Genomic DNA, 51,735 nt, shown 5'->3' with positions numbered 1-51,735 from the left:
CCCCACAAAGTGATGAGATAAAAGCTGCGTCAGCCGGGTTTGCACAAAATAAGCTATATTCACAGAACCCATCTGACAACTTTTAAAACCTACCAACTGTCAGATCAAGTTGTGGCTATTACACCTGCGGCTGCGACCGGTTGCTGCATTCCATTCCGCAGCCCCTCTCGCCGCTATGGCAGGCCCGTATTCGTTCCTCATACCGGCCTGATGACTGCTTCAATTACATTTACCAGTCATAGCACCGCTACCACAAAGTTAACGACGCAGGAAAACTGTCAAGGTTGTAGTAAATAGCAGCTTTCGCTGCTACCCTTGACAGTTTCCCTGCTTTAAGTTTCGGTTGTTTAAGCGGTGATATGACCCGGTTCGTACTTAGGAACCTGAAACTTCGTATTGATTAAGTTGCAAACCTCGCTCCGTTTTCCATTCGACGGGTCCTCTTGCCGAACGTCCTAGTATCATTGCAGCGGCTCGGGACGGTGAACTGAACGAGTAATCGCGGGTTAGCTTAAGGTATTCCTCCGACTCAATCAAAATTCCATCTTGTAGCATCTTTGTACGTTCATTTCTAATGCTTTCTGGCAATGATGATTGGTAATCTATGACGAATTGGGAATTATTAAAGACAATAAATCCTTCTGTCGAGGGACTTCCCTTTGCTGTAACACCAGAAGCATTCTTGCAATAGAAAATAGCGTCTTGATTATCAGTAGTGCTGACAGTTTCCGTTATCTCTTCAAACATTCTATGGCCCAGCGTAGCAGTTAAGAGCTTTATATTTGCTAAGAACTCTTCTAACTCGGCTTTCTCGGCTTCTGATACCGAAGACTTCGTAGGTGTATTTTGAGTCGAAACATCATACCGTCTGGAAGATTGCCCGATATTATGGAGCCGATTTTCCAAATACTTTATACTTGCTTTATTTAAATAGTCATCCTTGCTAACAAATAATATCACTTCATTCCAAAAATCCTTTTTGATATCATGACTCTTTATTCTGTCGATTACAGGCTCTCCTTCGCCGATATAAGCTGCATCTTCATTGTTCTCGTTTTTACCAAATAGTATATATACACCGGCCTTGTGGAGTTCATCTCGGCGTAAATAGTCTTTAACTTTGATTCGAGGAATCTTAAATGCTTTTCCAGTCCAATTAGAAAGTTCCGCTGTGATCATTCCGTTAGGAGAACCTTCGACCAGGAATAGCCGTATAGTTTTACCAAATGACATGATAAAGTTAATTTAGATTTTCTCTTATTTAATTTTCAGTTGGCGTATCTTCATTCTCAAACAACGGTGTTGTAGTTCTTCTTTCTTTAGAATTTCTTTCTAAATATTCTCTATAATCTTGATTTACATATCTTATCATCGGCATCATTTGACCCCTCATTTCATTCAAAGCGTCAAAAACTATATGCTTCACTTCAGTTGATAGCATTGTAAATGCGTCAAATTCAGGCCCCAACTCATTAATGATATAATCAGGATTAAACCTAGATTCATAGAAGGTATTGTCACTTTTAATAAGGAAAGTTCTAAGTCTCATTACTTGGCCCCCCGAGGTGTTAAAAGGCTCTGCGTTAATAATATCTTTCACTCCGACTATCTCTCTTAAAAAGGTTTCCCAAGTTATATTTCCGTTCAAAATTTGTGAATAACTAGATAGCTTAAAGCTTCGAAGAATATCAATTAACCGTCTAAATCTCACAACGCTACGAGCCACTTCACGCTCATTAGTATTGCCGATACTGGTTAAAATAGCTGTTTTTAGGTCTTCAAATTGATTAGTTAGTATATCTATACGCTTTGTTTCTAGCTGCTTATTACGCGTTTCATTTAACAATCTTTGAAATAATCCGGCCCACTGTTTTTTTAAAGCTTGCTCTATATCCTCGAACTTTCCGAAAGTATTAATGCTATTACCACGAGTACGGTGGCGTAAAAAGTTGATGAATTCAAATATAAACTCTGCTGTTTCCGGTTTATCAATTGATGGAAACTCTATGTCTTTTAAAATTGTCTTACTTTTATTTTTTTCATAAAGCTCATGGTCATTCCAAAGTCTGTTATCGATAAAGGTGAATATTGGAATTTCGATCTCCACCGCTTTTAAAACTTCCAATTGCGTTACTGAAATGTTATCTTTCTTTTTTAAATGATCTACACTTTTCGATTTATCAATTAAAGCATCAAAATCAATTTTGGAAATAGCCTCTGGGATAGCCCTGCCCCCAAATCTCGATCCAACAATTAAAAGAATTAAGTCGCAGGTAGCGATTTCTTCAATACAAGATGTATGCGTATGAATACGTGGATCATATAATATATCATTATAATCACTCATTATTGGTTCGTATCCCATTGAAGATATAAATGATCTAATTTGCCCTCTTATTGGAGCTAGATCATAGCACGTGGATGAAACAAAAATTCTTAATGAAGCCATAAAGTCTTGTATAAGTTTAGGTTTTTTAATTTTTTAGTAGTTGCTGATTCGTGAAAAAATACTAACAATTATAGTAGTGTGCGTTTACACCGCCAACACCCGCTTTATTGTCTCCTGCATAGCAATCTTAAACGCGTCATCCTTTGAAATAAGCTTGTAAAGGTCTAATTCATCTTTCCTTTGCCTCGCCATTACTTCATCAAAGATCTTTTTGAATGCGATTTCTCGATTTTGTAAATCTAAGTTCTCAGCATACTTCTCCTTAAAGTCGGGATGCAGGCGAATTTTGTTTGCGAGGCTAACGAATTTAACTCGTTGCTCTTCTGGTGTTACCTCCCAACCTTGAAAGAACCGTTCGTTAAAGCTTCTGATGATTAATTCAAGTGGGTCTTCTTCTTGGTCGCTTCCGTGAGCACCTCGAGGATTTGGGTTTTGCGGTTCCAGTTGGGTTTCAGATTGATCCAAACCTATGGAAGCATTTAATTTAACGCGTTCCAAGCCGTAAGAACTTAGATCCACAGAATCCAACAATTCATCAAGTTCGTCTCGGCCCGGATCAGTAATAAGAAGCTTTGGTATAAGGAACTTCAAAAACCAGAACAATTTCTCCCAAGCTATAACCTCGAAGGGCAATATTGCGGCCACCTGTCCATAGATCTTAACAAATTGCTTCGCCTTGATTTTAAAGTCGGCCTTAGCATCATCTTCCAATTCTAACCCTTGATTAAAACGGTCTGCCGGAATATCAATTATAGGACTTAACTGTTGAGCATTAACCTTATCAAAGTACTTCTCTACAAATTCCTCCACCTCGCTCCACTCGTAAACTCCCACCTCATCCAGGCTGCCCTTCAATTCGTGCAGAACGTTTACATCGGTTGCCTTGCTCAGGGTGGTTGAGGTGTAAAAAGGATCAAAGGATGCTTTGATCTCATCAGTGGAGTTAAAAAAGTCAAGTACAAAAAGGTCTTCAGTTCTTTTTCCTAACCTATCGGCTGCCCGGTTTAATCTCGAAAGGGCTTGAACTGCCAATACTCCCTGCAACTTTTTATCAACGTACATTGCCGTTAGCTTTGGCTGATCAAACCCAGTCAGGTATTTATTTGCTACTACTAATATCCGATACTCATCCATATCGAAGTAACGAGCAATCTTATCACTGATATAACCAGGATCAGTTGGCTTAGTGGTATCTAACTCTTGAGGAAAAACATTTAATGTATCTTCAGTATACTCAACGCCATCTACTACCATCTTTCCTGAAAACGCAATTGCTATTCTGAACGGACTTCCCCGCTGTTTTAATAAATCCCTCACCACAAAATAATACCTGATCGCTGATTCGATGCTTTGCGTCACCACCATCGCTTTAGCCTTGCCTTTAAGCTTTTTAGCATTAACCACCTTCTTAATAAAGTGGTCTAACATTATCTCAGCTTTTATAGCAATGGTTTGGGCATGCCTTTCTACAAATACACGTAGCTTTTTCTGAGCTTTAACGGTATCAAACAAAGGATTGTCCTCAATGGATTTCTCTATCTCGTAGTAGCTTTTGTAAGTGGTATAATTAGCAAGTACATCAAGGATAAAGCCTTCCTCTATGGCCTGTTTCATGCTATAGAGGTCGAAAGGTCGATATTTTCCGTCCTCTCCCTTAATGCCGAACTTTTCAAGGGTAGCATTTTTAGGGGTAGCTGTAAAGGCGAAGTAGGAAGCATTTCCTGCCATCTTTCTACCACGCATTGCTGCAAGTATTTTATCCTGCGGGTCCTCGTCTTCCTCCTCAACATTTCCGCTCATGGCTCTGTTCAGATTGTCTGCAGCAGAACCACTTTGGCTACTGTGTGCTTCGTCTATGATAACGGCAAAACGTTTATTAGATAAATCGGCGATGCCTTCAACAATGACAGGGAATTTTTGAATAGTTGTAATGATGATACGCTTACCACCTTCTAAATTTTCTTTGAGTTCCTTTGAAGAATAGGCTGGAGCTACTATGTTTTTAACTTCCGAAAAATCCTTAATGTTCTCCCTGATCTGCTTGTCGAGAAGGCGACGGTCTGTTACTACAATGACGGAGTCAAACAGAGGCTGAGACAAACCTCTTCCACCAGGAGTAGTTTCGCTATCAGGATAGGTTTCAATCAATTGGTAAGCGGCCCAGGTTATGGAGTTGGATTTTCCCGAACCTGCTGAATGCTGAATAAGATAGGTTTGACCTACACCCTTTACCGACGCATCTTTAATTAACCGCCGTACAACGTCCATTTGGTGGTAGCGCGGAAAATAAAGATTCTTCTTACCAATTGGGTCGGTCTCTTTGCCGTCCATACGCACGAAGTGCTGAATAATATTCGCAACACTATGACGCGTCAGTACTTCATCCCACAGGTAAGCCGTTTTATGGCCGAAGGGGTTTGGGGGATTTCCTTTGCCAAAGTTATGGCCGAGGTTGAAAGGTAAGAAGAACGTTCCGGCACCATTTAGCTTGGTCGTCATGTAAACTTCGTCCGTGTCAACAGCAAAGTGAACGATACAACGGCCAAAGTTTAACAACGGCTGGGTAATATCACGCTTGTACTTGTACTGGTTTTGTCCGTGTACTTTTGCGTTTTGCCCTGTCCAATGGTTTTTGAGTTCCATAGTAGCAAAAGGCAATCCGTTAACGAACAGCACCATATCTATCTCTTCGTTTGGGTTGCTTAATGAATAGCGCACCTGCCGTGTAACGCTGAACTCGTTGGCCTCAAAATTATCTCGGATCGTTTTGCTGCTGCTGGCCAATGGTAGCGGGTACAGGAGTACGAAATGTGCGTCGTCGACCTCCAAGCCCTTCCTGAACAAACGGATGATACCATATTTTTTGATCATACGGTCAAGCCGTTCCAAAATTTTCAGTTTCCAGTCGCTTTGCTTTTGGAGTTTAGCAAGTTCGTCTTTTTGTGTATTCTCTAAAAAACTCCAGAAACGCTCCTTATCAATAGCGAAACGGGCATCAAAATCGTGAGGCTGACCAATGTAGTAGCCATTACCAGACTTATATGCACCTAACGGCTCTGCTACCGCATTAGTAGCAGCTGCTTTTAATTCTTCAGTACAAGAGCCGGTAAGCCGCTTTTCAATTGCAGCTTCTAAGGCTTGCTCGTTGGTTTGACTTGGCATAGGTTTATAAGGTGCTTAATATTTTATGTGCCGCTCTTATATCTGATGTCTGATTTGGGTTTGATTTTTGTTCAATTGATGCAAGGCAAATTTTTTCGGAACTTTCATTAAAATAGACTCTAAGTGCCACCGGTCGGTAAACTCTCAATTCGTAAACCTTACATTGGTTATTTTCAGGTGTTACATCGGCTATAATTTTTGTATCAGGATAATACGGCGTCGCTAGTCCGCGTTTTTTCGCTTTTATAAAGTCATCAATTATTGATTGTTGCACAGAGATGTCTAAGCTCAAAAAGTCCCTTTTAAAACTGGCTGGATAGCTGCAAATTCCTAAGTTCGCTAACAATTTTTCGAATAGAGATAGCAATCTAAATTTATATCGTTGATATGAATTGTTATCCAAAATTTGATTATCTTCTGAAATGTTGCAGCCATTAAAGTTAATGCCTAAAAACGCATTATTGTCATTGGGATAATGTTCAATTGCAATATCATCATTGTCAATATATTCTTCAATAGGAGATAATTGCTCAATAAAAGTTATAATGCTTTGTTCGAGTTGACCATAGCTTGAAAACAATCTAGCATATTGATCTAGATAATAAATCGAACTATGTTTGCTGAAAACATCTTCTTTATGTCTTTTTATGGCGATCAATTCCGACATACCTAATGCAAATTCAGTATAATCGTCAATGCTGATAGCTTCATTCACCAAAAAAAAATTGTTCATCCCTTTCTTATTTTGAATAGCTCAGCAAAATCTATTTGGCTTTGGTCAAAAAAACCAGTAGGCCATTTGGATAGCTCCCCTAATTTGTTAATTGAAATTGGTTCTACATCAGGTTGAGGTTCGCCTTCTTTTTGTGAAAAGAAATTTATTGTGACTAATTCGGGTTTTATTTCCGCTTTTGCCGCTGAAATTTGAACGCCGTTAATTATATGGTCACTATGCGTTTCTACAATTACATTAACCCCAGATTGTGCTATATGTGCTAAGAAACGCCCGATCTTTGACTGCGCGGATGGGTGTAAGTGTGCTTCCGGGTTCTCAACTACCATATAACTGCCTGATTTGGCTATTAAACCAGTTACTAGAATTGGCAATACATAACTTATACCGAAGCCAATGTTTGTGGCTATGGTGGGTTCCCCTTTTGTGAAATAGTTATCTACTCTGACCTGTGCAGAATGAGTTTCCGTGCTATAACTCGCAGATACTTTTACACCAGGCATTATCTCATTTAACCATGCATTGACTTGTTGTTCCAGGTAAGGGCTTGGAGCTTTACTATGCTTCCTTTTTTCATCCACTCTGAAATTATAATTAAAATTTGTGTCTCCCAGTAATTGAGCAACATATTCACCCTGAAATCCGGCATTAGGATAGTCATAAAATTTTATGGCCTGACTTATCCTTGGTCCCATTCTTTCTGCATTTAGATAATAGAATTCCTGCATGAATAAGCCCGACTTGTCAGATTCGCCAACTACCGCAATTGGTGTCAACCAAAGTTCACCATCATTGGAATCGTAAACGATTTTAAAAGTTCCTACGCCGTTTGTGATGCCCAACTCAATTGTATCCTTTTTATAATTGCGCGGTAAAATATAGTTGCTATTACCTAAAGCCAAGCAATATGAGCCATTTAGTTCAACATTCAGACCGTTGGGTTTAGTGATTGAATAAAACCCGGAATCAAATCCTTCGGCGTTATCCCATTGCGCACAATGCTCAATTGTGCGTCTTAAAAACAATAAAGCTTGTATGGTCGTACTTTTTCCATTCCCATTTGCACCAGCTAAAACTGTTAACCTATTAAAGCCAACTTCTATATTATAAAAGCATTTAAAGTTTTCTATCCTTAGATAGTCCATATCAGTTATTTAAATGTTGCTTTAATAATTTGTTACATTGTTTAAAAGCGTAGACAAGGTTCGCTTTAGAATTGGTTCCGTATGACAGATACATCCAAAAATTGCGGTCATCTTTTATGCTTTCTGCGAGCGGTTGAAGTAATGCATTTTTTTCATTTAATTGTTTCACCTTCTCATAGTCGTATTGCGACAATAGAACCGACCAGCAAACAAACAAAGCCTTGTTGATAAGTTGCTTATAAGCCCCCGGTACAAGGTCGACTGGAGTCACTTTTCTAAATGCGAACCTACTACCAAATAAATATTCAGCGTTTTTCATAGCATTAGAAAAGGAACTTACAAAATGCTCTAATTCGCTCGTGCTATGCTTAGATAATTCATCGGTAAGTTCATCAAGAGATGAGTCCATATAGCCATTATAATTGTCTATGGTTTTATTGGATTGTACAAGTCTTAAAAATAAAATAAACCTCAAGGCGATCTCTTGATCGTCCATTCTCGTCGGTTTAATACTTCTATCAGTGGCTGTTTTGAATTCTTCTAATTCAGCCATTTGTTTAAGTATAGTACGTAGGGCTTTACTAGCAAGGCAATTTCTTATTTCCTGATTATTCAATGGCTTTCCGCCAGTATTTATTCTTCTGAATATGTCATACTTTACTTTAGCTGGTGAAGAAGGATCAATGACGTTAACGGAAAATTGAGTCATGTTAAACCATCTAAAGTATTTTGGGTCAATCCCTTTTTTGCCGTTGTGATCTGTATAATACCTGCCCTCACAGGTATCTTTCAAATATTCAAGATTTTTTAAAGGGAACTTATTGTCCATAAATTCCTTAATCGTCGTTAATCTTTGCAACCCGTCTACGACTGATATTAGGCCATCTCTTTCTTCTGCGAAATAAAACATTGGTAATGGAATGCGTAATAAAATGGATTCAATCAATCTCGATTTTTGAAGGCTCGTCCACACATAATTTCTTTGAAAATCCGGATTCAAATCGATGTCTTTATTGTTAATCATTTCGTCGATTAACTTGACGCTAAATTGCTTTGAGTTTACCTTTATGAGGTCAGGATCGTAAGGATTAGCTTCTTCAGTAATACTGGTGTCTGAATTCTCGGTGCCTGATTGTTCTGCCTCGATAATATCAAGAACAAGCTTATCTAGTTTTATGTACAAAGTCTCGTTATCTTCTGTTATATTGGGGTTGGAGGAAATTACTTTTAATGTTCTATCACTAAGTTGTAATTCCATCCAGCTTTTCTTGTGTTCATCTATTAAACTGAAGATATTGTTATTCCCTTCTTCATCATTTCTAACAGGTACTAATAGAAGCGTATCGTTTCCATTAACTGCTAACTCTATAATTGCTGCCATACTTGTTTAAAACTACAAAATTTATCCTACTCTTATTTTACCCGTTACCGCACTATTAATTAAAGTGGCTTTGTATTCTTTTAGCTTTTCGATTGTCTTTTGTTCTACACTTATAGATTTATTATATTCCAACTGCAAACCCTCGTAATAACTAATTATTTCCTTTTGCTCTAACAAAGGCGGGACAATTGATTTAACGTTGTAAAAATTCTGGTTAGAGAGGTTTTGCAGACCTACAGTCATGCCGTTTGAAGCACCAGCATATATAGTTTTATAATTTTCCGTATGAAACAATATTTCAAAGTACTTTGAATTAACCTCTTTTAAAGGCTCAAATACTCCATAATGGAAAGTTACGATACCTCGATAGGAAGATTCAAAAAATACTCCTAAATGTCCCTTAAATCGATTTACAATAAGGTCTCCCGGTAAACACAATTTAAAATTGTTACGATGGGACGGACTAAGCGACCGTTCTCTCATCTCCTCCGATGGAATTACCCCATCTACTTGTGACAAAGACAATGGTAGCTCGTAACTGTTGGTAATTTTTCTGCTGTTTTCTCGAAACAACCGTCTATTGAACTTTACCTCCCAATGCTCGGGTATTTCCCCAATCCACTCAACGCCACTATCCTTTAATTTTACATTCCGATCTAATCCCCGCGTTACTGCTTTATGTATTAATATCTGTTGCCGTTCTTTTAAAAGCTCCATTTGCCTTTCCTTTTGCGCTATGGCTTTGTCGATCTGCTCGATCTTTTGATCTAGAAAATTGGCAATAGCGGTTTGCTCTGAAAGAGGAGGGCAAAAAGTTTTAAAGGAAAAAAAGTTTTCTTTGGATATTGTATTTCTCAGGCCGGTATAAAGTGGCTTGAGCTTTTTGTGAGCATCAAGATTTAAGTAGAAATAAAATAAATACTTTTTGTTATATGTGGGACTTACCTCCATCACAGTATAAGCACCTGTTATCATTCCCTCGAAATTTGATAATCCTACAGTACGAGGTGTTTCTTCAACATCAAATAGACAAAACACAAAATCACCCTCTTTGACTTCTTGATAAGTATCAAATTCAGCTGGGAATTTGCCTTGCGGATTTTCCATGTCACGTATAATAATCCCATTTAAAGTCAAGGAAAGTAGCGTATATTCTTTTGACCGCTTTCCTACCAGATTTTTCCTTAGCCGAAAGATGAACTTATTTGCTAAAAAACCCCAGTGTTGCGGAAGTTCTCCCAACCACGGTACGCCGCTATCTTTATAAGCTTCATACTTACTCATTAAGTCAGCCTTTTTATCCACCACCGCTTCCATTATTGCATCAGGTTTAAAATTTCGTGGATCAAACCTTCACTCTCTGCTTCCAACTGAAGAATGTCAGCTGTTACCTCTTCCAGGCTGCGTAATGGCTTGTGCTGGTAAAAGTATTTGTTAAAGCTTATCTCGTAGCCTATTTTGGTAGCATCCATATTTATCCAACTTTCATCCACATGCGGCTTCACTTCGCGTAAAAAGTACTCATGTATGCTTTCATTTAAAGGCACATTCTCGGTATCTCTTAAATCGCCCTCTGTCTCATACTGCAGGTATTCGCCTTTGTGTTCAGTTGGGTAATAGCCGTAATCGGGTAAGTGTTGTTCTTCGCAGCCTAATCGATCCAATAACGCTTCCAGCTTTTGGCCTTGTAGCTTTACTGTGCCTTTTACCACTTTTTCGGCTTCTGCATTATACCAGCTAACCGCATTTAATATCGCGTTCTTTTCAGAAGCACTTAATTTTATTTTTTCGGCTTTAAGTACAGCATCAACCTTAGCTCCAAAAACATTAAAGTCGTTAAAAACTTCGCCGCCAACCTGTTCCATTAATTGTTTGGCAACGGCAATTAAGTCTAATCCCTTTTGCCAGGTTGCAGGAGCCACTAAAGTTTTACTTTGCTTGGTATTCAAACTCAATTCATTTTTTTCGCACCAGTCTAATATCGCCTTTTCATGTGCAGGCAGGTTGGTATAAACGTCTTCGCCAAACTCCTCGTACGCCCATTGCATAGGTTCCCGTAGTGTTTTATCAAGGCGTAGTTCTTCGATGCGTTCATTTGTAAATTGAGCTTTGAGGCGTTTAGGTCGTTCTATCGTTACCTTGTAGTAACCAAAGTCAGCATTGTTAAATACTTTAGCCGCAATGCCATCTTCGCCCTCGCGCTCCACCTCTTGCATACCCTCATACACATTTACTATTTCGCGGATATGTTCAGGAGCAAACTCGCAGTTCTTATTACCCAGGTTTTTCCGCAGCTTACGATAGCGCTGTCCCGCGTCAATCAGTTGTACTTTGCCTTTTCTATGCTCAGCTTTGTTGTTACTTAACAACCAGATGTAAGTGGTAATCCCCGTATTGTAAAACAAGTTGTTGGGCATTTGGATAATTGCTTCCAGCCAGTCGTTCTCAATAATATATCTGCGGATATTGCTTTCGCCGCTGCCTGCGTCACCGGTAAAAAGGCTCGAGCCGTTATGAACCGAAGCAACGCGCGAGCCGGTAGGGTTTTGGTCCAATGGTTTCATTTTGTTCACCATCTCCATCAGGAACAGCAGCTGCCCGTCCGACGAACGGGGCGTCGCATCAACGTTCTCCTCATTACTCCAGTAATCCTTGAGTTTTACCTGGAAACGAGGATCAATAATTTCCTTGCCATCCTTAATATACTTCAGTTCGCTTGCCCATGATTTACCATAAGGCGGATTGGATAGCATGAAATTGAAGTGCATACCGGCAAACTCATCCGTACTTAAAGTAGAACCGACACGAATATTCTCGGGGTTATTCCCCTTGATCATCATGTCCGACTTACAGATCGCATACGTCTCGTCGTTGATCTCCTTACCGTACAAATGCACGTCTCCTTTCGCCCTGATCTCACCCTCCTCATCCTTGATAAAGTTCTGCGATTCGGTGAGCATACCTCCCGATCCACAGGCAGGGTCATAGATAGTCATAACCGGAGGCAGGTTATCCTTAATAGGTTCAAAGACAAGATGGGTCATCAGGTCAATTACTTCCCTCGGGGTGAAGTGCTCACCGGCCTCTTCGTTGTTCTCCTCATTAAACCGGCGGATCAATTCCTCAAATACGTAGCCCATTCCAAGGTTTGTCAGAGCAGGTAGCTTACGACCGTCGGGATCGGGCTTTTCAAAAGGCGTAAGGTTAATATTTGGGGAAGTAAATTTTTCAAGAACGTTAAGCAATACGTCCTTTTGCGCCATGTGGGTTACCTGGCGTTTAAGGTTAAATTTTTCGATGATCTCCTTTACGTTAGCACTAAAGCCATTTAGATAATCGGAAAAGTTGCCTTCTAAAATTTGTTGATTATTGGTCGCTGTATCCTTTAAACGTTGTAACGTCCACTCACTGGTATTGTAAAACACAAAACCAGACGCTTCGCGCAGCCCGCTGTCGTCCCACTCGGTAAAACCAGCCTCGTCTCTCTGGAACGCTAATTCTTCCATCACAGCTGCTTTGGTTGGTTCGAGCAAAGCATCCAGTCGCCGCAGCACCACCATTGGCAAAATTACATCTCGATACTTCCCGCGGACGTAAACGTCTCGCAAACAGTCGTCTGCAATACTCCAAATAAAAGATACGAGTTTATTATGGACAGAAGTATTCATGTCTTAAGGTTTAGAAAATAGTTTCAATTAATAGGGACAAAATAAGGTATTCTGGTATACTATCAAATAGCATTTTGTCAGCGTATTTAATATTTGATGAAGTTTTACTAATATTAGCTTCTCAACCTCAACACTCATGCCCCTAAACGAACTGGAGAAACATCCTTATTTAGACTATCATCAAACATTGCCGTTAACTCTCCAAAGACCAAAGTCAGAATTCACCGGCCTGATCATTGGCACTTTTCCAATTTATGATATCACCATGTCTCACGATGGGCAAACACACCGATTTGGTAATGGTGCCAGGATGCAGTTTTTCTATGGCAGCAGTGAAAATAGCTTTTGGGAAACGTTAACTACTATACTGAGAGTTGATGACGATGATAATCCTTTAAAAACGCCAAATGCTAAAGACGGAACGCTGCGGGCAATCAATCTACTAACAAGCAGGGGGTTATTGATTACTGATGTTATAAAATGTACTAACCGTTATAACAATACGACTAAAAACGGCAAATGTCCACTGGACCAAAGTCTTTTGAACTGTAAAGGAGCGCCTCTTGAAACACTTAAAGGGTTTCAATATAATAACGGAATTAAGGATATCTTAAGTCAATATCCAGGCATAAAGAACTTATTTTTTACGAATACCGGAGTTTCAGGAATAACGCCCTTTGGTTTATTTCAAAAAGAGATCTTTAAAAATAAGATTCAAATAGTGAACGAATACAAGGCGGGTACCAGATTATTTGCTCAGACGATAAGAATTGATAATAAGATGTATGACGCATTTTTCCTGCCATCACCCGCAGGCGAGGGTTTTAGGGGCCTAAGTTGGGGAGATAAGCGTCCATTGAAGGTATTGCAGGATTATGTGAGAAGTAAGAATCCTAAATTGTACAACGAATTGGTTAAACTGAAGCAATCGCAGCGGTCTATAAGGCAGAGTAATGACCTTACAAATCTCAGAAAAAGCTTTTTTGAAGATTGTTGGAGGGCGGCTATCGTGGATAGAAATAAGGGGTTCTTTAGCAGCTTGCAACCTAAGCTTTGATTGATTCATTTCTTGTTAAAGTTATCAATATTGCCCGCTAACTTTGCACATCAGAATCCTTTCCTAATTTTCATGCTTGCTGCTGCCGGTTGTTTAAGCGATGCAATGGGTAAGTGTGTTTGCCTAGCCCTAATCACATGTAGCCCCTCGTTTTTGAAACTTAATGAAGTTTATTTACATAGCATTTATTCATCTGGTTTGTAACCGATCCTCTTTCTATTATTATTAGCAGATTGTTGAGAATCGATTTTATTTGATAACTCGTCCAAATAAGCGAAAACGATCTCCATGTTTTTGCCATGATTAAATAGTTCATTTCTGATTTTTTCTATTTCTAGTCGTATCTCGGTTGTGTCAGTCAAAATTTGTCTGACATGCACAAAAATTCGCATGATACGGATGTTAACCTGTATTGCCGCAGGGCTATTTAACACACTTGAAAGCATACTTATGCCTAGCTCAGTAAAAGCCATAGGCGCATACTTGAAATTTTGCCCTTGTTTCAAGGTGCCAATTTGGCTCCTTGAAATCTGATACTCTTCAGGGGTTAATTCGAACATAAAATCGTCGCCTGGGAACCGCTCAATATTCCTTCTTACCTGGCGCTTAAGGTGCTTGGTCTCTACTTGGTACAGTTCTGCGAGATCCTGATCTAACATCACTTTTTGACCTCTGACGATATAGATCTTGCTTGAGATAATTTCGTCTGTTATGAATACTTCTTTTTGCATGATGTGCAGTTAAGGTTATCACAAAGTGTGATAACCGTTTTCGATTTTTGACAATTTATTTTCAGTGACTGTTAGCTTCTCTTTCAGAACAGCCATATCTTCGCTTACCTTAGCATCTAAGATTTTGGCGTAATGTTGGGTAGTGCGAATATTACGGTGACCAAGCATTTTGGAAACACTTTCTATAGATACGCCGTTTGACAGGGTGACTACTGTAGCAAAAGTGTGCCGGGCAATATGAAAGGTCAATTCCTTGTTAATGCCGACCGCATCGGCAATCTCTTTTAAATAGCTGTTCATCTTTTGATTGGACAGTACAGGCAATGCTTTATCGTTGTGTAAGCATTCTGGATTATCCTCATACTTTTCCAATATCTTCAATGCGGTAGGTAATAAGGGGATACGGGATGTGGTCTCTGTTTTTTGACGTGAAGTAAAGATCCATTGTTGCCCATCAATACCTTTGATGATCTCAGACCTTTTAAGTTTCTTGACATCAGCATAAGCTAATCCGGTGAAACAACTGAATAGGAATATGTCCCTGACTTGTCTGACCCGATTGGTGACCAGCTTAGCATCGGCCATAGCTTGAATTTCGTCTTTGGTCAAAAAATCTCTAACGACCTCTTTTACTTTCGGCTTGTAATTAACGAACGGATCTTTGTCCAGCCAGCCATTCGCTATACATAGCCTGATGATCTTCTTAAAGTTCTTGACATATTTGACCGTCGTATTATTAGCGCAATTGCATTCTGACCGTAAATAGAAATCAAAGGATGTGATAAACTCGTGATCGACCGCTTTGATGTCTATATCAGCTTTCCGGTATTGCCAATGAATAAATTCAGTCACATGCCTGAAAGTAGTTTCAAAGATGGTCAATGTCCCCTGTGAATATTCTTTTCCGATTAGCATCTGCAGACGCTTATTGTGTTCCTTGAAGATGGGGATCAGCATCTTTTGCCTTTCCTTTTGCTCCTTGCCAAGCAATCTGTTTTTGAGATCTTCCACACAGATATTGGCATTTGCATTCATCATTTTTCTGTGCTCATCATAAACCTGCTGTTCAAGGGTTTTGAGGTAATGGTTAAAGACACGCGCTTCTTCATTTGTGCCAGTCATCTTCTGCTGGTCTGCATTCCAGCGTTCCGGTTTAATATACCGGCGGGTGGTAAATTCAACACGTTCTCCTGCCACCGTCAACCTGAGATAAACTGGGGCTTTACCGTCTTTAAGTGTTTTGCTCTTTTTCAACGCGAAGTTGATACAAACTGTTCTGATCATCGCCTTAACGATTAAGGGTTAATAATTAAACTTTTTAGCGGTTCAGCGAGACCTAATTTACGAAGGGCCGAATAGGTCTCGCAAGAGGTCTCGCTTCGATTGATATGAATTGCGTTGAAATGAGGTGGCTATAAAGCAAAAACGCCCCAGATCGTATGATCTGAGGCGTTTTCCAAAACTTTGACATGTTATTTGCGGTGAGGGAGGGATTCGAACCCTCGGTACAGTTTCCCGTACGTCAGTTTAGCAAACTGATCCTTTCGGCCTCTCAGGCACCTCACCTTATTCGTTTAAGAATATCCCCTTGTTTTTGGGTCTGCAAATATAGCAATTCAGCAAAACGCACAAAATAATTTTTCGATATTCTAATAATTAATTCGCACGTGGTAAATGCTCATTAGCATTTTTTTGAATATCTCCTTGATAGTCTGCAGTTCTTTCAACGTGATGTTGCTGTCATTTAGTTGGCCCTGATCTAATTTGTAGCTCACAATACGGTCTACCAGGTTACTGATCGACTGCTCATCGGGCTCTTTCAACGCCCGTGAGGCCGCTTCTACCGAGTCTGCCAGCATCAGAACGCCCTGTTCTTTTGAAAAGGGGATAGGTCCGGGGTAACGAAACGTGTTCTCGTTGATGATCTTTTCGGGAAAATTTTTCAGGAAAGACTGATAAAAATAGTCTACCCTGGTATTTCCATGGTGCGTGCGGATAAAATCGATCACAATCTCTGGCAAATCGTTCTTACGGGCCATGTCTGCCCCGGTGCTGACGTGGCGGATAATGATTTGTGCGCTTTCTTCATAAGAGAGCTTATCATGCGGGTTAAAGCCCGATGTTTGGTTCTCAATAAAATAAAGTGGGTTCTCCATTTTACCAATGTCGTGGTAAAGCGCACCGGCTCTTACCAATAGTGCGTTGCCACCGATACTGAATATCGCGTTCTCTGCCAGGTTAGCTACTTGTAGCGAGTGTTGGAAGGTACCCGGCGCAGTAAAGGCCAACTGGCGTAGCAGCGGCGCGTTGGTATTGGTCAGCTCGATCAGCGTAATTTCTGAAGTAATGCCAAATACACGTTCGAAAGCATAGATCAGCGGATAGGCCAGCAAAGTGAGCAAAACACTCACCACAAACGGCAGGAAATCCATCCAGTCCAGGTTGATGATCGTACCCTCCCTGATGAAAGAAATACCCAAAAAAGCGACCAGGTAGTTGAAGATGATGATCAGCGCCGAGGTAAGGAACTGCTCGCGACGGATCAGGTTCTTGATGCTGTAAATGGATACCATCCCCGCTGTGATCTCATAAAAGGCAAATTCAAAACTGTTAGGCACAAAAAAGCCTGCAACAAGTATCACCAGCAGGTGAATGTTCAGGGCCAGGCGGGTATCAAACAATATCCTGATGATGATCGGTACAATACAGTAGGGGATATAATACAGGTTTGGTAACTGGATGCGGATCGCCCATGAAAGCGTTGCCAGCATGGCGGTTACGACCAGCAGGATCAGGCCTACCAAACGGTTGTCGAAATAAATATCTTTCCGGAATAGGTACAGAAACACGATCAATAGCGTGATTACAATCGCCACCAGCAGAAACTGGCCTAACAATACCAAGCGGCGGTCACCATTAACCCGGGCATTATCTTCAAAGGCTTTTTTATACGATTCCAGCTTCTGGTATACATCATTATTGATGATGGAGCCCTTTACTACAATAGGGTCTCCTTTTTGCACCATACCCCGGGTGATAGAAAGCCCGTCTACCACTTCTTTTTCAAGCCTGCGGGTTAATTTATCGTCATAGAGCAGATTATCCTGGATGCGGTTTTGCAGCAGGTTCATCAGAAACGCATGGTCGAGATTGGTTTTGCTAAGGTATTCTTCACAGTAGGAGAGGGCTTTCTCTTTTGTGAACAGGTCTGCCGTGTTTTTTTCTGCCGCAACGTTGTGGTTAAGTATGGTAATACTGTAGTTCTCGGTAATGGTACGGTATCTTCCATTTAGGGTAAGTACGCCCTTCTGATAAACATTGTTCAGCATTTCCAGGCCTGCCTTCAGGTAACGCTCTTTCAAGTGCTCGTTTAAACCGGCATCGTGCCATTTGATCTCGAAGTCGCCTTTAAAGCCTTCTTGTTGCTGCTGCCCCATGTCCGTATTTAACTGGTAGATCGGCTTAACGGTCTTCAGCGCCTCCAGGCGGTCGGCCTCAATTTCCTGCGGTGTTTTCAGGATGGCGAAGTTATAGGGCGATATCAGGTCTTTCTGGTTCCAGATCCGGCCTTTCTCGTACTCGTACCTGAACTTGGCCTGCTTTGGCAAGGTAACTACGATCACGACAATACTGGCCACAATCATCAGGAACTTCAGATTGCGGGCGTATTTACGTAAAAGCGCCTTTTGACGCGATGCGGAAAGTTTTGCCATAGCGGTTACACTACTTTCTTAAGAACAGGGCTAATCTACTTAAAATTCGTTATCAATTGCGGCGCACAGGATATGGCCGATCAGAATATGCATTTCCTGAACCCGTGCGGTGGTGTTGACAGGGATGACGATATTTAAGTCACACAAGCTATTCATTGCACCGCCATCACGGCCGCTTAACCCAAGGGTATAGCATCCGATCTGCTTACCGGCTTCCAAACCTTTGATTACATTTTCACTGTTACCGCTGGTAGATATACCTATTACCACATCGCCGGGTACAGCCAGGGCTTCCACCTGCCGTGCGAAAATGCGTGCGTAGCCGTAGTCATTACTGATGGCCGTCATGGCAGAGGTATCTGTTGTAAGGGCGATGGCAGGCAAACCGCGGCGTTCTTTTACGAAGCGACCGGTAAATTCCGCAGCAATGTGCTGGGCATCAGCAGCGCTGCCGCCATTGCCGAAAATCAGTACCTTGTTTCCTTTCTTAACGGCGTTAATTACGTTTTTAGCGGCTTCGCCAATCACGGGCACTAACTGGGCTAATACTGCATCCAATGCCTGCCGGTGTTCATTTATTTCTGTTAAGATAAATTGCTCCATGTTATTTCATTCGTTCTAAAACCTCATCCACCGTAGTAACGGCACTGCCTATTTTACTTACCACAATAGCGGCGGCGTGGTTTGCAAAGGTACAAGCTTCTTTGACAGACAGACCTGCAGCAAGGCAAATGCCAATACCAGCCAGTACGGTATCACCAGCGCCGGTGACGTCAAAAACCTCGCTAGCCTTGGTAGGGATCACCTCCAAATGGTCATTATAAATCGCCATACCTTCTTCTGATAGCGTAATGATGACGGTTTTAGCGTTGATTAATTGTTTCAGTTTATCAGCAGCCTGCTCCAGGCTGGCGCGGTCTGTAATATCGACACGGGTAGCTATAGCTGCTTCTTTCTTATTTGGTTTGATGACCGAAGCGCCGAGGTATTTAGAAAAATCCGTTCCTTTTGGATCAACAATACTCAGAATGCCTTTCTGGTTGGCCAGTTCTATTACACGGCGTAATACGTTTTCTGTCAGTACACCCTTGGCATAATCAGAGATCAGCAGGATGTGATAGTCGCCCAGGTGCTGCTCTACAAAATTGACCAGCTGGTATTCCGACTGGCTGTCGACCGGCTTACGGGTTTCGCTATCAATGCGGATCATCTGGTGATTGGATGCCAGTATCCTTGATTTTTTTGTAGTGATGCGGCCAGGCTGTCGGAAAATGCCGGTGGTATCCGCACCACTGTCTTGCAATAGCTGGCAAAGTTCATCGCCGCAGCGGTCGTCGCCAACCACGCTTACCATGTTTGCCTGTACCCCAAAGCTGGCCAGGTTTTTCAATACGTTACCAGCACCACCAAGCATTTCCTCATCGCGGATCACATCAATAAGTGGTACGGGCGCTTCTGGTGATATGCGTTCAAATTTGCCCCATACATAATGGTCGATCATCAGATCGCCGATTAGCAATACCTTTATATCGTTTAGTTTTTTTAATAAGTCGGTGTACATATCCTTTGTGTGCAGCTAATGCTTAAAGCGGACTTTTGATGTTCAAAAAAAGAGGCGCAACGCCTGTTCAGCAATAGAACGTAATCAATTAAGCCCTCAATCATATTACGAATAAGCCATCAAAAATAGAAAAGTTCTGAAAATTATATCATAACGACAAATTGTGCGTTTCGTTTTGAAGCGGGAGATTTTACCTGCCGATAATACAAAAAGCAGTAAATTGCCCCACCAATTGTTATCGCTATTATGAAAGAAGTTTATATCGTATCAGCTACCCGTACTGCCATTGGTAGTTTCGGCGGCAGCCTTGCTTCGCTGTCTGCAACGCAACTCGGCTCAGTAGCTATTAAGGCAGCCGTTGAGCAATCGGGTTTGCAGCCGCAGCACATACAGGAAGTTTATATGGGGAATGTGTTGTCGGCTAATCTGGGTCAGGCCCCGGCTACACAAGCTGTGCGTTTTGCCGGATTACCCGACCTGCCTGCTACCACCATTAATAAAGTGTGTGCATCCGGTATGAAGAGTATTATGCTGGCCGCGCAAAGTATTGCCCTTGGCGAACAGGATGTTATTGTGGCCGGTGGTATGGAAAGTATGAGTAACGTGCCTTACTACCTGGATAAAGCCCGAAATGGGTACAGGCTGGGGCATGGGCAAATAACCGACGGCTTAGTGAAAGATGGTTTGTGGGATGTTTATAATGATTACCACATGGGTTCTGCTGCAGAATTATGCGCTGCTGAATGTAAGATCAGCCGGGAAGAGCAGGATGCTTTTGCCATTGAGTCCTACCAACGTTCGCAGGCAGCGCAAGCCGCCGGACGATTTAAAGACGAGATTGTACCGGTAGAAATTAAAGATAAAAAAGGCAGCATCACCGTGTTCGATCAGGATGAAGAGCCTGCTGCCGTAAAGTTTGATAAGATACCTTCACTAAAACCTGTATTTGCAAAAGAAGGTACAGTAACTGCGGCAAATGCTTCTACTTTAAATGATGGCGCAGCAGCCTTGGTGCTGATGAGTAAGGAACGTGCCGAAGCGATGGGCATTCAACCATTGGCAAGAGTAGTAGCTTATGCAGATGCGCAACAAGCGCCCGAGTGGTTTACCACTGCCCCTGCTAAAGCCATCCCGCTTGCATTGCACAAAGCTGGGTTAAGTGCAGACCAGATCGATTATTTTGAGATCAACGAAGCATTTTCTGTAGTCGCTTTGGCAAATAACCAATTGTTGAAATTAGATAGCGCTAAAGTGAATGTAAACGGAGGGGCGGTATCATTAGGACACCCGCTTGGTGCATCAGGTGCCAGAATTGTGGTAACTTTGCTCAATGTATTGCGTCAGAACGGTGGGCGATACGGCGTTGCCGGTATCTGTAATGGCGGCGGTGGTGCCAGCGCAATCGTGATAGAAAACTTACGCAAGTAGCTTTATGAATAAAACAGTTATAGTTTGTGTTTTTTGCCTGATGTCTGTTAGGCTGTTCGCGCAGCCTGGAAGCAGGCAGGATCAGTTCCCGGTATACCGCGACAGCCTGAAGCACCTGGGGTTAAAAATGGTGAACCACCCCGAAGAGCTGGAGCGTAAAAACGCGAACTATAACTTTATCCGTACGTTAATCAGCACGTTGAAATTGCCGGGTTCGTATCAGTTTCAATTCGATTCTGTAAAGGCAATTACCACGGTGAATTCACCGGATCAACGGTTCCGTATTTTTACCTGGCATGTGATGAATGATGACGGTAGTTATCGCTTCTATGGCGCTATCCAGATGAATACCGGTAAAGGAGGCTTAAAGCTATATCCTTTGGGCGATTATTCTCCTTTTATGAAGAATCCGCAGGATACCGTTACCGACAACGGGAAATGGTATGGCGCGCAGTATTACCAGGTGATCCCGGTGGGCGAAACCAATCCGTATTATGTATTGCTGGGCTGGAAGGGCTATACGCCTAAATCTACCAAAAAGGTGATAGAGGTTTTATCGTTTCCTGACAATAGCGGTAAGTTGGTATTCGGCGCGCCGGTATTTATTGATAAAGGACCAGTCAAGAACCGGGTAGTTTTTCAGTATACCAGGCAAGCTTCTATGTTGCTGAAGTATGATCCCACTTCACGTTTAATCGTGTTCGACCATCTTGCCCCGCCTGATAAGCGCTTAAAAGATCAACCTGATACCTACGGGCCTGACCTCACTTATGATGCTTACCGCCTGCGCAATGGTAAGTGGCAGTTTGAAGAAAATGTAGATATGCGTAACGCCGCATCTGCAACGGATGAACAGTATATCGATCCGAAGAAAAAGCCCTGATTTTCGTCCCACTTTGGTACTTGTGTTTTTTGCCATATTGTTAATAATAGGGCCTAATGTTTGCTTCTTATTGATATAACTTTTGTTTCTATTGGCTATTTTGAAAGTTTCATTTGCAACAAGTTCTTTACTTAATACAAAATTAACACCTATCTATCATTTCCTAAACATAGCCGGGGTTATTTTGCAGGTAATATGGAATCCGCAAATATGCCTTTAATAGTGAGCCTGGAGAGTTTTGAGGGCATATTCAAAGATAACTACACGCCGCTTTACCGATACGTTTCGGCCATTACCAAAGATGAAGACCTGGCTAAAGACGTACTATCTGACCTTTTCCTGAACCTTTGGCTGCAAAAAGATCAATTGCAGATCCGCGAGTTAAAGCCTTATTTGTTTCGCGCAGCCAAGCACGGTGCATTGAAAGCCATCAGTCCGCGCCAGACACTTACCCAACTACCCGATGATGCTTTTGACATTCCGGCTGATACTTTCAATCCGTTCGAGAAATTTGTAGCGAAGCAATCCATCCGGATCGTTGAAGAGCTGGTTAATAAACTGCCGCCTTTGCGTAAAGAGATGATCGAGCTGCGTTTGCTGGGACTGAAATATGCAGAAATTGCTGAAGTACTTGAAATTTCTGAAAAGAAAGTAGAGTACAATATGCGCGAAGCCATTGAGCAGTTGAGCCATACCATCAGCCATAGCGGGTTAGATAAGGCAACCATTGCCGGTGGCCTCATGCTGATCAACGTTTTTATGATGCTGGGATAATCTCTGTCCCATTAATTCTATCTGCGTTTTCCCGTTCCCGGTTTTATTACGGACTGTCCTTTAGTTTTTCTGGCAGGTGATATTAGTTTCCTTAATAATTACTGCTGATTCTTAACAAAATCTTAACTAACCTTTAACGATTTCTTTTGGTGGAAACCGCCTTCCATATACTCTTTATGGAAAAGAAGATCAATTGAACTGGGAGCTACTAATCAACTACGTCAACGGGACGTGCAGCCCTGAAGAGCAGGAGCAGGTAAAGAATTGGGTTAACGAACAGCGCGAGCACTATTACGTGGTTGTTTATCTGCAAGAGCGTCAGAAAAAGCTGAACAAGCCGCTGCATCAAACAGATATCGATGAAGAATGGCTGCGGTTGCTTGGCCGGATTTTTACACCTTCGGTTACCCCGCCAAAGCGTGGATCTAATGGACCTAACTGGCTCATCGGCATTGCCGCAACTTTAATCCTTATTTCTTCACTGGGTACATTGTGGTTCCTGCAACACAGGGGTACCGGTGCAGAGACGGTAGCCGCCCAAACGGTAGCCACCCGAAATAACCAGGAACTGGTCATACTGCCGGATGGTACGCACGTATACATGGCGCTCAATTCAAAACTGGTATACCAATCTGATTTTGGCCAAAGCAAAAGAGAGGTGACCCTTAACGGCGAAGCTTTTTTTGATGTAAAGCACCAAACAAAAGCCCCCTTCATTATTCGAACCATTAACCACCATACTGTTACCGTTTTAGGTACTTCATTTAACGTTTACTCGCGCGCTAACCATAGCACAGAAGTAAAGGTAGCTACCGGTTTGGTAGGGGTAAGCCGAGGCAACAAAACAGAATACCTGAAAGCCGGTCAGCAACTGGTATGGTCAGATATCGGCAGCGCGATGGTCAGGTCTGTTTCACCCCGCGAGGCGGCAGGCCTGCCGTTGCAAACCCTGGTATTTGATAACGATAGCATAGATGCCATTGCCACCAAAATAGAACGGTGGTATAATGTTAAAGTAGAAGCTGCCCTTTCGGTTCAAAAATACCATCGCTTCAGCGGCGAAATGAAAGATACCGGCCTTGAAAATCTGCTCAAAGGCTTACAGTACGCCACCGGAATACACTACAAATATAAAGACCAACACACTATTCTTCTATTCTGATATTCGCAATGAAACAACTCAAATTATTACTTTATCGAAAACAAATTTACTTACTGCTATTGCTGCTTTGCGGCGCCCTTACTTTAAGGGCACAGGTAAAAAGCGATAGCCCTATTACCTTCCCGCAAAAGCGGCTCACACTGCAAACCGTAGTGGACGGCCTGCGGAAAAAAGGGTACAAGGTGTCTTTTGACACAGATGTAAACATGCTCTCTGTTGTCAACCTGCCTTCAGAAACCCTTTCGTTTGATAAGCTTGCCGTAGCTTTAGAACAGCAGGAGGGTATCGGCGTCAAAAATATGGCAGGTAACGTAGTGCTAAAACGCTTGCAAATGATTGCGGTAAGCGGTTTAATTACTTCAGCCGATGATAAACTACCCCTTGCAGGTGTAACCCTTACCAATAGCAGCCGTACCTTTCTGGGAACTTCTGATGTTAATGGAAAGTTTTCTGTAAGGATAGCCCGCGGTGATAAGCTTAACTTTTCCATGGTGGGCTTTATTACCAAAAGTCAGGCTTTCAATTCGGCTACCAATGGTGTGAGCATCGCTTTGGAAGTTTCAAATTCTGCCCTGAAAGAAGTGGAGGTTACTGCGCTCGGTATCAAGCGCGAAACAAAAGCGCTTGGTTATGCTACCAGCAATGTAACCGGCCAGCAGATTGCCGAAACGATGCCAAACAACTGGACGGAAGCGCTGGAGGGCAGGGTGGCCGGTTTAAGCATGGTGCGTTCTAACAGCGGCCCCGGCGGTTCTAATAAAATTATCCTTCGTGGCGAAAATAACCTTACCGGTAATAACGAGGCGTTGATTGTGGTAGATGGGGTAGTGATCAATAACAGCAGCGGCCGCCGCACCGGTAATCCGGGTGAAAGCGCTTACGGTACCAGCAGTGACAATATGCCTGCCGACTATGGTAGCAGTATCAACGATATTAACCCGAACGATATCGAAAGTATCACCGTACTGAAAGGCCCGGGTGCATCGGCGCTATATGGCCAGCGTGGTGCTAACGGCGCGGTAATCATCACCACAAAATCCGGAACGGCTAACCGCAAAGGGTTTGGGGTAACCTTCAGCTCTAACGCGTCTATAGAAAGTGTTAACCGCTGGCCAGATCTTCAATACGAATACGGCCAGGGTACAGGTGGTTCTAATTACTATTCTTATGGCGCAAGTGCAGATGGTGCCAGCACCAGTGGTACCAGTTCTGCTTACGGCCCTAAGTTTGACGGGCAAATGTTTTACCAGTATGACCCCGTTACGCAAAAGCAGGGTGCCACCCGTACGCCATGGGTGCCTTATCCTAATAAGATCCATAACTTTTTTGATAAAGGCAAAACGTTGCTTAACACCGTAAGTGTTGACGGCGGTACCGATAAAACAACGGCAAGGTTTTCATTCACCAACCTAAAGAATACCTGGATAGTACCTAATACGGGTATTGGCCGTAACTCTGTCGCGATGTCGGTTAACTCTAAACTGAATGATAAGTTAACCATTACCTCTAAAATTACTTATACTAATAAATTCAGTGATAACCTTCCGGGGGCTGGTTACGGTAACCAATCTTTAATGTACTGGTTTATTTTCTGGCAACCTAATGCCGACCCGGATTGGCTGAAAAATTATTGGAAGTTAGGTCAGGAAGGACGTGCCATTCAATATCCTTTCAGTTCATTTCCGGAAAATCCTTATGCCATTGCTTACGAGTTCATCAACAAAATGAACCGTAATCAGCTAACCGGTAATATACAGGCTACCTATAGCATTACCAAAGCCCTTAGCTTGCAGGTACGTACCTCGCTGGACATGAGTTACGAGCAGCGCGAGCAGGATCGCCCGTATGATGCCGGTTCTAAATTTGTAAAAGGTTCTTACCGTACGCAGAACATTTACAGCCAGGAAGCCAGTACGGATTTCCTGATACGCTATAACACCAAGTTCAATAAGGATCTTACTTTTACTGCAACCGCAGGTGGTAGCGTTCTTAAAAATAAGTACAATAAAGACGAGATCCGTGCCGACTCGCTAACGTATCCGGGCTTATACTCGGTGTCGAACGCAGCCGGACCGCTGGTAACCATACCAGATAAGAGCAGCTACAAGATCAACAGTATGTATGGTTTGATCAATTCCTCTTACAAAGATTTTCTTTATTTAGAATTAACCGGCCGTACCGACTATACCAGCGTACTGGCAACGCCATTCCGTACCACAAACTCTGGCTTTTTCTATCCTTCAGCAAACGCCAGCTTCGTGCTGTCTGAAGTAGCTAAACTGCCGAAACAGATCAGTTATGCCAAATTCAGGGTATCTGCGTCGCAAGTGGGTAGCGGTGGAACTACGCCTTACATTACTTCTTATAACTACAGTATTGCCGGCGGAGGTTTATATCCGGGAGGTTCGTTGCAAAACCCTACATTACTACCTAACCCTAACTTGAAACCGTTAAAGACAACTGCTTACGAGGTAGGTTCAGACATTCGTTTGTTTAACAGCCGTTTAGGGTTCGATCTTACACTTTACTCCGGCAATACCCGTAACCAGATCCTGTCGCGGATTGTAGACCGCTCATCGGGTTACAGCCAGGTGTTAACCAACATTGGCCGGGTTAACAATAAAGGCATTGAACTTGCAGTAAATGCTATCCCGCTACAAAAGAAATCATTTAAGTGGGGCATGAACTTCACCTTCTCTGCTAACCGTAACCGTATTGCCGAACTTGGTGACAGTTCTGTTGTGATCAGAACGGGTCCTGTTGGTGGTGGACAGATTGTTGCTAAAGTAGGCGGCAGCATGGGCGACTTGTATGGCCGCGGCTATGTACGTTCACCAGACGGGCAAGTGGTTTATGATGAAAAAACAGGCTTCGCTAAAATTACGCCAGACGTTATTTACCTGGGTAATACCACGCCTAAATACCGTGCAAGCGCCGGAAGTAACTTTAGGTATAAACAATTTAGTTTAAGTGTATTGTTTGATGCGCAGTTTGGTGCAGTAGCCCACTCGCTGATGAACTACAAAATGGTGGAGCAAGGTAAACTGAAAGTTACGCTTCCGGGCCGCTATAATGGTATTATCGGTAATGGTGTGGTTCAGAACCCCGACGGTAGCTATCGCCAAAACGATGTGCTGACATTTGACGTGGACTCTTATTACCGCTCTCAAATGGGTACGGATAACGCCGAGGGAAGTACCTTCAGTACAGACTATATCAAATTCCGTGAGGCAAGGTTCGATTATACACTTCCGGCGAAACTCACCCGCAGATTAGGTCTGCAACGCGCATCCATCGGCGTTTACGGTCGCGATCTGTTTATCTGGTCGCCGTGGCCGATGTTCGACCCCGAGTTTGGTACCCTTGCCGGTAGCGACATCGTAACCGGTTTCGAAGTTGGTCAGTTCCCCTCAACCCGCACAATGGGCCTAAACCTGGTTGTTCAATTTTAAGAATTAGCACAAATGAAAAGTACAAGATATCGTGTAATAGGTGCAGTGATGTTGTTAGCCATGGTGCTGCAAGCCTGTACTAAAGATTTCCAGAATATTAATACAGACCCTGTTAATACGCCGAACGCCTTGCCGCAGCAACTGCTTGCACCGGCGTTGGTGGCAACGCTTAGTGCGAATATGTCGCGTAACAGAAGTTTCGATAACGAGTTAATGCAGGTAACGGTAAGCCAGACGGACGACGAAGGCGCTATTTTTCGTTACGAATACCGTAATACCGTTTCAGACGGTTTATGGAATGCATGGTACCTGCAGCTGACCAACTTTAAGGATATTTATAAAAAGGCCAGCGACCCGCTGACACAGAATAAATCGTACCAGGGGATTTCGTTGATCTGCCAGGCCTGGATCTATTCTTTATTGACAGATACCTACGGTGATGTTCCTTATTCTGAATCGAATCTGGGAAGGGATAGCGCGATCTATGAACCGAAGTTTGACAAGCAAAAGGATATTTATTTGGGCATATTCCAGCAATTGGAAGCAGCTAATACTTTGCTTAGCGCTAATACGGCCATTACGCCAAACAGCGACCCGGTGTTTAACGGTAACGTAAGCCGCTGGAGAAAATTCGGTAACTCGTTGTATCTGCGTTTGCTGATTAAATTAGCGGATAAAGCTGAAGTTGCGTCTGACGTTCAGTCCAAGATCAAACAAATGGTTGATACCAGCCCGTCTACGTACCCGGTAATGGCCAGCAATGATGATGCTGCCATCCTGAAATGGACGGGGGGCGTATATACTTCTCCTTACCAAACCATCCGCGAGCAGGATTGGCGCCAACCAGCTATCGGTAGTTTCTTTATCGGTCACCTGGTTGACTGGAATGATCCACGCATCAATATCACCCAATACGGAACCAGCGGTTTCAACAGGTGGGGGATTGCGCAAGGTCCGGGCGGCTTTGCCGGTGTGCCGAGTGGTTATTCACCAGGCGGCGGTTCAACAAAGCAGTCTTATTTCTATTCAAATACTTCGGCAGTAAGCTTGCAGACAGACCCAATGACCGGCATCCTGATGAATTATGCCGAATTACAATTCATACTGGCAGAAGCATCGGCAAAAGGCTATATCGCTACCGGTACTGCCCAAAACTATTGGGAAAACGGCATTCTGGCAGGCTTAAAATACTGGCTGCCTACCTGGCCTAACCAAACCTCAACAGGTACCATTAGCTCACCTACTACCAGTACGCCAGAATTCAGGAAGTATTTGTCAGATGCGGATCTGTTCTGGAACGATGCAGACCCACTTGAAGATAAGATGGAGAAAATCCACCTGCAGAAATATTATGCCTTGTTCCTGGTAGATCTTCAACAGTGGTTTGAATACCGCCGTACCGGTCACCCTGTTCTGCCTAAAGGTTCTGGTTTGCGGAACGGAGGAGTGATGCCTGCACGTATGGTTTACCCGGTATATGTACAATCTGCCAACCCGACTAATTACAAATTAGCAGTTGCCGCACAAGGGCCTGATGCGATTTCTACCCAGGTTTGGTGGCAGCGAAAATAACGACAGTACTTTTTTAAATAGCAATTATTTAACAAAATGAAAAAGACAATCTTTTACCTCTTTTTATTAATATCGGTCTTTATTTGGGCGGGTTGTAAAAAGGGCAATAATTACCCGGGCGGCAAGATTAGCCCATACATCCCAATCTATGATCTGCGCGAACTTTACAAAGGCGGCGATGTACAATTAACGGTAGAAAAAATGTACGGCTCTGATAAAATAACAGGGATAGTAGTTTCAGATTATTCGGGGCAAAACCTGCCAAGCGGCTTGCTGATGATCCAGGATAAACGCCGTCTATCGCAGCTGCGTGGTATCGCTATCCCTATCGGTGCGGATGCGGCTAATTATAACTCTGGCGATTCGGTAACTGTTACCATCGCTGGCGGTGTACTTACCCGCGATAATGGCATGCTGCAAATCAAAAATGTATCGGCAAGCTCTGTTACCAAAATATCAAGTAACAACCCCATTGCTGCTAACCGTGTTCCAAGTAGTTCGATCTTAGCAAAGCCTTCTGATTATGAAAGCACGCTGGTTGCTATTGTAAAAGGCGGCTTCGACCCGATACCTGCCCCTACGGATACCTATGCTGGCGATAAGGCCTTGAATGATGGTTTCGACAACATTACCCTGCATACAGAAGCTAACGCAACGTTTGCCAATAAAGCGTTGCCGGTAAGCGCAAATTTTTATGGGGTGGTGCTGAATACCCAGGCCGCCGATGGCAAACTGATACCCCAGGTTCGCCTGCGTAAAGCAGATGACGTGCAGGTGCTTAGCTCTACGATTTCCGTGACACCAATCGTGATAAGTGGTTTTATTAATGACGTTTCTGGTACAGATGGCAACTACGAATACATTCAATTACTGGCTACCCGCGATATCGACTTTTCTAAAACGCCATACTCGGTTGTGGTGACCAATAACGCTGGCGCATCTACCCCTACGGGTTTCCCGGCTAACGGTTGGGCTACCGGTGGCGGTTCTGTTGCTTCTGGTTCTAACGTTGCCACCATGTTCAGGACGTTTAAATTCAACCTGACTACGGGCACGGCCAAAAAAGGTACCTTCTTCTACGTAGGTGGTGCCGGAAAAACAATCAATGGCTCCGGTTCTACCAGTATTGCAAGCGCCAACTGGATCAGGGCGTTTAACTATACCACACAAGATGGCGACGGTTTCGGCGCAAGGAACACCGGCTTTTTTGCCAACAGCGGAAATGCCTTCGGTATGGCAGTGTTCAACGGTACAGCAGTAACCAAAGACAGCGAACCGATAGATGTAATGTTCGTAGGTTCTGGCGGTTCGCTTTTCTCTGGCGGTGCAAACCCGCAGGGCTATAAGATTACCAATACGGATTTGTACGATATTATCAATCCTATTACCCTTCAACCGCAACCATATTATCGTCAGGGTTCTAACACGTTATGCCTGGCTTATACAACACCTGCCGACCAGGGATTTTATTATAAACTGGGCGGTATCTACAACGTACGCCTTGGCAGATGGGTTAAAGCACGTGCGCAGTCAATCGTGCAGTTAAGCAAAACTTCTTCTATCAACGAAATAGAAGGCGAGTTCCCTGCAAGCACAACAGACAAGCCTGGCATTGTACCTACCAGCATTAAAGAGTAAAAAGAATCATCATTTATATGAAAAAACTGCTCATTACACTAACGCTTGCAACAGTTGCCATTTGGGCGAAAGCACAAGTACCGGTGATACAAAAACCAGGATTGACAGGGACAACAGGCACCATGGTGCAACCCTTCCTGTTCTCTGTAAATACCCTGACTGCCGAAACACCGTTCTGGAATTTACAATACTCTGGCAGTTACGGCGAACGGACGGCTTACCCCTTCGGTTATGACGGGGTTGACCAGCAGCTATCTGTAAAAGGGTACCTGGGTAACCGGTTTACCTTGTTCAGTAGCGCGGCGTTGGGCTTTGATCATGCTGGTCATGTAGCCAGTGCCCAACAGGCAGAGGTGATTCGTGACTTTATCGGTGGCAAGAAAGCATTCGGCGCAAGGTTCGGCTTGGGTATGGGCGTTAGTCATGATTTTTCGAACACCACGGCCATTTTTAGTCGCGTTACCGGCAGTTTTGAAGTTGCCAAATGGCGTGTTGGCGGTAACCTTCGTTTCGAGAAAGCCTTTTCAACCCGTCGGGATGATATCGACCTGATTACCAGTTTTGGTTTTCACCACCGTATTGCGGGCAGTTTCTTTGCAGGTGTAGAGGCGATAGGGCAAGACCTGGAAGGTTTCTGGGAGCAGGACGAAGCCGAAGGCGGTGCAAAATTATTGGTAGGGCCGTCTATCAATATGGCGCCTGCTAATTCACGTTTTGCATTTTCTATTTGTGGCGGCCCGGTGTTTTATGCTACCCACAGCACGGTAATGCCTTCGCAAGCTATCCGGGATATTCCCCTGCAAAATGGGTTTACCTTAAGGGGCATGGTTTCATTTAATTTACATCAATAGTTTATAGCAGGTCTGTATGAAAATGAGGATTTTACTAAGCGCAACGTTAGCGCTTTCAGTTGGTGTAGCTGCAGCACAGGTGCCCGGCAAGCTAAAGGAAACCGGGCAGGTATTGTTACCCAACGGATGGAAACTAAGCCCGGCAGGCCGTTCTTTGCCACTCGGCGACTTGCCCTTGAATATTAAGTTAAGCCCGTCTGAAAAATTGTTGGCGGTAACCAATAATGGGCAAAGTACGCAGGAACTGCAGTTGATCGATCCGCAGAAAGAAAAGCTGCTGGATAAGGTTGAGATCGGTACCTCGTGGTATGGTCTGGAATTCAGTCATGACGAGAAACATTTGTTTGCTTCCGGGGGCAATTCCAACGTTATCCTCGATTATGAAGTAAAGGGTGGAAAGCTGCGTTCGCCTGATACGATCAAATTAGGTGAAGCCTGGCCGGTGAGCAAGATCAGCCCGACTGGTATTGCTATTTCTAAAGATGATAGCCGCCTTTACACCGTAACCAAAGAGGATAACAGCCTTTATACGATCGACTTGAAAGAGCGTAAGGTAATCAGTGCGGTTAAACTGCCGGATCTGGGTTATAGCTGCCTGTTATCTAATGATGAGAAGTATTTGTACATCTCGCTATGGGGCAGCGACCAGGTGGCCGTTTTTGATTTGAATTCGCAAAGCATTGTTTCAACCATTAAAACAGGCAGCCATCCTAACGAATTACTGCTGAACAGAAAAGGAACCTTACTTTACGTTGCTAACGCGAACGATAACTCCGTATCAATTATCAATACCGCAAGTAACAAAGTAGTAGAAACCCTTTCGGCAACACTATACCCAACTAATCTTACCGGGTCTACTACCAATGGTCTGGCGTTATCTGCTAACGAAAAGACCCTCTACATCGCCAATGCAGATAATAACTGCCTGGCGGTTTTTGATGTTTCTACACCGGGAAACAGCAAGAGCAAAGGGTTTATCCCCGTGGGATGGTACCCAACCAGTGTAAAAGTTACCGGCAATAAAATTTTGGTGAGCAACGGCAAAGGGCTGGCTTCTATGGCTAATCCGGAAGGCCCTCAGCCTTACGCAAAGGATGATGATAGTGGCGTGCATGTGGGTAGTACGGCTAACAGCCGTCTGCAATATATTGCTGGTTTATTTAAAGGGGCCTTATCTGTTATTGATGCACCGAATGACGAGCAGTTAAAGGTTTATACTAAACAGGTTTTTGCTAACACGCCTTTTAATACCAATAAGGTAGCCAAGGCAGACGGCGAACAGGGCAATCCGGTTCCGCGTAAGTTGGGAGAGAAATCGCCGATTAAACACGTGTTTTACATCATTAAAGAAAACCGTACTTACGATCAGGTTCTGGGTGATATGGCTAAAGGCAACGGCGATAAATCTTTATGCTTGTTTGGCGAAAAGATTACGCCTAATCAGCATTTCCTGACCGACCATTATGTGCTGCTGGATAATTTTTATGTGGACGCAGAAGTAAGCGCAGACGGCCATAACTGGAGCATGGCGGCCTACGCGACAGACGTGGTAGAAAAAACCTGGCCAACCAGTTATGGTAAGCGCGGTGGCTCTACCGGGTATGAGGGCGTAATTTCTGCTAACTTCCCTAAAGACGGTTACATCTGGGATTATTGCCAGCGTGCCGGGGTGTCTTATCGCAGTTACGGCGAGTTCGGCTCTTACGGGCAAACAAAGTATAAAGCATTGATGGGTAAAATGTGCCCGCAGGCGCCGGGGTTTGATTTGGACATTCCCGACCAGGTTCGTTATGATGCATGGGCGCATGATTTTGATTCGCTGCTGGCCGTAAGCGCTGTTCCGCAATTAAGCACCATACGGATTTCTAATGATCATACCAGCGGGCAAAGGAAAGGTAAGTTTACACCGATAGCTGCCGTGGCAGATAATGATTTGGCGGTTGGTAAGTTGATCGAGCACCTTTCTCAAAGCCCGATCTGGAAAGAGTCAGTAGTATTTATCCTGGAAGACGATGCACAAAACGGCCCAGACCATGTGGACGCTCACCGTTCGCCTGCTTATGTTGTTGGCCCTTACGTTAAGCGTAACACGGTTGTTCATAGCATGTATTCAACATCAGGCGTACTGCGCACCATCGAGCTTATTTTAGGTTTACCTCCAATGAGTCAGTACGATGCGGCCGCACTGCCAATGTATGAATGCTTTACTTCCAATGCAGATTTTACACCTTACAAGTGTATCCCTGCAAAGGTGGATATTACCGCACGAAACACCGCGATTAACAAAAGCAGCAAGCGCTCTGAAGCTTTCAATTTTAAAAATGAAGATGCGGCGCCCGATCTGGACTTGAACGAGGTGATCTGGAAGTCTATCAGAGGCGAGGATTCAGTAATGCCCGCCCCAAAACGCAGCGCCTTTGTAATGCTGGAAAAGAAGAAGAAAAAAGATGACGACGATTAAATAGCTAAACCATCACAATAGGAAGGCTCGCAAAAAATCTGCGGGCCTTTTTTATTCGTTCAATTTGTTTACTCATTTACAAATTGCTGTAAATATCTCGTCTGAAATTGCCCTTAGATGTAGTTAAATAGCAGAAAAATGGCAATATTGCGTTGTTTTTATTAACCCAGAAAAAATTCCACTTCGATGCTTAATCGCCGCAAATTTTTATCCTATACAACCCTCGCAGCCGGTGCATTGTCTGCTCCGCGTGTGTTTGCAAAATCTTCTTTCAATCAAAAGATCGCTGGCAACAAACCCATTGTAATTTCTACCTGGGATTTTGGTGTGGCTGCTAACCAGGCCGCGTGGAAAGTGTTATCTACCGGCGGGCGGGCTTTAGACGCTGTAGAAGCAGGTGCACGCATCCCAGAGGCTGACTTAAAGAACCATAGCGTGGGCGTAGCCGGTTACCCGGATCGCGACGGGCACGTAACGCTTGATGCCTGCATTATGGACGAGAAAGGGAACTGCGGCGGTGTAGCAGCAATGGAATATATCGATCACCCGATTTCGGTAGCAAGGCTGGTGATGGAAAAAACCCCGCACGTGCTGCTGGTAGGCGAGGGTGCAACGCAGTTTGCAGTAGAAAATGGGTTTAAGAAGCACCAGTTGTTAACGCCGGAATCTGAAAAGGCCTGGAAGGAGTGGTTAAAAACTGCGAATTACAAACCAGAGATCAATATCGAGAATAAACATTTTACACCTGCTAACATGCCGGGCGGGCCGAATAACCACGATACCATCGGTATGCTGGCGATAGACGCAGCCGGAAATATTTCTGGTGCGTGTACCACCAGTGGAATGGCCTTCAAACTGCGTGGCCGTGTAGGGGATAGCCCGATCATTGGTGCAGGCTTGTATGTGGATAACGAGGTTGGCGGCGCGACATCTACCGGCGTAGGTGAAGAGGTGATCCGCAACGTTGGAAGTTTCCTGGTGGTAGAATTGATGCGCCAGGGCTATACCCCTGAAGATGCCTGCCGCGAAGCCGTTAACCGCATTGTAAAGAAGAAAGCCGACGGCGCGAAAGATTTACAGGTAGGCTTTTTAGCGATTAATAAGAAAGGGGAATACGGGGCTTATGCCATTCAGAAAGGATTCAGTTACGCAGTTTGTAACGCAGAAAAGCAAGACCTGATCATTAAAGGTAAAAGCATTTATTAACAATACATGATCCGGATAGAGATTTGTGCCAACTCGGTAACTTCTGCCTTGATTGCCCAGGAGGCCGGTGCTTATCGTATTGAGCTATGCGATAACCTGAAGGACGGCGGGACTACGCCTTCTTTCGGGGTGATTAAACAGGCACGCGAACTGTTGCATATTAAGTTATATCCAATCATCCGCCCACGTGGTGGTGATTTCCTGTATACCGACCTGGAGTTTGAGATTATGAAAGCGGACATCGAACAGTGTCGGCTAGCTGGTTGCGATGGCGTTGTCTTTGGTATACTAACGCCTGAAGGTGATGTAGATAAACTGCGCTGCGCAGAACTGAAACGTTTAGCCGGCAATATGGGAGCTACTTTTCATCGTGCATTCGACCGTTGCCGCGACCCGAAGCAGGCTCTTGAAGATATTATAGAATTGGGATTCGAACGTGTATTAACGTCCGGATTAGAAGAAAATGCCGTTAAAGGAGCATCCTTAATTGCCGATTTGGTGAAGCAGGCAGATGGAAGGATCAGCATTATGCCCGGGGCAGGGGTGAGGCCTGAAAACCTTGAACAATTGATAAAAACGACCGGCGCCCAGGAATATCATACGACGGCAAAAGGTACAGTAGAAAGTGAGATGCTATTTAAAGCTGTCAGGACAGGTAGTTACCAGGAGGAATTCGTTTTAGAACAAACCGATAAAGCAGTAGTAGAGGCGTTGGTTGCTATTGCAAAGGCTTTTTAGTAATTCAATGTATAGGAAAAACTGTTCAAAATTTGGTGTCATTTCGACGAACAGCGTTTGGAACGTGCGTGGGAGAGGAGAAATCTTCTTCGACTAGCAAATATCAGAAGATTTCTCTTTCGCTATGCTCAATTTTTAGGTATTTCAATATCGCGCGCGTTTGTAATGCGTGCGTATTAGTGGTGACGATTTAATCGTGATAGTTTAGTCGGCACGCGTTGAAAACGCGTGCCGGGGATAAAAAAATTTATCAATAGGTTCTTCTGTTCTTTACCCAGGAATTATTTGCAGAAGTTACAGAAGCGGGCAGTACTACCTGTCGTCTTTCGCTTAGCAGTTTTTCCATCAGTATAGCGGCTACTTTTGCTTCATCTTCATGTTCTTCATTCAGCGATTCCGGGCTGAAATATTTCTTTACAAAATGGGTATCGAAATTACCTGATGTAAAAGCCTGGTGCTGCATTACAAATTTGCCGAAGGCAAGGGTGGTAGTAATACCGGTAATCTGGTATTCATCAATCGCGCGGATCATCCTTTCAATAGCTTCTTCTCGGTTGCTGCCGTAGGTGATCAGCTTGGCGATCATTGGGTCGTAATAGATCGGTATTTCCATTCCCTGTTCAAAACCATCATCTACCCGTACGCCAGGTCCCTGCGGTGTGATGTAGGTTTGCAATGTGCCGATATCTGGCAGGAAGTTATTAGCCGGGTCTTCGGCATATACGCGTAATTCGACGGCATGACCATTTATTTCCAACTCTTCCTGTTTAAAGCTTAATACCTCACCTCGGGCAATTTTAATCTGTTCCTTTACCAGGTCTAAGCCGGTTATGAGTTCCGTCACCGGGTGTTCTACCTGCAGGCGGGTATTCATTTCCAGGAAGTAAAAGTTCAGGTTTTCATCCAGGATAAATTCTACAGTTCCGGCACCGGTGTAGTTAACAGATCGGGCCACATCTACCGCACAACGGCCCATTTTCGCCCGGATTTGCGGTGTTAAAACAGACGACGGCGCTTCTTCTACTACCTTTTGATGGCGACGTTGTACAGAGCACTCGCGTTCGAACAGGTGGACAATATTACCATGCGTATCGCCCAGGATTTGTATTTCAATATGTCGTGGCGACGAAACATAGCGTTCGATGAAAACAGAACCGTCGCCAAAGGCTGATGTCGCTTCTGATACGGCCAGCTGCATCTGCTCTTCAAAGTCTTCAGCCTGTTCTACGATGCGCATCCCTTTTCCGCCACCGCCGGCGGCAGCTTTGATCAGAATTGGGAAGCCTACTTCTATCGCCCGGTTCTTCGCTTCTGCTACATCAGTAATGGCTTCCTCGGTGCCGGGCACCATAGGGATGTTATATTTTAAAGCGGCAGCTTTGGCAGCCAGCTTATTACCCATAATCTCCATTGCCTCTGGCGATGGGCCGATGAGCGTCAGTCCGGCTTCACGAACCATTTTTGCAAAAGCAGGGTTCTCGGACAGAAATCCATAACCCGGGTGAATGGCTTCAGCACCTGTTTTGCGGCAGGCATCGATGATTTTTTCGCCTACCAGGTAAGATTGATTAGCAGGTGCTTCACCGATAAACACCGCCTCGTCCGCATACCGCACGTGCAACGCATTACGGTCGGCAGCAGAATATACAGCTACGGTTTTTATACCCATTTCGCGCGCAGAGCGCATGACACGTAAGGCAATCTCGCCTCTGTTGGCTACCAGGATCTTTTGCATGGATTCAAATATAGAATTATAAAGAAGAAAAGGTAACGGTATTTAAGAAGAGGGCGGAGCCGGAGGCGAGGGTTACTCTTGCACGAATTTCTAAGGCATGCTCGTAAAGTTATAGCGATAGAGTTGCTATTCTATGTTAAGCACGCGTTACAAACGCGCGTAATATAAATTACTCCGGCGCGCGTTTGTAACGCGTGCCTGTAGGTTGAAGCGATTTAATCGCCAAGGAATGTTAAGCGGGCTTTGTAATTTTAGCGCCGAGCAGGCGAAGACACATTGTTTCCCGATGATAAGATCATCCAAAACAAAAAACGCCTGTGCATAGCACAAGCGTTTCGTAATATCTTAACGGCCATTACCCGGAGGAGGCGTTGCCGGTGGCGTACCTGCCGGAGTTGCTCCTGCCGGTGGGGCAGCTTGCGGACCGCCATTACGCGGAGGTACCGGTGCGCTCACTACTTCGGGGTGCGGGTTGCCGCGGTGACAGCTGTAGCAGTTTACACCGGTGGTCATCATCACACCTAATGAGTCTTTTTCTGCTTTGAAATATTTCTTGTTGATGCTGTTCATCATCTTGAACATCTCACGAGCGGCGTGTTTTTCTGGCTTGGCGTCGCTTGCCCAATCCATCTTTTTGGTTTCAGGGTTTGGCGAGTGACAGAAATTACAGCGTACGCCTAACGCGTGCGACCATTCGTCCATGATATGATCAACCTGGCGGAAGGTTAAATTTTTAGGTAATACCTTCAGATTAGTGATCTTAGGTTCGGGGCGGCCGGGTTGCATTGCCGTAAAAGCGGTAAAAACAACTACCGAGGAAAGGCTTAATGTGGCTAAAAGTTTTTTATTCAAGGGGATCATCTTTTGAGTATGAGTTGTAACATCGAAACTACGAAATAATTTTCGATTACAATAGCATGACAAAAAAGTTACATTCTTCAGCTGGCTTCGGCCAGCTTCTCGTTTTCTATAATTCGTAACAAAGCATGCTCAGCCTCGTTCAGTTCAGATGCCACATGTTCTTTATCCTCATCTAAACCTTGTATGTATTTGAACAAGGTTCCATCCTCATAGCTTTTAATTACGCTTGGGTGTACGTAATATTTCTTACAAACCGTACGGGTATTGCCGAGGTTTAGGGCAACTTCGTCTAACACACTTATAATCTTCTTTCGGCATTCTTTCTGGTTGGTATATTCCCCGGCTTCTTTAAACGCAAACAAAGCGCTCACACTGCCAGCCCAGGTGCGGAAATCTTTGGCAGTGAAATCCTCGCCGGTAATATTTTTAAGGTAGGTGTTTACGTCGCCGGAATCAATGGTTTGCCGGTCGCCATTTTCATCATAATACTGGAAAAGTTCTTTACCGGGGATATCGCGGCATTGCTTCACCAGCCTGGCCAGGCGCTTACTTTGCAGGTTGATTTTATGGTAAACGCCCTTTTTTCCCTTAAAGGCAAAATTGATCTGCGAACCCTCGATTTTTACGTGTTTGTCCATCAGTGTGGTTAAGCCGAAAGAACCATACAGCTTTTTGTAGGATTCGTTTCCAACCCGGATGCTGGTCAGCTCCATTAGTTTCACAACCAAGGCGACAACCTTATCATGATCTAAGTCGCGGCGGGACAAATCCCTCGCTACCTGTTCCCGGATAGCAGGAATATGTGATGCAAAGGCCTGGAGGCGATGGTATTTAGATTGATTTCGGATCTTATTCCAATCCGCATGATAGCGATATTGCTTACGCCCGGCAGCATCTACGCCGGTGAACTGCAGGTGACTATTCTCATACGGTGAAATCCAAACGTTGGTATAAGCAGGCGGGATCACCAGTTTGTTGAACCGTTGGATCAGCTCTTTATCCTTCACCGTGTTTCCTTGCGGATCGAGATAGCTCCATCCTTTACCCGATTTTTTACGGGTATAACCCGGAGAGCTATCAGCAACATATCTTAATCCGACAGCTTTTGCGGTTACTACAGGGTCGCGGCCAATCTTTTCGAGCTTCTTTACCAGGCGGTTCATAATTATTCTTACAACACACGCCTAAGGTTTAAGTTTTAATAGACCGTTAGTCAGTAAGTTCGTTATAAAAAGCTTTATGGAGCTACCGCCTAACCATTAAATACTACCAAGCACCTTCACCGTATGCTCTACCTGTTCCGGGTGAACATCCAGGTGTAAGACAAACCGGATGCGATGTTTATCCGTTGCGTTTGCTTTAATGCCTTGTGCTTCTAATTTAGCCAATATTTCTTCGGCAGGTTTTTCGGTATCGAACAACACGATGTTCGTTTCAGCCGGAACAACGTTGGTTACCCAATCACATTTTGCCAATTCTTCTGCCAGGATATGGGCATGTTCATGGTCTATCTTCAGTCGATCCACATGGTGGTCTAAGGCGTAGCTTCCTGCTGCAGCTAAAAACCCGGCCTGGCGCATACCGCCGCCCAATACCTTACGAATGCGGCGTGCATATTTGATGGTTGCCTTGTCTGCCAGTAAGACAGAGCCAACCGGTGCGCCTAATCCTTTAGATAAGCAGACAGAAATGCCATCGAAGTATTTACCATAATCCACTGCTTGGTCTCCGGTTTGTACAAGTGCGTTAAAGATCCGCGCGCCGTCGAGATGCAGTTTTAAACCTTGCTTTTTACAAAGTTCAGCGATAGGTGCAATCTGCTCTAAGGTATAACAACTGCCGCCGCCTTTATTTACCGTATTTTCAAGCACTACCAGGCTGGTATGCGGGTAGTGAATATTTTCTGCGTTAATTTCGGGATCGATCATTTCTGCCGTCAACCGGCCGCGATCGCCATTTAATAAACGGGTAGATACTGCGGAGTTAAATGCAATGCCACCGCCTTCGTAACGGTAAACGTGTGCAGTCTGGTCGGCAATCAGTTCGTCTAAGGGTTGGGTGAAACATTTAATGGCGATCTGGTTGGTCATGGTGCCAGACGGGCAAAAAATCCCTGCTTCCATGCCAAACATCGCCGCAGCTTTTGCTTCCAGTTCGTTAATGGCTTCGTCCTCGCCAAAAACATCATCTCCCACTTTAGCGCTCCACATGGCTTCCAGCATGCCTGGGGTAGGTTTTGTAACGGTATCGCTGCGCAGATCAACAGTTATCATAATTGGTATAAAACTTCGTTATTTGTATTTATTAGTTATGCGTTCAATTTTAATCATTTTATTGTTGATGCTCGTTGTTGTATCAGCAAAATCACAAAAATGGCAGCCCGGCTATTTTATGGATATCAAGAACAACCGGATGGATGGTCTGATCAACCCTAACCCGGGTGGCAAATCGCCGGTTAAGGATGAAGGTTTTATAGCTTTTAAAACAAATAAAGATGCCAATGAAATAAAGCTTAGCTGCAGCGACCTGAAATGGTTTGTGGCCGGGAAAGATAGCTTCGTGGTGGCGCATCCGCCTAATGGCGTAAACTGGGCGCATGAACTGGATTTTGTAAAAGTAGCATTAGACGAGCAGCTGAAACTATACGTACTGAACGGATCATCGGGAAAGGGTAGCGGTAGCGGGGTACATTTCTCCCCGGGGTTTGGTCTGGGTGTAGGCGGCGGTAGTTATGCGGGTGGTGGTGTCGGGATCTCGCTGGGCGGCGGTGGTGGTAATGGCGGCCGTTCCAAAGCTGTTTATTACTTCGGGGTGAACACTGCCGAACTGACCGAACTGAACTACCAGAATTTCGAAGATGTAATGAGCGAAATTATGGGCGATGAGCCCGAAGTAGTGGAGCAAATTAAAGCGCACCGTTTCGGCATGGGTAACCTGGATAAATTAATCAACTACTTTAAGCAGGTAAAGGCTTCGCATCAGTAAGCGTTACCTTATAAATTTTATTGCGGGCTGATAAAAGGTCGATCTCGATAGCATGCTTCTGATCGAATTTGCTGCTACCAGCAGGAAATTCAATACGTACATACTTAGGATAGACAACAATACAGTTTCAACATTTCCTAAATGGGGTAAATGGCCGATCTTACCCATGATTCCGCCAATGTAAATTATAACAAAAACGATATTCCAGGTAATTTCGAAGTTGAGCATTTTTTTTATTTCCAGTTCCTGATCGCGCAATTCTTCTCTTTTAAGTATCCAGATGGTCAACGGAACAATCACGCTAAGAAACGGGAATATGATGAAGCTTAAAGCAGTGAGATTAATCAGGCCAAGGGTGCCGTTTTTTGATTTCGGCCCGGACTTCACCGTTCCTATAATTAAATCCGTAGTTTCTACAGAAAGCGCACCTGCAATTTTTCTAAGCGTATCTCCGTAAGGCGATGTAGCCCCGTTTTCAATGCGTTGGATGGTTCTGAGGCTTAGGCCGGCTTGTGTTGCTAACGTTTCCTGGCTTAAGCCTTTTTCAATTCTCAGTTGCTTAATTTTTTCAGCAGTTGTCATGTATGATGTGTGATGTAAGAGGTTAGGCAAATATAGCGGCTCAATTGCTGTTTTAATCAGAAATGGAACCGTCAGCTTTGCGACAACTTTACGACAACGCGGTTTGAGCTGCTATAGAAGTGGTTTCATTAACCGGTGACAGATTTTTAGCCGATTGTTTTTTGTCGTTCCCGAGATAATTTTTAAAGATGAGATCGTAGGAAAGGATAAACCAAACAACAATACATGGCCAGGCCTTCATCACATACTTGTTAATATAGCCACGACGAATGAAAGGCGGCATCGCGTCAGTAGGGCCGAGGCCAGTAATCACCAGCAACAGCACCAGTAAAACAATATTTCTTTTGCTGAAAGGTTCGTCCTGCGTAAGCATCCATAAAAATGCGCCTGTTACGGCAATGATATAGGTGGGGTGTTCAGACCCGGTGCTGAAGATCACGACCATGATCAGTGCAGACGCCAGTATGTGCAGGCGGAACGTAAGCGATTGGTATTGTTTTAACCTTAGTAACGCAGTGCCAAAAATAGCGGCACCGCCAATTAAAAATGGCAAGTTCGGAACATTTGGATTGCGCAGCAGGTGGCGGACAGTACCCATCAGGCAAATATCCTGCGATGTTTTCAGCCCCACATTGATGGCATTTTTCTCCTGTAGTGAATGGAACCAGTCTGCATAGGATTGGATGATAAAATGCGGACTGGAAATAGCCATTGGCAAGACAAAAAATATGGCCAGCCACATTAAACCCGTCCAGATGAATTTCCATTTGTTTTCTGCAAAAAGAAAGAAAACCAGGCCAACAATAGGGTAGATCTTAATCAGTGTTCCCAACACAATAAAAAAGGTGCTCCACTCTTCTTTTTTACGTTCAACAAAAACAAAGCTGAATATGATAAACGCCGTTACAATAGGATTAAACTGGATATAGTGTTCTGCATTTGCAAACTCGATAGCACAAAGCAGCAATAGCAAATTCTTCTTTTTCTGATCTATTGGGAGCAAAGTGATCGCCCATATCAGCACAACAGCATTCAGTACAGACCAGACTAAAAACCCCGCCCAGGTTGGCAGAATAGCCATCGGGGCAATAATCACACTGAACACCGGGCCGTAGTGGTTGGTGTCGTAGTATTCAGACTCGTAAATGCTATACAGATTTTTTTCGGCTACCGTGTGATGGTAGACATATTTGAAGATAAGGTAGTTATTCTCGCGATGATGGAAATATTTATACTGCCAGCAAAAAATGGCAACAAGTATCCATAACAGACATACTAACCAGTAGTTGTTTAAAAAGGGGAAACGTTTCTTCATGCAACAAATCTGTTACGAAGTTAATTCTTAATCATGAATTAACAATGGTTAAAATCAGAGATGACATGAATCAGATATTCTGCGCAATAACAAAGCCTGATGCCCATGCCCACTGGAAATTATACCCGCCCAGCCAGCCGGTAACATCCACGCATTCGCCGCCGAAAAATAGGCCTGGTACTTTTTTGCTTTCGAGGGTTTTAGAAGAAAGTTCGTCTGTAGAAACGCCGCCGCGCATCACTTCAGCTTTGTCGTATCCTTTGGTTCCGGCAGGGGTAACTTTAAACTCGTGGATCAGCGTTTCGATGTTTTGCAAGTCGGCTTTTGAAAGTGAAGCCAGGTTTTTTTGAATGGGAAGATAAACACCTAACGCTTCTGCAAATTTTTTGGTGAAAAGCCCTGAAAGTAAAGTTTGCAGTAACTGTTTAGGATTTTCCTGGAGGATGATGTCCACTATAGATCGGTTCGGCAAAAGATCAATAAATATACTTTCCCCGGGTTTCCAGTAGGACGAGATCTGCAGAATGGCGGGGCCGCTTAATCCCCAATGTGTAAACAGGATGTTTTCTTCGAAGCTGGCCCTTTCGTTCCATACGCGCGAGAAGATACTGCTGCCAGAAAGTTGCTCGTACCAGCTCTGTTGTTTGCCTGTAATGGTTAAAGGCACCAGCGCAGGGGCGGTCTCCGTAACTGTAAGACCAAGCGTACGTGCGGTGCGCATCCCAAAGTCTGTAGCGCCCAGTTTACTGATGGGCAGCCCGCCGGTTGCCATTATTACCTTGGGTGCATATAGTTCGTTTGATTTGCCGTTGCGTTCGTAACTTACCGTAAAGCCATCTTTAATGGGGGTGATAGCCTTTGCCTTGGTGTTCAGCCGGATCTCCTGATCCAGTTGCTCGCAAAGGTCCGTAAAAACCTTTACCACGTCTTTGGCCTTACCGCTTTCGGGGAACAACTGGCCTAAAGTTTTTTCGGCACCATTGATACCATACGTTTCAAAAAAAGTGATGGTATCCTCAACAGTCCATTGCGCAAAAGCCGATTTACAGAAGTGTTGGTTTTGTGAAATGAACTGATTGGCCGTGGTATGCAAGTTGGTATAATTACATCTGCCACCGCCGCTGATCAGAATTTTTGCTCCTGGTTTGTCGTTATGTTCTAAAATAAGGGTACGCTTACCCAGAAAACCCGCTTGCACCGCGCACATTAGTCCGCATGCACCTGCACCAATAATTATGGCATCAAAGCGGTTTTGTTTTGTTAAATTTGTACCCATGGCTCCAGAAGCGCAAATATCAGAATTCGGAAAGATTTTAATCTTTTTAATTGTAGGTATCGTCATGACGGGTGCCGCCTCTTTGGCAAACAAGCTGTTAGCGCCAAATAATCCCAATCCCGAAAAGCTGACCACCTACGAATGCGGAGAGGAACCAACCGGTAACGCCTGGATTCCTTTCAACCCGCGATTTTATGTAATTGCGTTGGTTTTCCTGCTTTTTGAAGTGGAAATGGTATTTATTTTCCCATGGGCAACGGTATTTGCAGACGGCAAAATTAACCAGGTATATCCATCCTGGTCTAAATTTACGGTGGTGGAAATGTTTATCTTCGTAGGGATACTGATCCTGGGTTTAGCCTATGTATGGCGCAAAGGCGACCTGAACTGGATTAAGCCAGAAATTGTTCTGCCCAAAACGGACGCAAAGGTACCGGCAGAATTATATGAAAAGCTTAACCGCGAACAATCAGCCTACCAGGTAAGACCCTTTTCGATGGAGCCTGTTAAACAGGAAGAGATCGCTAAGCCAGTAGTTGAGGCGGAGACAGCAGTGCGTAAACCCATGTTTAAACCAAGTTTTAAAAAGCCCGGCAATGACACAGGAAATGAATGAGAACGGTGGTATTGTAGTTACCAAGTTTAACGATTTACTTAACTGGGCACGTATGTCTTCGCTATGGCCGTTAAGTTTTGGTATTGCCTGTTGCGCCATTGAAATGATGGGTTCTTACGCCTCTACGTATGATTTTGAGCGCTTTGGTGTATTCCCCCGACCGTCTGCCCGGCAAGCGGATGTGATTATCATTGCAGGTACAGTAACTTTTAAAATGGCGGAACGGATCAAACGCCTTTACGAGCAAATGCCAGAGCCGAAATATGTGATCTCGATGGGCTCATGCTCCAATTGCGGCGGCCCGTACTGGCAACATGGCTACCATGTAGTAAAAGGGGTTGACCGGGTAATCCCTGTTGATGTTTACGTGCAAGGCTGCCCTCCGCGTCCGGAATCCCTCATTGGCGCTGTACTGGAACTGCAAAAGAAAATTGATGGCGAGAACGTGCTTATAATGTAAGCGTTTTCTTTAGCGTCGAATCTTTTCAATACTCTTTTGTAACTAATCAGCTCGCTGCTGCTTTTATTTAACTAATTGGAAATTACCCTTTTATTTACGCTATTTAATCAGTAGTTTTACGATACCAATTATTTACTTAAAACAAACTCCGTGGCGCCAAGAAAATTTTACCCTACGCTGCTGCTTACTTTTTTGTTAGCAGGCACGATGGATGCATTAGCGGCTATCATCTTCAGCAGAAGTGCTTCTCCGGAAATGATCTTTCGCTTTATCGCCAGTGGCGTATTCGGAACGGCGGCTTTTACGGGTGGTAAATCTATGGTTGCGCTGGGCGTATTGTTTCATTACCTCATTGCCTACATTTACACCGCTACCGGTTTTATTTTGTATCCTAATATCCGCCGGGTGTTTCGCAATAAGCTGCTAATCGCCTTTTTGTACGGCTTCTGCATTTGGGTTATCATGAATTATGTGGTGCTGCCGTTAAGCAACACACCCAAGAGCCATAAGCCTTTAACATTATATAGTTTGGCAGTAGGCCTTGGCGCATTAGTATTTTGTATTGGTTTACCCATTGCCGTAATGGCAGGTAAATACTACCGCATCGGACCGAAAAAAACACCTGCGTTGATCTGATTTCCGCTCACCCGCTTTTTCTTGTTGAAAATATTACAAGCGGCTGAATGCCTGGCAGGCCTAAACATTAGAAAATGATTTAGCTTTGCAGGCGAAAAATTTCCGCAATGGCGGATCATCAACATATGTTTACCGGAATTATTGAAACCCTGGGCACTGTTACTGATCTTTATCAGGATCAGGGCAACCTGCACATTACCGTAGCCTCCAGCATCGCTTCTGAATTAAAGATAGACCAGTCGGTAGCGCATAACGGCGTTTGTTTAACCGTTGTCGCTCTTGCTGACGGCCTGCATACTGTCACTGCTATTGAAGAAACACTAAGCAAAACCAATTTAGGTGGATTAGCGATTGGCGACGAGATCAACCTGGAACGCTGTATGCAAATGAACGCCCGGCTTGACGGGCACATTGTTCAGGGCCATGTAGACCAGACCGCCCAATGCGTTGCTTTTGAAGAGCTTGACGGCAGTTGGCTTTATACCTTTGAATATGACACCGCTACAGGTAATGTGACGGTAGAAAAGGGTTCTATCTGCGTAAACGGTATCAGCTTAACAGTGGTGGATTCTAAGCCCGATGGTTTCTCGGTAGCCATTATCCCATACACCTACGAACATACCAATCTGCATAACATCAGCGTAGGCGATATTGTTAACCTCGAATTTGATATCATTGGCAAATACGTTGCCCGGTTGATGCAGCGCTAACGGTGTAGGCTTTCTATCCGTTGCTTGCTGAAATCGATAAATGACTTTTGTTTATCGAACGGTGGTTTCATTTGCAGGTATTTCCTGTAGTACCTGATGGCGTTCACGGTGTCCCGGAGGTCGGTATCATAAATAGCACCTATCGCATAGTAAGCCATAGGCGTTTCGTTAAAGGTGATACCGCGCTGGTAGGCCTTCAACGCCATTTTGGGTTGATGAAGTTGATCGTAACAGTTACCAATTTCTGCATAGTAAGTGCCTGTATTGTCCGAAATACCTTCCTTTATCGCCTTCTGCAGATAGAAGATAGCCTTGTTATGATCCTTTAACGCCTTGTAAGCCATACCCATGTAATAGTATGAAGTCTCGTTCTGCGTGCCCACGCTATCCTGTATTTTAAACGTGTTGATGCAGTTGTTATAATCCTTTAACGCAAAATGAGAAACTCCTTTGTAGGTGATCACCTGGCTCGAATGATCAAAATTACTCATCAGTTTATCACATACGGTAATGGTTTCGGCATATTTCTTTTGCATATATAACGCTTGTGCTTTGCCCTTTAACAGCAACAGGTTAGCGGTATCTGCCTGTAGTGCACGGGTAATTATTTTATCGGCCTGTTCATAGCTTTTCAGGCTGATCAGATAAGTCGCCAGGTCGAACGCCGTATTGGCATCTTCCGGGTTTAAGCGGTTGGCCTTAATGAGGTAGGTAATCGCTCCGGCTATGTCTGCTGTTTGGGTAGATATTAACGCCATTTGCTTGTACACCGCCGCGTTGGTACTATCCACACCCAGGATCTTTTTATAGTAGGTTAAAGCTTTCTGGTTATTACCCCTGCGGAAGTTTATACCTGCCATATTGAACAGGATGGAAAGGTTGGTAGAATCTGCATTGTATAAACGTTTGTAATACCCTTCGGCATCCGCTAACCGGCCAGCCATGTTAGAACTGTACGCAAGTTGTGAGATGATCTTTGAATCTGTCAGCGGTTCCGGGTACAGCTTTTTCAGATAATCGGCAGCATCTGCAAAACGTTGCGTTTGATAATATTCTACCAATAGCGAATCTTTTTTTGAAGTGTTTTGTCCGAGGGTGGCAGTAACAGAAATCGTCAGCAGTACAATCAGCGATAACAGAGCTTTCATAACGGTTAGTTTTAAACTAAGTTATTAGTTTATTGTGGAATGGCAAAGTGTTTGTTATAAATAGTTTTTTAACAGCAACTAAATTTTAAAAACATGGATAAGCTTAAAAAATTCGAGTTGATGGAAAAGATCGTCCGCGAGTTGGAAGATCTGAGAAATAGCCAGCAGGCTTGTATGCAGAAGATAAGTAAGATTGAAGTAGACAATATTGAATTAGGTGACAGAAGGCTCGAAAAAGACCTGCCGGACATGCACCAGCGCATTGGTGATAACCTGGATAACATTGCAGCTATATTAGATAGCTTTGCAGAACAGACATCCGAATTCAGCAACAAGAATAATATTGCTGCCCTGAAAGAACAGGAAGCCATCAGCAGTCGCTAAGCAATATTTTATAAAACAGAAAACGCCCGGAAATACCGGGCGTTTTTGCTATAGCGATGTTTTTACTTATTCAATACTTTTACCCTTCATAGCTTGGCTAATGGCCATATCCATCACACGTTCGGCAAACGGCCGGGTATAGTCGTTCAACTCTTCAATCTTTTTATGGATAGTATCTTTATCACCATTGATCAGTACGTCTTGTAAGGCCTTTACGTACTGTTGCGTTTGTGCAATTTCATCAATGCTCAGGTAATCGCGGTTCTTTTCCAGGAAGCGTTGGGCGGTATACACCATTTGCTCGCCTTCGGTACGGGCTTCAATCGCCATACGCTGGCTTACATCGTCTTTGGCATGGGTGATGCTGTCCATCAGCATTTGTTCCACCTGCTCGTCCGTAATGCCATAGGTAGGTTTTACTTCCACTTCCTGTTTCACACCAGAACGCAGCTCGATGGCCTGTACTTTCAGGATGCCATCTGCATTCAGCATAAAATTAATATCCACTTTCGGCAAACCTGCAGGCATAGCGGGGATACCCTTTAGGTCGAATTCTGCCAGCTTACGGTTTTCTTTCACCAGGTCGCGTTCGCCCTGATAAACGGTCACCTTCATATTTACCTGCCCGTCTACCGAAGTGGTATACTGTCGGCCTGCTTTTGTAGGAACCTTTGAATTACGCGGGATGATCACATCCATCAGGCCACCCATAGTTTCAATACCCAGCGACAGGGGGGTAACATCCAGCAACAATATATCGCGGCGGTTACCGGCGAGAATATCGGCTTGTAGAGCAGCACCCAGGGCCACTACTTCATCAGGGTTAACATCATCATGTACCGGGCGACCAAAAAACTCGCCCACCTTTTGCTTTACCAGCGCCGTACGGGTAGATCCGCCGACCATGATTACTTCGTCGATATCTTTGACGGTTAACCCGGCATCTTTCAGCGCATTGCGGCAGCTGTCGATGGTTTCCTCTACTTTAGGTGCAATCAGTTGCTCAAACGTGGTGCGGTCCATCGTACACCAGATATCGCCAATCTTTTCATTGAACAGGCTCTGATGTGCAAAGGCTTTTTTAGCTTCTTCGGCTTTCAGACGAAGCTGTTGGGTTAATTCGTTATTCGCCTGCAGCTCGTTTTTGTCCAGCTTATTTTGTACTATCCAGTAGTCGGCAATCGCACGGTCAAAATCGTCGCCACCTAAAAAGGTGTTACCATTGGTAGATAATACTTCGAAGATGCCATTCTGGATCTGCAGGATAGAAACATCAAACGTACCACCGCCCAGGTCATAAACGGCAACAGTTTTTGTTTCGTCGGGATTCAGTCCGATACCATACGCTAAACTGGCTGCAGTAGGTTCATTCACAATACGTAAAACGTCCAGCCCTGCAAGTTTGCCTGCATCGCGAGTAGCCTGGCGCTGCGAATCATTAAAATAAGCCGGAACGGTAATTACAGCACGGTTAACCGGCGTCTTTAGGGCATGTTCTGCACGTTCTTTTAGCTCTTTTAATATCAGTCCCGAGAGTTCGATAGGGGTGTAGAATTTATCGCCCACCTTGATTTTTACCAGGCTTTCAGAATTATCGTCGATCACTTTGTAAGAAAAGAAGTCTTTATAGTTCTCGATGTCTTTGTACGAACGGCCTAATAAACGTTTAACAGAAAATATGGTATTCTGCGGGTCAGTCGTCAGGTAGGCTTTAGCATCATTTCCAACGGTAATCTCGCCAGTAGGGCCAAAATGTACTACCGAAGGCACCAGTACACCTTTTCCTGCATCATTAATTACCTGCGCGTTTTTATCCGGATTGATAAATGCAACCAGCGAATTGGTAGTGCCCAGGTCTATACCAACAATAATATCTTCCTGCTGCAAAGACCCGGTAGCCAGGTTAATGGAGACTTTAGCCATAGTATTTTATTAAACAGGTGCAAATGTATACCATTTTGTAACATACACTGTCATTAGAGTGTATATTGACCGTGTTTGCTTTGTTGCCTTTAAGTATTTACATTCACGGTGATGTTCAAATTTTTTACCCCTAAAAGTATCCTGATAGGTACGTTACTGGTTTTTAACGTAATCATTGTCCGTGCGCAGCAGTTCGGCGGTAATCCGCCATCGGTTAAGTGGAAGCAGATCAACCTGCCTGCCGCAAGGGTGATCTTCCCTGCCGGAGCCGACTCTACAGCCCGCCGTGTTGCCAGTATCATCCAGCAAATGAATAACGCGGTAAAGCCAACAATTGGTACAAAACAGCGGCAAGTGAACATCGTGCTGCAAAGCCAGACACTGGTTTCTAACGGGTTTGTGATGCTGGCGCCGTTCAGGAGCGAGTTTTACCTGACACCCGAACAGAACAGCTTTCAGTTAGGCAGCTTGCCCTGGGCAGAACAATTAGCCACGCACGAGTTTAGGCACGTGCAGCAGTATAATAATTTTGATGTTGGACTGTCGCGCGCTTTGCACATTCTTTTCGGCGAAAGCGGACAGTTGCTGGGTAATACTGTTGCCATACCCGATTGGTTTTATGAGGGCGATGCTGTATTCAACGAAACCCATGTGACCGACCAGGGCAGGGGGCGGCTGCCTTATTTCTTCAATGGTTTCAGGGGGATATGGGAAGCGGGGAAGAATTATAGCTGGATGAAGCTGCGCAACGGTTCGTATGTAGATTACACGCCTGATTGGTACCCGCTGGGTTATATGATGAACGCTTATGGCCGTGAGAAGTACGGGCCGATGTTCTGGCGAAACGTAACGCATAGCGCAGCCGCATTTAACCGTTGGGTTTATCCATTTCAGTATGGGATAAAAAAATACGCGGGTGAAGATTACAAGCAGTTCCGTTCAGAAGCGCTGGATTATTTTAAAGAGAAGATAGTCGACCCGGTAAACCTAAAATCACAGCTGTACAAATCGAATCAGCATTTTATCGCCGATCAGGAATATCCCGCCGTAGTGGACGACAGCACGCTGATCTATGTAAAAAGTACGTATAGCAAGCGGCCTACGTTTGTGATCCGGAACGGGAGGAATGAAAAAGAGATCAGGGTGAAAGACTTGTCGCTCGACCGCTATTTCGATTATAACAATGGCAAGATCGTTTATGCCTCCTTTAAGCCAGACCTGCGCTGGGGCTACCGCAATTATAATGAACTACGCATTATGGATGTAGCGAGCGGAACGGAGAAGAAGATCACCAGCAAAACAAAATATTTTTCGCCTGCTTTTAGCGAGGATGGCAGTA

Annotated in this window: 41 protein-coding genes and 1 tRNA gene (1 of these 42 cut by a window edge); 19 read left to right on the top strand and 23 right to left on the bottom strand. The window is 44.1% G+C overall.

Going from position 1 to position 51,735, the window contains the following annotated elements:
- Window positions 1-375: 375 nt before the first annotated feature.
- From MUY27_RS09515 to MUY27_RS09480, 8 genes are all read right to left on the bottom strand, one after another.
- The gene (locus MUY27_RS09515; RefSeq protein WP_245129771.1) at window positions 376-1,233 is read right to left on the bottom strand and encodes a GIY-YIG nuclease family protein; all 858 of its coding nucleotides are present in this window, start codon (window positions 1,231-1,233) and stop codon (window positions 376-378) included.
- 28 nt (window positions 1,234-1,261) lie between these two features.
- Complete coding sequence (locus MUY27_RS09510) at window positions 1,262-2,449, bottom strand: DUF4062 domain-containing protein (protein WP_245129770.1); 1,188 nt, start codon at window positions 2,447-2,449, stop codon at window positions 1,262-1,264.
- 84 nt (window positions 2,450-2,533) lie between these two features.
- Window positions 2,534-5,611 carry a type I restriction endonuclease subunit R gene (locus MUY27_RS09505; RefSeq protein ID WP_245129769.1) on the bottom strand — a complete coding sequence of 1,026 codons (3,078 nt, stop codon included), beginning with the start codon at window positions 5,609-5,611 and terminating at the stop codon, window positions 2,534-2,536.
- A gap of 4 nt (window positions 5,612-5,615) precedes the next feature.
- The gene (locus MUY27_RS09500) at window positions 5,616-6,344 is read right to left on the bottom strand and encodes a hypothetical protein (protein ID WP_245129768.1); all 729 of its coding nucleotides are present in this window, start codon (window positions 6,342-6,344) and stop codon (window positions 5,616-5,618) included.
- Window positions 6,341-7,489 carry an AAA family ATPase gene (locus tag MUY27_RS09495; protein WP_245129767.1) on the bottom strand — a complete coding sequence of 383 codons (1,149 nt, stop codon included), beginning with the start codon at window positions 7,487-7,489 and terminating at the stop codon, window positions 6,341-6,343. Before MUY27_RS09495 ends, MUY27_RS09500 begins: the two co-directional genes overlap by 4 nt.
- Window position 7,490: 1 nt before the next feature.
- Window positions 7,491-8,870, bottom strand: a complete 1,380-nt coding sequence (locus tag MUY27_RS09490; RefSeq protein ID WP_245129766.1) for a DUF262 domain-containing protein — start codon at window positions 8,868-8,870, stop codon at window positions 7,491-7,493.
- Between the two features lie 21 nt (window positions 8,871-8,891).
- Window positions 8,892-10,187, bottom strand: a complete 1,296-nt coding sequence (locus MUY27_RS09485) for a restriction endonuclease subunit S (protein ID WP_245129765.1) — start codon at window positions 10,185-10,187, stop codon at window positions 8,892-8,894.
- Entirely contained in the window at window positions 10,187-12,538 is a 2,352-nt protein-coding gene (locus MUY27_RS09480; protein WP_245129764.1) for a type I restriction-modification system subunit M, read from the bottom strand. Before MUY27_RS09480 ends, MUY27_RS09485 begins: the two co-directional genes overlap by 1 nt.
- 136 nt (window positions 12,539-12,674) lie before the next feature.
- Between MUY27_RS09480 and MUY27_RS09475 the strand changes: the two genes are divergently transcribed.
- Window positions 12,675-13,595, top strand: coding sequence for a uracil-DNA glycosylase family protein (locus tag MUY27_RS09475; protein WP_245129763.1), 921 nt, complete (start codon window positions 12,675-12,677; stop codon window positions 13,593-13,595).
- A gap of 185 nt (window positions 13,596-13,780) precedes the next feature.
- Here MUY27_RS09475 and MUY27_RS09470 read toward each other — a convergent pair whose 3' ends face one another.
- The 6 genes from MUY27_RS09470 to rfaE1 form a co-directional block, all read right to left on the bottom strand.
- Window positions 13,781-14,326: an ORF6N domain-containing protein gene (locus tag MUY27_RS09470; RefSeq protein ID WP_245129762.1), complete on the bottom strand. Its 546-nt coding sequence runs from the start codon at window positions 14,324-14,326 to the stop codon at window positions 13,781-13,783.
- A gap of 18 nt (window positions 14,327-14,344) precedes the next feature.
- Window positions 14,345-15,610, bottom strand: coding sequence for a site-specific integrase (locus tag MUY27_RS09465; protein WP_245129761.1), 1,266 nt, complete (start codon window positions 15,608-15,610; stop codon window positions 14,345-14,347).
- Between the two features lie 195 nt (window positions 15,611-15,805).
- Window positions 15,806-15,892, bottom strand: a tRNA-Ser gene (locus tag MUY27_RS09460).
- 83 nt (window positions 15,893-15,975) lie between these two features.
- A complete protein-coding gene (locus tag MUY27_RS09455) occupies window positions 15,976-18,039 on the bottom strand; it encodes an HD family phosphohydrolase (protein ID WP_245129760.1) in 2,064 nt (687 codons plus the stop codon).
- A 39-nt stretch (window positions 18,040-18,078) separates the two neighbouring features.
- Window positions 18,079-18,642, bottom strand: a complete 564-nt coding sequence (locus MUY27_RS09450; RefSeq protein WP_262918301.1) for a D-sedoheptulose 7-phosphate isomerase — start codon at window positions 18,640-18,642, stop codon at window positions 18,079-18,081.
- Window position 18,643: 1 nt separating this feature from the next.
- The gene (gene rfaE1 / locus MUY27_RS09445) at window positions 18,644-19,600 is read right to left on the bottom strand and encodes a D-glycero-beta-D-manno-heptose-7-phosphate kinase (RefSeq protein WP_245129759.1); all 957 of its coding nucleotides are present in this window, start codon (window positions 19,598-19,600) and stop codon (window positions 18,644-18,646) included.
- Between the two features lie 246 nt (window positions 19,601-19,846).
- On the opposite strand from rfaE1, the gene MUY27_RS09440 reads away from it, so the two are divergent.
- From MUY27_RS09440 to MUY27_RS09390, 11 genes are all read left to right on the top strand, one after another.
- The gene (locus tag MUY27_RS09440; RefSeq protein ID WP_245129758.1) at window positions 19,847-21,028 is read left to right on the top strand and encodes an acetyl-CoA C-acyltransferase; all 1,182 of its coding nucleotides are present in this window, start codon (window positions 19,847-19,849) and stop codon (window positions 21,026-21,028) included.
- A 40-nt stretch (window positions 21,029-21,068) separates the two neighbouring features.
- Window positions 21,069-21,911, top strand: coding sequence for a hypothetical protein (locus tag MUY27_RS09435; protein WP_245129757.1), 843 nt, complete (start codon window positions 21,069-21,071; stop codon window positions 21,909-21,911).
- 195 nt (window positions 21,912-22,106) lie between these two features.
- Window positions 22,107-22,685 carry an RNA polymerase sigma factor gene (locus MUY27_RS09430; protein WP_245129756.1) on the top strand — a complete coding sequence of 193 codons (579 nt, stop codon included), beginning with the start codon at window positions 22,107-22,109 and terminating at the stop codon, window positions 22,683-22,685.
- A 193-nt stretch (window positions 22,686-22,878) separates the two neighbouring features.
- Window positions 22,879-23,847, top strand: coding sequence for a FecR family protein (locus MUY27_RS09425; RefSeq protein WP_245129755.1), 969 nt, complete (start codon window positions 22,879-22,881; stop codon window positions 23,845-23,847).
- An 8-nt stretch (window positions 23,848-23,855) separates the two neighbouring features.
- A complete protein-coding gene (locus tag MUY27_RS09420; RefSeq protein ID WP_245129754.1) occupies window positions 23,856-27,299 on the top strand; it encodes a SusC/RagA family TonB-linked outer membrane protein in 3,444 nt (1,147 codons plus the stop codon).
- A 12-nt stretch (window positions 27,300-27,311) separates the two neighbouring features.
- Entirely contained in the window at window positions 27,312-28,871 is a 1,560-nt protein-coding gene (locus MUY27_RS09415) for a SusD/RagB family nutrient-binding outer membrane lipoprotein (RefSeq protein ID WP_245129753.1), read from the top strand.
- Window positions 28,872-28,907: 36 nt separating this feature from the next.
- Window positions 28,908-30,509 carry a DUF5689 domain-containing protein gene (locus MUY27_RS09410; protein ID WP_245129752.1) on the top strand — a complete coding sequence of 534 codons (1,602 nt, stop codon included), beginning with the start codon at window positions 28,908-28,910 and terminating at the stop codon, window positions 30,507-30,509.
- A gap of 17 nt (window positions 30,510-30,526) precedes the next feature.
- Window positions 30,527-31,360: a hypothetical protein gene (locus tag MUY27_RS09405; protein ID WP_245129751.1), complete on the top strand. Its 834-nt coding sequence runs from the start codon at window positions 30,527-30,529 to the stop codon at window positions 31,358-31,360.
- 16 nt (window positions 31,361-31,376) lie between these two features.
- Complete coding sequence (locus MUY27_RS09400; protein WP_245129750.1) at window positions 31,377-33,821, top strand: beta-propeller fold lactonase family protein; 2,445 nt, start codon at window positions 31,377-31,379, stop codon at window positions 33,819-33,821.
- A gap of 186 nt (window positions 33,822-34,007) precedes the next feature.
- Window positions 34,008-35,027 carry a glycosylasparaginase gene (locus tag MUY27_RS09395; protein WP_245129749.1) on the top strand — a complete coding sequence of 340 codons (1,020 nt, stop codon included), beginning with the start codon at window positions 34,008-34,010 and terminating at the stop codon, window positions 35,025-35,027.
- A 6-nt stretch (window positions 35,028-35,033) separates the two neighbouring features.
- On the top strand, window positions 35,034-35,765 hold the full coding sequence (locus tag MUY27_RS09390; RefSeq protein ID WP_245129748.1) for a copper homeostasis protein CutC: 732 nt from the start codon (window positions 35,034-35,036) through the stop codon (window positions 35,763-35,765).
- Window positions 35,766-36,015: 250 nt separating this feature from the next.
- On the opposite strand, the gene accC is transcribed toward MUY27_RS09390, so the two are convergent.
- The 4 genes from accC to MUY27_RS09370 form a co-directional block, all read right to left on the bottom strand.
- Window positions 36,016-37,500, bottom strand: coding sequence for an acetyl-CoA carboxylase biotin carboxylase subunit (gene accC / locus MUY27_RS09385; protein ID WP_245129747.1), 1,485 nt, complete (start codon window positions 37,498-37,500; stop codon window positions 36,016-36,018).
- 345 nt (window positions 37,501-37,845) lie between these two features.
- Window positions 37,846-38,352, bottom strand: coding sequence for a c-type cytochrome (locus MUY27_RS09380; protein WP_245129746.1), 507 nt, complete (start codon window positions 38,350-38,352; stop codon window positions 37,846-37,848).
- An 86-nt stretch (window positions 38,353-38,438) separates the two neighbouring features.
- Window positions 38,439-39,524 carry a DNA topoisomerase IB gene (locus MUY27_RS09375; RefSeq protein ID WP_245129745.1) on the bottom strand — a complete coding sequence of 362 codons (1,086 nt, stop codon included), beginning with the start codon at window positions 39,522-39,524 and terminating at the stop codon, window positions 38,439-38,441.
- A 96-nt stretch (window positions 39,525-39,620) separates the two neighbouring features.
- Window positions 39,621-40,634, bottom strand: a complete 1,014-nt coding sequence (locus MUY27_RS09370; protein WP_262918300.1) for a threonine aldolase family protein — start codon at window positions 40,632-40,634, stop codon at window positions 39,621-39,623.
- A gap of 37 nt (window positions 40,635-40,671) precedes the next feature.
- Here MUY27_RS09370 and MUY27_RS09365 point away from each other — a divergent pair, with 37 nt between their 5' ends.
- Window positions 40,672-41,346, top strand: coding sequence for a hypothetical protein (locus MUY27_RS09365; RefSeq protein ID WP_245129744.1), 675 nt, complete (start codon window positions 40,672-40,674; stop codon window positions 41,344-41,346).
- A gap of 3 nt (window positions 41,347-41,349) precedes the next feature.
- Here MUY27_RS09365 and MUY27_RS09360 read toward each other — a convergent pair whose 3' ends face one another.
- The 3 genes from MUY27_RS09360 to MUY27_RS09350 form a co-directional block, all read right to left on the bottom strand.
- Window positions 41,350-41,928, bottom strand: a complete 579-nt coding sequence (locus MUY27_RS09360) for a helix-turn-helix domain-containing protein (RefSeq protein WP_245129743.1) — start codon at window positions 41,926-41,928, stop codon at window positions 41,350-41,352.
- An 88-nt stretch (window positions 41,929-42,016) separates the two neighbouring features.
- Window positions 42,017-43,243 carry a glycosyltransferase family 87 protein gene (locus MUY27_RS09355; RefSeq protein ID WP_245129742.1) on the bottom strand — a complete coding sequence of 409 codons (1,227 nt, stop codon included), beginning with the start codon at window positions 43,241-43,243 and terminating at the stop codon, window positions 42,017-42,019.
- 70 nt (window positions 43,244-43,313) lie between these two features.
- Window positions 43,314-44,519 (bottom strand): BaiN/RdsA family NAD(P)/FAD-dependent oxidoreductase, encoded by a 1,206-nt coding sequence (locus tag MUY27_RS09350; RefSeq protein ID WP_245129741.1) that lies wholly within the window; start codon window positions 44,517-44,519, stop codon window positions 43,314-43,316.
- Here MUY27_RS09350 and MUY27_RS09345 point away from each other — a divergent pair.
- From MUY27_RS09345 to MUY27_RS09330, 4 genes are all read left to right on the top strand, one after another.
- Complete coding sequence (locus MUY27_RS09345) at window positions 44,518-45,135, top strand: NADH-quinone oxidoreductase subunit A (protein WP_245129740.1); 618 nt, start codon at window positions 44,518-44,520, stop codon at window positions 45,133-45,135. The two genes, MUY27_RS09350 and MUY27_RS09345, sit on opposite strands and share 2 nt — an antisense overlap.
- A complete protein-coding gene (locus MUY27_RS09340) occupies window positions 45,116-45,595 on the top strand; it encodes an NADH-quinone oxidoreductase subunit B (RefSeq protein ID WP_338042660.1) in 480 nt (159 codons plus the stop codon). Before MUY27_RS09345 ends, MUY27_RS09340 begins: the two co-directional genes overlap by 20 nt.
- Before the next feature lie 150 nt (window positions 45,596-45,745).
- Window positions 45,746-46,231 carry a hypothetical protein gene (locus MUY27_RS09335; protein WP_245129739.1) on the top strand — a complete coding sequence of 162 codons (486 nt, stop codon included), beginning with the start codon at window positions 45,746-45,748 and terminating at the stop codon, window positions 46,229-46,231.
- A gap of 125 nt (window positions 46,232-46,356) precedes the next feature.
- Entirely contained in the window at window positions 46,357-46,941 is a 585-nt protein-coding gene (locus MUY27_RS09330) for a riboflavin synthase (RefSeq protein ID WP_245129778.1), read from the top strand.
- Here MUY27_RS09330 and MUY27_RS09325 read toward each other — a convergent pair.
- Entirely contained in the window at window positions 46,938-48,089 is a 1,152-nt protein-coding gene (locus tag MUY27_RS09325) for a tetratricopeptide repeat protein (RefSeq protein ID WP_245129738.1), read from the bottom strand. The genes MUY27_RS09330 and MUY27_RS09325 overlap by 4 nt on opposite strands.
- Window positions 48,090-48,182: 93 nt before the next feature.
- Here MUY27_RS09325 and MUY27_RS09320 point away from each other — a divergent pair, with 93 nt between their 5' ends.
- Window positions 48,183-48,473: a hypothetical protein gene (locus tag MUY27_RS09320; RefSeq protein ID WP_245129737.1), complete on the top strand. Its 291-nt coding sequence runs from the start codon at window positions 48,183-48,185 to the stop codon at window positions 48,471-48,473.
- Between the two features lie 66 nt (window positions 48,474-48,539).
- On the opposite strand, the gene hscA is transcribed toward MUY27_RS09320, so the two are convergent.
- Window positions 48,540-50,396, bottom strand: coding sequence for a Fe-S protein assembly chaperone HscA (gene hscA, locus MUY27_RS09315; RefSeq protein ID WP_245129736.1), 1,857 nt, complete (start codon window positions 50,394-50,396; stop codon window positions 48,540-48,542).
- Between the two features lie 111 nt (window positions 50,397-50,507).
- Between hscA and MUY27_RS09310 the strand changes: the two genes are divergently transcribed.
- Window positions 50,508-51,735, top strand: the start of a protein-coding gene (locus MUY27_RS09310; RefSeq protein WP_245129735.1) for a TolB family protein. It continues 1,595 nt past the right edge of the window; 1,228 of the gene's 2,823 nt are visible here — the first part of the coding sequence; the start codon lies at window positions 50,508-50,510; the stop codon falls past the right edge of the window.

It is taken from the genome of Mucilaginibacter straminoryzae (assembly GCF_022953055.1).
Lineage (GTDB): Bacteria > Bacteroidota > Bacteroidia > Sphingobacteriales > Sphingobacteriaceae > Mucilaginibacter > Mucilaginibacter straminoryzae.
The sequence above is the reverse complement of the archived record's forward strand: the minus strand, read 5'-3'. Positions and strand labels throughout refer to the sequence as shown.

Bases quoted from the DNA above. Each gene is read 5' to 3' on its own strand.
- MUY27_RS09330 (WP_245129778.1), top strand. From the start codon at position 46,357: ATGTTTACCGGAATTATTGAAACCCTGGGCACTGTTACTGATCTTTAT.
- MUY27_RS09505 (WP_245129769.1), bottom strand. From the start codon at position 5,611: ATGCCAAGTCAAACCAACGAGCAAGCCTTAGAAGCTGCAATTGAAAAG.
- MUY27_RS09465 (WP_245129761.1), bottom strand. From the start codon at position 15,610: ATGATCAGAACAGTTTGTATCAACTTCGCGTTGAAAAAGAGCAAAACA.
- MUY27_RS09450 (WP_262918301.1), bottom strand. From the start codon at position 18,642: ATGGAGCAATTTATCTTAACAGAAATAAATGAACACCGGCAGGCATTG.
- MUY27_RS09455 (WP_245129760.1), bottom strand. From the start codon at position 18,039: ATGGCAAAACTTTCCGCATCGCGTCAAAAGGCGCTTTTACGTAAATAC.
- MUY27_RS09470 (WP_245129762.1), bottom strand. From the start codon at position 14,326: ATGCAAAAAGAAGTATTCATAACAGACGAAATTATCTCAAGCAAGATC.
- accC (WP_245129747.1), bottom strand. From the start codon at position 37,500: ATGCAAAAGATCCTGGTAGCCAACAGAGGCGAGATTGCCTTACGTGTC.
- MUY27_RS09320 (WP_245129737.1), top strand. From the start codon at position 48,183: ATGGATAAGCTTAAAAAATTCGAGTTGATGGAAAAGATCGTCCGCGAG.
- MUY27_RS09365 (WP_245129744.1), top strand. From the start codon at position 40,672: ATGCGTTCAATTTTAATCATTTTATTGTTGATGCTCGTTGTTGTATCA.
- MUY27_RS09345 (WP_245129740.1), top strand. From the start codon at position 44,518: ATGGCTCCAGAAGCGCAAATATCAGAATTCGGAAAGATTTTAATCTTT.
- MUY27_RS09510 (WP_245129770.1), bottom strand. From the start codon at position 2,449: ATGGCTTCATTAAGAATTTTTGTTTCATCCACGTGCTATGATCTAGCT.
- MUY27_RS09515 (WP_245129771.1), bottom strand. From the start codon at position 1,233: ATGTCATTTGGTAAAACTATACGGCTATTCCTGGTCGAAGGTTCTCCT.
- MUY27_RS09360 (WP_245129743.1), bottom strand. From the start codon at position 41,928: ATGACAACTGCTGAAAAAATTAAGCAACTGAGAATTGAAAAAGGCTTA.
- MUY27_RS09440 (WP_245129758.1), top strand. From the start codon at position 19,847: ATGAAAGAAGTTTATATCGTATCAGCTACCCGTACTGCCATTGGTAGT.
- rfaE1 (WP_245129759.1), bottom strand. From the start codon at position 19,600: ATGTACACCGACTTATTAAAAAAACTAAACGATATAAAGGTATTGCTA.
- MUY27_RS09475 (WP_245129763.1), top strand. From the start codon at position 12,675: ATGCCCCTAAACGAACTGGAGAAACATCCTTATTTAGACTATCATCAA.
- MUY27_RS09490 (WP_245129766.1), bottom strand. From the start codon at position 8,870: ATGGCAGCAATTATAGAGTTAGCAGTTAATGGAAACGATACGCTTCTA.
- MUY27_RS09410 (WP_245129752.1), top strand. From the start codon at position 28,908: ATGAAAAAGACAATCTTTTACCTCTTTTTATTAATATCGGTCTTTATT.
- MUY27_RS09395 (WP_245129749.1), top strand. From the start codon at position 34,008: ATGCTTAATCGCCGCAAATTTTTATCCTATACAACCCTCGCAGCCGGT.
- MUY27_RS09435 (WP_245129757.1), top strand. From the start codon at position 21,069: ATGTCTGTTAGGCTGTTCGCGCAGCCTGGAAGCAGGCAGGATCAGTTC.
- MUY27_RS09480 (WP_245129764.1), bottom strand. From the start codon at position 12,538: ATGAATACTTCTGTCCATAATAAACTCGTATCTTTTATTTGGAGTATT.
- MUY27_RS09420 (WP_245129754.1), top strand. From the start codon at position 23,856: ATGAAACAACTCAAATTATTACTTTATCGAAAACAAATTTACTTACTG.
- hscA (WP_245129736.1), bottom strand. From the start codon at position 50,396: ATGGCTAAAGTCTCCATTAACCTGGCTACCGGGTCTTTGCAGCAGGAA.
- MUY27_RS09405 (WP_245129751.1), top strand. From the start codon at position 30,527: ATGAAAAAACTGCTCATTACACTAACGCTTGCAACAGTTGCCATTTGG.
- MUY27_RS09415 (WP_245129753.1), top strand. From the start codon at position 27,312: ATGAAAAGTACAAGATATCGTGTAATAGGTGCAGTGATGTTGTTAGCC.
- MUY27_RS09370 (WP_262918300.1), bottom strand. From the start codon at position 40,634: ATGATAACTGTTGATCTGCGCAGCGATACCGTTACAAAACCTACCCCA.
- MUY27_RS09500 (WP_245129768.1), bottom strand. From the start codon at position 6,344: ATGAACAATTTTTTTTTGGTGAATGAAGCTATCAGCATTGACGATTAT.
- MUY27_RS09400 (WP_245129750.1), top strand. From the start codon at position 31,377: ATGAAAATGAGGATTTTACTAAGCGCAACGTTAGCGCTTTCAGTTGGT.
- MUY27_RS09325 (WP_245129738.1), bottom strand. From the start codon at position 48,089: ATGAAAGCTCTGTTATCGCTGATTGTACTGCTGACGATTTCTGTTACT.
- MUY27_RS09375 (WP_245129745.1), bottom strand. From the start codon at position 39,524: ATGAACCGCCTGGTAAAGAAGCTCGAAAAGATTGGCCGCGACCCTGTA.
- MUY27_RS09390 (WP_245129748.1), top strand. From the start codon at position 35,034: ATGATCCGGATAGAGATTTGTGCCAACTCGGTAACTTCTGCCTTGATT.
- MUY27_RS09350 (WP_245129741.1), bottom strand. From the start codon at position 44,519: ATGGGTACAAATTTAACAAAACAAAACCGCTTTGATGCCATAATTATT.
- MUY27_RS09495 (WP_245129767.1), bottom strand. From the start codon at position 7,489: ATGGACTATCTAAGGATAGAAAACTTTAAATGCTTTTATAATATAGAA.
- MUY27_RS09355 (WP_245129742.1), bottom strand. From the start codon at position 43,243: ATGAAGAAACGTTTCCCCTTTTTAAACAACTACTGGTTAGTATGTCTG.
- MUY27_RS09485 (WP_245129765.1), bottom strand. From the start codon at position 10,187: ATGGAAGCGGTGGTGGATAAAAAGGCTGACTTAATGAGTAAGTATGAA.
- MUY27_RS09430 (WP_245129756.1), top strand. From the start codon at position 22,107: ATGGAATCCGCAAATATGCCTTTAATAGTGAGCCTGGAGAGTTTTGAG.
- MUY27_RS09340 (WP_338042660.1), top strand. From the start codon at position 45,116: ATGACACAGGAAATGAATGAGAACGGTGGTATTGTAGTTACCAAGTTT.